Origin of the sequence: Streptomyces sp. NPDC006140, from assembly GCF_040628815.1 — a bacterium.
In the GTDB taxonomy this organism is placed as follows: domain Bacteria; phylum Actinomycetota; class Actinomycetes; order Streptomycetales; family Streptomycetaceae; genus Streptomyces.
In genome coordinates this window covers 109671-166632 of sequence record NZ_JBEXTS010000010.1, presented here as the reverse complement: position 1 = coordinate 166632, position 56962 = coordinate 109671, and the positions used below count along the sequence as shown (strand labels likewise).

General features: G+C 72.4%; 50 protein-coding genes and 2 pseudogenes (1 of these 52 running past the window's edge). 31 read left to right on the top strand and 21 right to left on the bottom strand.

Going from position 1 to position 56962, the window contains the following annotated elements; translation table 11 throughout:
* Both ABZ386_RS25320 and ABZ386_RS25315 read left to right on the top strand, forming a co-directional pair.
* Window positions 1–326, top strand: partial view of a hypothetical protein gene (locus ABZ386_RS25320; protein ID WP_355712755.1) — the 3' end only. 583 nt of this gene lie to the left of the window's left edge; 326 of the gene's 909 nt are visible here — the last part of the coding sequence; the start codon falls outside the window, past its left edge; it ends in the stop codon at window positions 324–326.
* Between the two features lie 219 nt (window positions 327–545).
* On the top strand, window positions 546–1406 hold the full coding sequence (locus ABZ386_RS25315; protein ID WP_351338541.1) for a hypothetical protein: 861 nt from the start codon (window positions 546–548) through the stop codon (window positions 1404–1406).
* Window positions 1407–1412: 6 nt separating this feature from the next.
* On the opposite strand, the gene ABZ386_RS25310 is transcribed toward ABZ386_RS25315, so the two are convergent.
* The 3 genes from ABZ386_RS25310 to ABZ386_RS25300 all read right to left on the bottom strand — a co-directional run bounded on the left by ABZ386_RS25310 (window position 1413) and on the right by ABZ386_RS25300 (window position 5399).
* Window positions 1413–3806, bottom strand: coding sequence for an HAD-IC family P-type ATPase (locus ABZ386_RS25310; protein WP_351338544.1), 2394 nt, complete (start codon window positions 3804–3806; stop codon window positions 1413–1415).
* Between the two features lie 135 nt (window positions 3807–3941).
* Window positions 3942–4787 carry a class I SAM-dependent methyltransferase gene (locus tag ABZ386_RS25305; protein WP_355712752.1) on the bottom strand — a complete coding sequence of 282 codons (846 nt, stop codon included), beginning with the start codon at window positions 4785–4787 and terminating at the stop codon, window positions 3942–3944.
* 336 nt (window positions 4788–5123) lie between these two features.
* Window positions 5124–5399: a DUF2530 domain-containing protein gene (locus ABZ386_RS25300; protein ID WP_356500339.1), complete on the bottom strand. Its 276-nt coding sequence runs from the start codon at window positions 5397–5399 to the stop codon at window positions 5124–5126.
* A gap of 116 nt (window positions 5400–5515) precedes the next feature.
* Between ABZ386_RS25300 and ABZ386_RS25295 the strand changes: the two genes are divergently transcribed.
* Window positions 5516–6964 (top strand): NCS2 family permease, encoded by a 1449-nt coding sequence (locus ABZ386_RS25295; protein ID WP_355712748.1) that lies wholly within the window; start codon window positions 5516–5518, stop codon window positions 6962–6964.
* Here ABZ386_RS25295 and ABZ386_RS25290 read toward each other — a convergent pair.
* Window positions 6934–7167, bottom strand: coding sequence for a ribbon-helix-helix protein, CopG family (locus tag ABZ386_RS25290; RefSeq protein WP_351338554.1), 234 nt, complete (start codon window positions 7165–7167; stop codon window positions 6934–6936). The genes ABZ386_RS25295 and ABZ386_RS25290 overlap by 31 nt on opposite strands.
* Window positions 7168–7316: 149 nt before the next feature.
* Here ABZ386_RS25290 and ABZ386_RS25285 point away from each other — a divergent pair, with 149 nt between their 5' ends.
* Together ABZ386_RS25285 and ABZ386_RS25280 are read left to right on the top strand one after the other, a co-directional pair.
* Entirely contained in the window at window positions 7317–7754 is a 438-nt protein-coding gene (locus ABZ386_RS25285) for a MarR family transcriptional regulator (RefSeq protein WP_114253747.1), read from the top strand.
* 150 nt (window positions 7755–7904) lie between these two features.
* A complete protein-coding gene (locus ABZ386_RS25280; RefSeq protein WP_358965925.1) occupies window positions 7905–9281 on the top strand; it encodes an MFS transporter in 1377 nt (458 codons plus the stop codon).
* 50 nt (window positions 9282–9331) lie between these two features.
* Here the strand turns inward: ABZ386_RS25280 and ABZ386_RS25275 are convergent, their stop codons facing one another.
* Window positions 9332–9853: a GNAT family N-acetyltransferase gene (locus ABZ386_RS25275; RefSeq protein ID WP_351338562.1), complete on the bottom strand. Its 522-nt coding sequence runs from the start codon at window positions 9851–9853 to the stop codon at window positions 9332–9334.
* A gap of 25 nt (window positions 9854–9878) precedes the next feature.
* Here ABZ386_RS25275 and thpR point away from each other — a divergent pair, with 25 nt between their 5' ends.
* Window positions 9879–10451 (top strand): RNA 2',3'-cyclic phosphodiesterase, encoded by a 573-nt coding sequence (gene thpR, locus ABZ386_RS25270; RefSeq protein WP_351338564.1) that lies wholly within the window; start codon window positions 9879–9881, stop codon window positions 10449–10451.
* Between the two features lie 211 nt (window positions 10452–10662).
* On the opposite strand, the gene ABZ386_RS25265 is transcribed toward thpR, so the two are convergent.
* Window positions 10663–11655 carry an aldo/keto reductase gene (locus ABZ386_RS25265; RefSeq protein WP_351338567.1) on the bottom strand — a complete coding sequence of 331 codons (993 nt, stop codon included), beginning with the start codon at window positions 11653–11655 and terminating at the stop codon, window positions 10663–10665.
* A 46-nt stretch (window positions 11656–11701) separates the two neighbouring features.
* Complete coding sequence (locus tag ABZ386_RS25260) at window positions 11702–12460, bottom strand: hypothetical protein (RefSeq protein ID WP_358965923.1); 759 nt, start codon at window positions 12458–12460, stop codon at window positions 11702–11704.
* Between the two features lie 211 nt (window positions 12461–12671).
* Here ABZ386_RS25260 and ABZ386_RS25255 point away from each other — a divergent pair, with 211 nt between their 5' ends.
* Complete coding sequence (locus ABZ386_RS25255) at window positions 12672–13415, top strand: aminoglycoside adenylyltransferase family protein (RefSeq protein WP_351338572.1); 744 nt, start codon at window positions 12672–12674, stop codon at window positions 13413–13415.
* Here the strand turns inward: ABZ386_RS25255 and ABZ386_RS25250 are convergent.
* Together ABZ386_RS25250 and ABZ386_RS25245 are read right to left on the bottom strand one after the other, a co-directional pair.
* Entirely contained in the window at window positions 13403–14077 is a 675-nt protein-coding gene (locus ABZ386_RS25250; protein ID WP_355712731.1) for a GDSL-type esterase/lipase family protein, read from the bottom strand. The genes ABZ386_RS25255 and ABZ386_RS25250 overlap by 13 nt on opposite strands.
* Window positions 14078–14084: 7 nt before the next feature.
* Entirely contained in the window at window positions 14085–14684 is a 600-nt protein-coding gene (locus ABZ386_RS25245; RefSeq protein WP_358965920.1) for a hypothetical protein, read from the bottom strand.
* Window positions 14685–14841: 157 nt separating this feature from the next.
* On the opposite strand from ABZ386_RS25245, the pseudogene ABZ386_RS25240 reads away from it, so the two are divergent.
* Window positions 14842–15327 (top strand): annotated as a pseudogene (locus ABZ386_RS25240) (hypothetical protein).
* Window positions 15328–15482: 155 nt separating this feature from the next.
* Window positions 15483–16463, top strand: coding sequence for a WD40 repeat domain-containing protein (locus ABZ386_RS25235; protein ID WP_351338582.1), 981 nt, complete (start codon window positions 15483–15485; stop codon window positions 16461–16463).
* On the opposite strand, the gene ABZ386_RS25230 is transcribed toward ABZ386_RS25235, so the two are convergent.
* Window positions 16460–17263 carry a TetR/AcrR family transcriptional regulator gene (locus ABZ386_RS25230; protein ID WP_351338585.1) on the bottom strand — a complete coding sequence of 268 codons (804 nt, stop codon included), beginning with the start codon at window positions 17261–17263 and terminating at the stop codon, window positions 16460–16462. The two genes, ABZ386_RS25235 and ABZ386_RS25230, sit on opposite strands and share 4 nt — an antisense overlap.
* Window positions 17264–17385: 122 nt before the next feature.
* Here ABZ386_RS25230 and ABZ386_RS25225 point away from each other — a divergent pair, with 122 nt between their 5' ends.
* From ABZ386_RS25225 to ABZ386_RS25200, 6 genes are all read left to right on the top strand, one after another.
* A complete protein-coding gene (locus ABZ386_RS25225; RefSeq protein WP_351338588.1) occupies window positions 17386–18345 on the top strand; it encodes an ATP-binding cassette domain-containing protein in 960 nt (319 codons plus the stop codon).
* A complete protein-coding gene (locus ABZ386_RS25220) occupies window positions 18342–19160 on the top strand; it encodes an ABC transporter permease (RefSeq protein WP_358965918.1) in 819 nt (272 codons plus the stop codon). The genes ABZ386_RS25225 and ABZ386_RS25220 overlap by 4 nt, the downstream gene beginning before the upstream one ends.
* A gap of 155 nt (window positions 19161–19315) precedes the next feature.
* Entirely contained in the window at window positions 19316–20842 is a 1527-nt protein-coding gene (locus ABZ386_RS25215; RefSeq protein ID WP_355712714.1) for a cellulase family glycosylhydrolase, read from the top strand.
* A gap of 104 nt (window positions 20843–20946) precedes the next feature.
* On the top strand, window positions 20947–21615 hold the full coding sequence (locus tag ABZ386_RS25210; RefSeq protein ID WP_351338595.1) for a formylglycine-generating enzyme family protein: 669 nt from the start codon (window positions 20947–20949) through the stop codon (window positions 21613–21615).
* Window positions 21616–21686: 71 nt separating this feature from the next.
* Window positions 21687–22223, top strand: a complete 537-nt coding sequence (locus tag ABZ386_RS25205) for a VOC family protein (RefSeq protein WP_355712707.1) — start codon at window positions 21687–21689, stop codon at window positions 22221–22223.
* Window positions 22216–23019, top strand: coding sequence for a MerR family transcriptional regulator (locus ABZ386_RS25200; RefSeq protein WP_358965916.1), 804 nt, complete (start codon window positions 22216–22218; stop codon window positions 23017–23019). Before ABZ386_RS25205 ends, ABZ386_RS25200 begins: the two co-directional genes overlap by 8 nt.
* Before the next feature lie 19 nt (window positions 23020–23038).
* Here the strand turns inward: ABZ386_RS25200 and ABZ386_RS25195 are convergent, their stop codons facing one another.
* From ABZ386_RS25195 to ABZ386_RS25185, 3 genes are all read right to left on the bottom strand, one after another.
* Window positions 23039–23995 (bottom strand): EamA family transporter, encoded by a 957-nt coding sequence (locus tag ABZ386_RS25195; protein WP_358965914.1) that lies wholly within the window; start codon window positions 23993–23995, stop codon window positions 23039–23041.
* A 160-nt stretch (window positions 23996–24155) separates the two neighbouring features.
* Entirely contained in the window at window positions 24156–25292 is a 1137-nt protein-coding gene (locus tag ABZ386_RS25190) for a peptidoglycan bridge formation glycyltransferase FemA/FemB family protein (protein ID WP_358965912.1), read from the bottom strand.
* A 175-nt stretch (window positions 25293–25467) separates the two neighbouring features.
* Entirely contained in the window at window positions 25468–28374 is a 2907-nt protein-coding gene (locus ABZ386_RS25185; RefSeq protein WP_358965911.1) for an FAD-binding and (Fe-S)-binding domain-containing protein, read from the bottom strand.
* Between the two features lie 133 nt (window positions 28375–28507).
* Here ABZ386_RS25185 and serC point away from each other — a divergent pair, with 133 nt between their 5' ends.
* Window positions 28508–29626, top strand: a complete 1119-nt coding sequence (serC, locus tag ABZ386_RS25180) for a phosphoserine transaminase (protein ID WP_351338610.1) — start codon at window positions 28508–28510, stop codon at window positions 29624–29626.
* Window positions 29627–29755: 129 nt separating this feature from the next.
* Here the strand turns inward: serC and ABZ386_RS25175 are convergent, their stop codons facing one another.
* Window positions 29756–30628 (bottom strand): NAD(P)-binding domain-containing protein, encoded by an 873-nt coding sequence (locus ABZ386_RS25175; protein ID WP_351338612.1) that lies wholly within the window; start codon window positions 30626–30628, stop codon window positions 29756–29758.
* A gap of 109 nt (window positions 30629–30737) precedes the next feature.
* On the opposite strand from ABZ386_RS25175, the gene ABZ386_RS25170 reads away from it, so the two are divergent.
* The gene (locus ABZ386_RS25170) at window positions 30738–31334 is read left to right on the top strand and encodes a TetR/AcrR family transcriptional regulator (protein ID WP_355712693.1); all 597 of its coding nucleotides are present in this window, start codon (window positions 30738–30740) and stop codon (window positions 31332–31334) included.
* Between the two features lie 96 nt (window positions 31335–31430).
* Here the strand turns inward: ABZ386_RS25170 and ABZ386_RS25165 are convergent, their stop codons facing one another.
* Window positions 31431–32285, bottom strand: a complete 855-nt coding sequence (locus tag ABZ386_RS25165) for a hypothetical protein (protein WP_351338618.1) — start codon at window positions 32283–32285, stop codon at window positions 31431–31433.
* A 191-nt stretch (window positions 32286–32476) separates the two neighbouring features.
* On the opposite strand from ABZ386_RS25165, the gene ABZ386_RS25160 reads away from it, so the two are divergent.
* From ABZ386_RS25160 to ABZ386_RS25125, 8 genes are read left to right on the top strand one after another with little or no spacing between them, the layout of a single operon-like run.
* Entirely contained in the window at window positions 32477–33271 is a 795-nt protein-coding gene (locus ABZ386_RS25160) for a TIGR03084 family metal-binding protein (protein WP_351338621.1), read from the top strand.
* Window positions 33272–33303: 32 nt separating this feature from the next.
* Entirely contained in the window at window positions 33304–34974 is a 1671-nt protein-coding gene (locus tag ABZ386_RS25155; protein WP_358966084.1) for an acyclic terpene utilization AtuA family protein, read from the top strand.
* Window positions 34971–36569 carry a carboxyl transferase domain-containing protein gene (locus tag ABZ386_RS25150; protein ID WP_356616584.1) on the top strand — a complete coding sequence of 533 codons (1599 nt, stop codon included), beginning with the start codon at window positions 34971–34973 and terminating at the stop codon, window positions 36567–36569. The genes ABZ386_RS25155 and ABZ386_RS25150 overlap by 4 nt, the downstream gene beginning before the upstream one ends.
* Before the next feature lie 10 nt (window positions 36570–36579).
* Entirely contained in the window at window positions 36580–38430 is a 1851-nt protein-coding gene (locus ABZ386_RS25145) for a biotin carboxylase N-terminal domain-containing protein (RefSeq protein WP_358965909.1), read from the top strand.
* A gap of 42 nt (window positions 38431–38472) precedes the next feature.
* On the top strand, window positions 38473–39609 hold the full coding sequence (locus tag ABZ386_RS25140; RefSeq protein ID WP_358965907.1) for an acyl-CoA dehydrogenase family protein: 1137 nt from the start codon (window positions 38473–38475) through the stop codon (window positions 39607–39609).
* A 38-nt stretch (window positions 39610–39647) separates the two neighbouring features.
* Window positions 39648–41216, top strand: a complete 1569-nt coding sequence (locus tag ABZ386_RS25135) for a 4-coumarate--CoA ligase family protein (protein ID WP_351338632.1) — start codon at window positions 39648–39650, stop codon at window positions 41214–41216.
* The gene (locus ABZ386_RS25130; protein WP_351338635.1) at window positions 41213–41947 is read left to right on the top strand and encodes an enoyl-CoA hydratase family protein; all 735 of its coding nucleotides are present in this window, start codon (window positions 41213–41215) and stop codon (window positions 41945–41947) included. Before ABZ386_RS25135 ends, ABZ386_RS25130 begins: the two co-directional genes overlap by 4 nt.
* Entirely contained in the window at window positions 41935–42546 is a 612-nt protein-coding gene (locus ABZ386_RS25125) for a TetR/AcrR family transcriptional regulator (RefSeq protein WP_351338637.1), read from the top strand. Before ABZ386_RS25130 ends, ABZ386_RS25125 begins: the two co-directional genes overlap by 13 nt.
* A gap of 14 nt (window positions 42547–42560) precedes the next feature.
* Here ABZ386_RS25125 and pdxH read toward each other — a convergent pair whose 3' ends face one another.
* A complete protein-coding gene (gene pdxH / locus ABZ386_RS25120; protein ID WP_114253717.1) occupies window positions 42561–43229 on the bottom strand; it encodes a pyridoxamine 5'-phosphate oxidase in 669 nt (222 codons plus the stop codon).
* A gap of 282 nt (window positions 43230–43511) precedes the next feature.
* On the opposite strand from pdxH, the gene ABZ386_RS25115 reads away from it, so the two are divergent.
* Window positions 43512–44612: a citrate synthase 2 gene (locus ABZ386_RS25115; RefSeq protein ID WP_114253716.1), complete on the top strand. Its 1101-nt coding sequence runs from the start codon at window positions 43512–43514 to the stop codon at window positions 44610–44612.
* A 30-nt stretch (window positions 44613–44642) separates the two neighbouring features.
* On the opposite strand, the gene ABZ386_RS25110 is transcribed toward ABZ386_RS25115, so the two are convergent.
* Complete coding sequence (locus ABZ386_RS25110; RefSeq protein ID WP_356500308.1) at window positions 44643–45140, bottom strand: diadenosine tetraphosphate hydrolase; 498 nt, start codon at window positions 45138–45140, stop codon at window positions 44643–44645.
* 899 nt (window positions 45141–46039) lie between these two features.
* Here ABZ386_RS25110 and ABZ386_RS25105 point away from each other — a divergent pair.
* A complete protein-coding gene (locus tag ABZ386_RS25105) occupies window positions 46040–47497 on the top strand; it encodes a PAS domain-containing protein (protein ID WP_351338645.1) in 1458 nt (485 codons plus the stop codon).
* A 47-nt stretch (window positions 47498–47544) separates the two neighbouring features.
* On the opposite strand, the gene ABZ386_RS25100 is transcribed toward ABZ386_RS25105, so the two are convergent.
* Window positions 47545–48300 carry an SIS domain-containing protein gene (locus ABZ386_RS25100; protein WP_351338648.1) on the bottom strand — a complete coding sequence of 252 codons (756 nt, stop codon included), beginning with the start codon at window positions 48298–48300 and terminating at the stop codon, window positions 47545–47547.
* Window positions 48301–48547: 247 nt separating this feature from the next.
* Between ABZ386_RS25100 and ABZ386_RS25095 the strand changes: the two genes are divergently transcribed.
* Both ABZ386_RS25095 and ABZ386_RS25090 read left to right on the top strand, forming a co-directional pair.
* Window positions 48548–49240, top strand: a complete 693-nt coding sequence (locus ABZ386_RS25095) for a metal-dependent transcriptional regulator (RefSeq protein WP_114253712.1) — start codon at window positions 48548–48550, stop codon at window positions 49238–49240.
* Between the two features lie 803 nt (window positions 49241–50043).
* Complete coding sequence (locus tag ABZ386_RS25090) at window positions 50044–51027, top strand: alpha/beta hydrolase (RefSeq protein ID WP_356616592.1); 984 nt, start codon at window positions 50044–50046, stop codon at window positions 51025–51027.
* 40 nt (window positions 51028–51067) lie between these two features.
* Here the strand turns inward: ABZ386_RS25090 and ABZ386_RS25085 are convergent, their stop codons facing one another.
* The 3 genes from ABZ386_RS25085 to ABZ386_RS25075 all read right to left on the bottom strand — a co-directional run bounded on the left by ABZ386_RS25085 (window position 51068) and on the right by ABZ386_RS25075 (window position 54217).
* Entirely contained in the window at window positions 51068–52657 is a 1590-nt protein-coding gene (locus ABZ386_RS25085; protein ID WP_356500304.1) for a transporter, read from the bottom strand.
* Window positions 52654–53445: an ABC transporter ATP-binding protein gene (locus ABZ386_RS25080; protein WP_355712661.1), complete on the bottom strand. Its 792-nt coding sequence runs from the start codon at window positions 53443–53445 to the stop codon at window positions 52654–52656. The genes ABZ386_RS25085 and ABZ386_RS25080 overlap by 4 nt, the downstream gene beginning before the upstream one ends.
* A gap of 109 nt (window positions 53446–53554) precedes the next feature.
* Window positions 53555–54217: a bifunctional DNA primase/polymerase gene (locus tag ABZ386_RS25075; protein ID WP_358966081.1), complete on the bottom strand. Its 663-nt coding sequence runs from the start codon at window positions 54215–54217 to the stop codon at window positions 53555–53557.
* A 306-nt stretch (window positions 54218–54523) separates the two neighbouring features.
* On the opposite strand from ABZ386_RS25075, the gene ABZ386_RS25070 reads away from it, so the two are divergent.
* Window positions 54524–55909: a transcriptional regulator gene (locus ABZ386_RS25070; protein ID WP_114253707.1), complete on the top strand. Its 1386-nt coding sequence runs from the start codon at window positions 54524–54526 to the stop codon at window positions 55907–55909.
* A 200-nt stretch (window positions 55910–56109) separates the two neighbouring features.
* A pseudogene (locus ABZ386_RS25065) lies at window positions 56110–56962 on the top strand (hypothetical protein); the annotation flags it as partial.

The following is a 56962-nucleotide window of genomic DNA, read 5'->3' as shown; positions in this document are numbered from 1 at the left end:
AGCTCCAGCGCTACTCGAAGCTGACGGTCAACGCCTCGCCCGAGCCGGTGAAGAAGGGCAAGACCATCACGGTCACCGGCAAGCTGTCCCGCGCCAACTGGGACGACAACAAGTACCACGGCTACACGAACCAGTCGGTGAAGCTCCAGTTCCGCAAGAAGGGCTCCGACACCTACACCACGGTGAAGACCATCAAGTCGAACTCCACGGGTGAGCTGAAGACCACCGTCAAGGCCTCCACCGACGGCTACTTCCGCTACTCCTTCGCGGGCACGACGACCACCCCGGCGGTCAACGCCGCGGGCGACTTCGTCGACGTGCGCTGACCCCGTCCCCACCACGACGACCGCCGGTCCCGGAGCCATGCCGGGGCCGGCGGTCGCCGTCCGGGCACCGGGCTCCTGACCCGCCCGCCCCATGAGCGTGTCAAACATCATGGATGACATGGCAAAACCCGGACCGCGCCCTACAACCCACCGGGGGGCTCGTGGATCTGATCGCGTGAGTCAACAGACTCCACGATCACTTCTCCACCTGGGGAACACATGCACATGCGAGCCACCGTGGCCGCCGTCGCCGGCGCCCTGGCCCTTTCCGCCCTCGTCGTGCCGGCCGCCCAGGCCGCCGACGCGCCGTCCGGCAAGGCGGCCTTCAGCTCCGCCGCCGCCGACGCCGACTCGGGCAGCAGCACCACCGCGTCGACCCTCGACGTCACCTTCTCCGACATGAAGGTCAACAGCGGCAAGAACATAGTCGTCGGCACCACGAACGTGGTCAGCTTCCCCGTCACCTACACCGTGACGCACGCGGCGGACCTCGACACCAGCTCCGACAACTTCGCCACGGGCCCGCTGATCTACCACGGTTCCTCGATCGACACCGCGGACAACCTCTTCATCAGCGACGACCCGGCCACCTGCACCGCCGCCTCGTCGACCGTCCTGAACTGCAAGGGCGTCATCAGCATCCACCCGGCCGACGGCGACCTGTACAACTCCGACGCCGGCACCTGGGGCGCCGGTGCCCTCGCCGTCACCAGCAACGGCGACGAGAAGGAGCAGGGCGGCCTCGCCTCCACCAAGGTGCAGCGCTACTCCAAGCTGACCGTGAACGCCGGCCCCGAGCCCGTCTACAAGGGCAAGACGATCACGTCCACCGGCAAGCTGTCCCGCGCCAACTGGGAGGACAACGCCTACCACGGCTACACCAACCAGCCGGTCAAGCTCCAGTTCCGCAAGGCGGGCACCAGCACGTACACCACCATCAAGACGGTGTACTCGGACAACTACGGCAACCTGAAGGCCACCGCCACGGCCCAGTACGACGGCTACTGGCGCTTCAGCTTCGCCGGCACGACGACGACTCCGGCCGTCAACGCCACCGGCGACTACGTCGACGTGAAGTAGCCCCGGCTACGCGGGGAAGCGGCGGTCCACCCACCTCCACAGGAGCTCCAGGGCGGCCGCCGCCACCGCCGCGATGCCGACCGCGATCCACGGCATCGTCATCCCCACCAGCTTCAACGCGAAGAAGTGCTGCAGCCACGGCACGACCAGCACCAGCAGGAACGCCCCGGCCATCGCGGCCACCAGCGCGAGGCGCCACCAGGTGTAGGGCCGGGCGATGATCGCCAGCACCCACATCGAGATGAGGAACAGCGTCAGCGTCGCCGCACTGGTCTCCGCGTCCAGCGCGCCCGCGCCCGTGTAGTGCTGCCGCGCGATCAGATACGTCGCGAACGTCGCCACCGCGGCCACGGCCCCGCCCGGGATCGCGTACCGCATGACCCGCCGCACGAAGTTCGGCTTCGCGCGCTCCTTGTTGGGCGCGAGCGCCAGGAAGAACGCCGGGACGCCGATCGTCAGCGTCGACAGCAGCGTCAGGTGCCGCGGCAGGAACGGGTACTCGACCTGCGAGCAGACCACCAGCACGGCCAGCAGCACCGAGTACACCGTCTTGACGAGGAACAGGGTCGCGACCCGCGTGATGTTGCCGATGACCCGGCGCCCCTCGGCCACCACCGACGGCAGCGTGGCGAAGCTGTTGTTCAGCAGCACGATCTGCGCGACCGCCCGGGTCGCCTCCGAGCCCGAGCCCATCGCGACACCGATGTCGGCGTCCTTCAGCGCGAGGACGTCGTTCACGCCGTCGCCGGTCATCGCGACCGTGTGCCCGCGGGACTGCAGCGCCCCCACCATGTTCCGCTTCTGCTGCGGGGTGACCCGCCCGAACACCGTGCCGTCGTCGAGGGCCTCGGCCATCCCGTCCTGCTCGGCGGGCAGCCGCCGCGCGTCCACGGTGGTCCCGGACAGCCCCAGCTTCGCGGCGACCGCGCCGACCGACACCGCGTTGTCCCCGGAGATGACCTTGGCCTGCACGTTCTGGTCGGCGAAGTAGCGCAGCGTGTCGGCGGCGTCCGGCCGCAGCCGCTGCTCCAGCACCACCAGGGCGGCGGGCTTCGCCCCCTCCGCCACCTCCGGATCCTCCAGGTCCCGCTCGACCCGGGCCAGCAGCAGCACCCTCAGGCCCTGCTCGTTCAGCCGCTCGGTCTCGGCGAGGGCCGGGTCCTCGTCGGGCAGCAGCACGTCGGGCGCGCCCAGCAGCCACGTACTGCTCTGCCCGTCACCCTCGCTGAACGCGGCGCCGCTGTACTTGCGGGCGGAGGAGAACGGCAGCGCCTGCGTGCAGCGCCAGTCCTCCACGGCCGGGTACGTGTCGATGATCGCCTTGAGGGAGGCGTTCGGCCGCGGGTCCGACTCGCCGAGGGCGCCGAGCACCGTCCGCACGTACGTCTCGTCGGTGCCCTGGAGGGGCCGCAGCTCCGTGACGTCCATGCCCCCCTCGGTGAGGGTGCCGGTCTTGTCCAGGCAGACCGTGTCGACGCGGGCCAGCCCCTCGATCGCGGGCAGCTCCTGCACCAGGCACTGCTTGCGGCCGAGCCGGATCACGCCGATGGCGAAGGCGACCGACGTGAGCAGGACGAGCCCCTCGGGGACCATCGGGACGATGCCGCCGACCGTACGGGCGACGGAGTCGTCGAAGGCGTTCTCCTTCACGAACAGCTGGCTGATGATCAGGCCGATCGCGGTCGGGACCATCATCCACGTGACGTACTTGAGGATCGTGGAGATGCCGGAGCGCAGCTCGGAGTGGACCAGGGTGAACCGGGACGCCTCCTCGGCGAGCTGCGCGGCGTACGCCTCCCGGCCGACCTTGGTCGCCTGGAAGGCCCCGCCGCCCGCGACCACGAAGCTCCCGGACATCACGTGGTCGCCGGGGCGCTTGACCACGGGGTCGGCCTCGCCGGTGAGCAGCGACTCGTCGATCTCCAGCCCGTCGGCCTCGACGCAGACGCCGTCGACGACGACCTTGTCGCCCGGGCCGATCTCGATCAGGTCGTCGAGGACGATCTCGGAGGTGCTGACCTGGCCGGTGGCACCGTCCCGGCGGACGGTCGGTCTGACCTCGCCGATCAGCGCGAGCGAGTCCAGCGTCTTCTTCGCCCGCCACTCCTGGACGATCCCGATGCCGGTGTTGGCGAGGATCACGAAGCCGAACAGGCTGTCCTGGATCGGCGCGACGACCAGCATGATCAGCCACAGCACGCCGATGATCGCGTTGAAGCGGGTGAAGACGTTCGCCCGGACGATGTCGACGGTGGAGCGGCTGCTGCGCACCGGCACGTCGTTGACCTGGCCGCGCTCCACCCGCTCGGCGACCTGAGCACCGGTCAGGCCGGTCTCGCGTGAGGTGACCGTCGCCGGCCGCGCGGAGTCGGGCCGGGCACCCGCGTCGAGATGCGTCATGCATTCGACGGTACGTGCGGATTTGCGGGTTCACCTGCCGAATGTGGCGAAGATCCGACCTGGGAAGGACGGACTTCGTGCCGTGGTCGTACGGCAGTTGTACGTCGTCGGACCCTGGTGCCGTTCCGTCCTCCGTCAGCCGGCCCGGCGGGCGGTCAGCAGCAGGTACTCCCAGTCCAGGACCGTCCCGCCCGGCCCGGTCCCGAGGTCGGCGTCGCGGGCCAGGGCCGCCAGGTCGCGGTCCAGGGCGGCGACGCGGTCGGGGTCGCCGGCGATGTTCTTGTAGACCGTGATGGTCGGGCCGTAGCGCTCCTTGAAGTAGTCGCGGAACATCTCGGGCGTCGCGAAACGCTCGACCCGGACGGTCCGGCGCTCGGCGCGCACGTCCGTGACCCGGTCGCCGAGGAGGCCGCGCACATGGTCCTCGTCGCCCCACAGCGGGGGCGGCTGGGCGCCCGGCGGGGGCGGTGGCGCGTACGGCTTCATCGTGGCGAACATCCGGCCGATGAACCCCTGGGGCGTCCAGCTCAGCAGCCCGATGGTGCCGCCCGGCCGGCAGACCCGGACGAGTTCGTCGGCGGCGCGCTCGTGGTGCGGGGCGAACATGACGCCGACGCAGGACAGCACGGTGTCGAACTCGGCGTCTCCGAAGGGCAGCGCCTCGGCGTCGGCCTCCTGCCAGGTGAGCCGCGCGCCCTGCTGCTCGGCCGCGCGCCGGCCCGCCTCGAACAGCTCGGGGGTGAGGTCGGAGGCGACCACGTCCGCGCCGGCCAGGGCGGCCGGGATCGCGGCGTTGCCGGAGCCGGCGCCGACGTCCAGCACGCGTTGGCCCGCGCGTACCTCGCACGCCTCGACCAGGATCGGGCCCAGCGCGGGGATGATCTCGGCGGCCAGGGACGGGTAGTCGCCCTGGGCCCACATCGCCCGGTGCTTGGCCTTCAGGGCGCGGTCGGCCTCGGCCGCGGTGTTCTGCGTCGTCATGGCTGCGCTCCTCGCCGGTCGGGCGGCTGCGCGCGCGACGGGTTGCGAGCGTTTTCGCCGCCTCTTATCGAGCGTAGGGAGGGGGCGGGTGGCTGTCTTGCCGGGCGGTGGGGGGGGGTGCGCGTGCGTGCGCCTGCCGTGGGGTGGTGGGGGTGCGCGTCTTCGCCTGCCGCGGGTGGGGGGTCGGGGCCGCGCCGGGGGGTGTCCGTCCTCGGAACGGCGCGATCGACTTGCGGGCCGACTGACTGTTCGTTGACGCGCCAACCGCTGCGGGCGGACACCCCCCGACACGTCCCCTTGCCACCGTGCGCGGGTGCGGGTGCGTCGCCCCGGGGCCTACTGCGGGGAGGGGGCGCCGGGGGTGTCCTGGGCGGCCGCCCGCTTGATCGCTGCGTCGCGCTTGCGGACGTACCAGACGCCGATCAGGCCGAGTCCGCCGCCGGCCAGGCAGGTCCACACCCACCACGTGCTGCCGCGGTCGTCGAACCAGCCGTAGAAGGGGAGCTGGACGAGGAAGAGGACGAACCACAGGATCGTGCCGCCGGTGATGGTGGCGACCACGGGGCCCTCCAGGGGCTCCGGCGCCTCGTGTCGGGGGGTCCACTTCGCCATGGGGACAGCTTACGAGGCGATCAGGTCTACGCGCGGAGATGGCCGAGTGGGGCGTTATATGTTCATACTGAAACGGTTTGTGTCTGACCACTTCTCTTCGTAGGAACCACCAAAACATGTCCTCCTCGGCTCCCGCCAAGGTCCCCGCCCCTGAACAGCCGGGAGCCGGGCCGTACGGCGCACTCGACCGCTTCTTCCGGATCTCCGAGCGGGGCAGCACCCTGCCCCGGGAGGTCCGCGGCGGTCTCGCCACCTTCTTCGCGATGGCCTACATCATCGTGCTGAACCCGATCATCCTCGGCAGCGCGAAGGACATGTACGGTCACCAGCTCGACAACGGTCAGCTGGTCACCGCGACGGCTCTGACGGCCGCGTTCACCACCCTCCTCATGGGCGTCATCGGCAACGTGCCGATCGCGCTCGCCGCAGGACTCGGCGTGAACTCGGTCGTCGCCCTCCAGCTCGCCCCCCGCATGTCCTGGCCGGACGCGATGGGCATGGTGGTGCTCGCCGGGTTCGTGGTCATGCTGCTGGTGGCGACGGGGTTGCGTGAGCGCGTCATGAACGCCGTGCCCTACGGGCTGCGCAAGGCCATCTCCATCGGGATCGGCCTGTTCATCATGCTGATCGGGCTGGTCGACGCCGGTTTCGTCTCCCGGATCCCGGACGCCGCCCAGACCACCGTGCCGCTCCAGCTCGGCGGCGACGGGCATCTGAACGGCTGGCCCGTGCTGGTCTTCGTGCTGGGGGTCCTGCTGACCCTGGCGCTGATCGTGCGCAAGGTCTCCGGCGCGATCCTGATCTCGATCGTCGCCATGACGGTCGTCGCGGTCGTCATCGACGCGGTGGCCAAGGTGCCGAGCTGGGGGCTGACCACGCCCAAGTGGCCCGGCAACCCCGTCGCCAGCCCCGACTTCGGGCTGATCGGCCAGGTCAGCCTGTTCGGCGGCTTCGACAAGGTCGGCATGCTGACCGGCGTGCTGTTCGTCTTCACCGTGCTGCTGTCGTGCTTCTTCGACGCGATGGGCACGATCATGGGCGTCTCCGACGAGGCCAAGCTGACCGACGGCGAGGGGCAGATGCCCGGCATCAACAAGGTGCTGTTCGTCGACGGTCTCGCGGTCGCCGCCGGCGGTGCCAGTTCCTCGTCCGCGACGACCGCTTTCGTCGAGTCCACCGCCGGTGTCGGCGAGGGTGCTCGGACCGGTCTCGCGAACGTCGTCACCGGCGGTCTCTTCGCCGTGGCCCTCTTCCTGACGCCGGTCGCCACGATGGTGCCGTCCCAGGCGGCCACCCCGGCGCTGGTCGCGGTCGGCTTCCTGATCCTGGCCGGCTCGGTCAGGGAGATCGACTGGGCCGACCACACGATCGCCATCCCGGCCTTCGTGACGATGCTGATGATGCCGTTCACCTACTCGATCACCAACGGCATCGGCATGGGCTTCATCACCTTCGTGGTGCTGCGTCTCGCGGCCGGGCGGGGCCGGGAGGTGCCGACGGCGATGTACGTGGTGGCGGCTGTGTTCGCGTTCTACTACCTGATGCCGGCGCTGGGTCTGACCTGATCCTCGTCGCCCGAATCGGGTGACCCGTAGAACCTCTCCGTCTCCTCGACGGCCGTCTGGAACCGTTCGTCGAAGTCATCTCGAACGAGCGTCCGGACGACGTAGTCCTGGACGCTCATTCCCCGCTTCGCGGCATGGTGCCGGAGCCGTTCCAGCAGGTCGTGGTCTATTCGTAGGCTGAGCACACTGGTCCCCATGACCATGAGGGTCGCGGCACCCTTCGGTACGGTGTGTCGCGTTCCGCCATCGGATCACCCATATGAGTGATGTCACGGTTCAGTGGCGGGCGTCACGGCCGCTCCGGCGCGTTCGCGCTGGTCTTTAGCGAGAGTAATGAGTTAAGCTAAAGAACATGCCGGATCTCAACCATGGCGACGACGTAGCCGCCGTGAACGCCCTCCGCTCCGCCGTGATGCGGCTCTCCCGTCGGCTCAAGCACCAGCGGGTCGACGAGTCGCTCAGCCCCACCGAGATGTCGGTGCTGGGCACCCTGTCCCTGTGCGGCAGGGCCACCCCGGGCGAACTCGCCCGCAAGGAGCACGTGCAGCCGCCGTCGATGACCCGCATCGTGGCGCTGCTGGAGGCCAAGGGGCTGGTCCGGCTGGAGCCGCACCCCGAGGACCGGCGCCAGAAGGTCGTCACGCGTACCGAGCAGGCCGAGACGATGCTCGCGGAGAGCCGCGCCAAGCGGAACGCATTTCTGGCCTCTCTGGTGGAAAACCTCGACGAGGACGAGTGGGCGAAACTCCGCGCCGCCGCCCCCGTACTGGAGAAGCTCGCGCATCTGTAAGCCGTACGTCGCTGCGAGTGAGCCGTAGGGGCGCGCCGCTGTCGAGGAGCCGAACGCGCGGAGGCCCGAAGGGGCGAGCACGATCGGCTCCCCGACAGCGGCTCCAGCGCCCCGGAGGCGAACGAGCAATGGAAAGAGGAGGCGAACCCTTTGAGTTCGGGACCCGGAGCAGCTTCCGTCCCCGCACCTGATCCCCACGACTCCCCGCCCGCCTCCGACGCACCCGCCGGCCGACCCGCCCGCAAGTCCTCGATGTTCTCCTCCCTGAAGGTGCGGAACTACCGCCTCTTCTTCATGGGGCAGGTCGTCTCCAACATCGGCACCTGGATGCAGCGCATCGCCCAGGACTGGCTGGTCCTCAGCCTCACCGGCTCCTCCGCCGCCGTCGGCATAACGACCGCCCTGCAGTTCCTGCCGATGCTGCTCTTCGGCCTCTACGGCGGTGTCCTCGTCGACCGGCTGCGCAAGCGGCCCACGCTGCTGGTCACGCAGTCGTCGATGGCCCTCACCGCCCTCGCCCTCGCCGTCGCCGTCCTCACCGGCCATGTCCAGGTGTGGCACGTGTACGTCGCCGCCTTCGCGGTCGGTCTCGCGACCGTCGTCGACAACCCGGCCCGGCAGTCCTTCGTCTCCGAACTGGTCGGTCCCGGCCAGCTCCAGAACGCGGTCAGCCTGAACTCGGCGAACTTCCAGTCGGCCCGCCTGGTCGGCCCCGCCGTCGCGGGCATTCTGATCACCGGCGTCGGCACGGGTTACGCCTTCCTCTTCAACGGCCTGTCGTTCATCGCGCCGCTCACCGGCCTGCTGCTGATGCGCGCCCGCGAGCTGCACGTCGTCGAGCGCGCCCCGCGCGGCAAGGGTCAGCTGAGGGAAGGCGTGCGGTATGTCACCGGCCGTCCGGAGCTGATCTGGCCGATCGTGCTCGTCGGCTTCGTCGGCACGTTCGCCTTCAACTTCCCCGTCTACCTCTCGGCCTTCGCGGACGACGTGTTCCACGCGGGCGCCGGCGCGTACAGCATGTTCAACACGCTGATGGCGGTCGGCTCGGTCGCGGGCGCGCTGCTCGCCGCGCGGCGGGGCACGGCCCGGCTGCGGCTGCTGATCGTGGCGGCGATGGCCTTCGGCGCGCTGGAGATACTGGCCGCGACGATCCCCACCCTGTGGGTCTTCGCCCTGCTGATGGTCCCGCTGGGCCTGTTCGGGATGACGGTCAACGTCACGACGAACACCAGCATCCAGATGTCCACCGAGCCGGCCATGCGCGGCCGTGTCATGGCCCTCTACATGATGGTCTTCCTCGGCGGCTCCCCGGTCGGCGCCCCGATCGTGGGCTGGATCACCGACACCTACGGCGCGCGGATCGGCCTGGCGGCCGGCGGCGCGGTGGCGGTCCTCGCCGCGGCCGTGATCGGCCTGATCCTGGCCCGGGTGGGCAACCTCCGCCTGTCGATCGGCTGGCACCGCGGGCACCCCCGGGTGCGGTTCGTGCCGCGCGAGCAGCAGGAGGAACTGGCTCCTGCCGCGTAGGGGCGTAAGGAGGGTATGGGGGGGCGCCGGGCTGGGGCCGGGCGGCCTGCCTACACCCTCCGGGCCAGCAGCTGGCCGGGCCAGTGGTTCTCGCCGACCGTGAAGGACTCGACGCGGGTGAAGCCGTTGGACTCGTAGTAGCGGACGAGCTTGCCGTCGTCTCCGGCGTAGCAGTCGACGCGGAGGAGGGACACCCCGGCCCGGCGGGTCTCCTCCGCGGCGTGGTCGAGCAGGGCGCCGCCCAGGCCGTGCCCCTTGAAGCGGCGGTCGGAGGCCAGCCAGTGGATGTAGCGCTCGGGCTCCCCGGCCGGCGCGAGGTGGGCCAGGTAGGCGCCGGGCGCGTCGGTGAGGGTGAGGGTGGCGGCGGGGACGCCGTCGACCTCGGCCATGTACACGCTGCCCTCGGCCATGTACCGGCCGACCGACTCCACCGTCTTCGTGCTCTGCGACAAGGGCTTCGTCCCCCACTGCCCGGTGCGCCCCTGCGCGACGAGCCACTCCACACAGCTGTCGAGCATGCCGAGTATCGCGGGAATGTCGTCGGGACCGCCGTCCCTGATGGTGATCTCCATGGCCTCATGGTGCCAGGCTGGGTCCATGAGACTCTTCGCCGCCGTGCTGCCCCCCGACGAGGTGCGTCGTGAACTCGGTGCCGTGGTCGACGCGTTGCGCGGGCTGCCCGGCGCGGACGGGATGCGGTGGACCGGCCGGGCCGGGTGGCACTTCACGCTCGCCTTCTACGGGGAGGTCGACGACGGGCTCGTGCCGGAGCTGTCGGCCCGGCTGGAGCGGGCCGCGCACCGCACCCCGCCCTTTCCGCTCGCCGTGCGGGGCGGCGGCCAGTTCGGGCACGGCAAGGCGCTGTGGGCCGGGGCCGAAGGCGACCTGGCGACCCTGCGGCTGCTGGCCGAGCGGGCTGAGGCGGCGGCGCGGAAGGCGGGGGTGCCGATGGGGGAGCACCGGCGGTACAAGGCCCACGTGACCGTGGCCCGGAGCCGGGAGACGCGTGATGTGCGGGCCTGCCTCGACGCGCTGAACGCGTTCGCGAGCCGGACCTGGACCGTGGACGAGCTGGTGCTGGTGCGGAGCAACCTGCCGACCTCGGGGGTTCCGGGGGAGCAGCCCCGGTACGAGGCGGTCGGGCGCTGGGCGCTCGGGGGTGCCGGTTAGGCTCGGGGCGTGGACCCGAAAACCCGGAACCGGATCATGGCCGGTGTGCTTGTGCTGATGTTTCTCGTCGTGGCCCTGGCCTCCGTGCTGGGCAGGTAGGACGGCGGGGGAACCGCGGACGGCTGTTCGTCGGCCGCGGGCCGGTGGGGGCTGGTCGCGCCCACGCGGCGGAGCCGCACATCGGACCAGCCCCGCGCCCCTCACGGGGCGTTCACCAGGCGAACGCCTCCGGGCTCGGGCCCGGGCCCGGGAAGATCTCGTCCAGGCCCGTCAGGAGCTCCTCGGACAGCTCCAGCTCGGAGGCCCGTACGGCCGAGGCCAGCTGTTCGGCCGTGCGCGGGCCGACGATCGGGCCGGTCACGCCGGGGCGGGTGAGCAGCCAGGCCAGGGCGGCCTCGCCGGGCTCGACCCCGTGCTTGTCGAGCAGGTCCTCGTAGGACTGGAGCTGCGCGCGGGTCGCCGGGTCGGCGAGCGCGTCGGCGGCGCGGCCGGAGGCGCGGCGCTTGCCCTCGACCTCCTTCTTGAGGACACCGCCCAGCAGACCGCCGTGCAGCGGCGACCAGGGGATGACACCGAGGCCGTACTCCCGCGCGGCCGGGATCACCTCCATCTCGGCGCGTCGCTCGGCGAGGTTGTACAGGCACTGCTCGCTGACCAGCCCGATGGTCCCGCCCCGCCGGGCGGCGGTCTCGTTGGCCTGGGCGATCTTGTAGCCGGGGAAGTTCGACGACCCGACGTAGAGGATCTTGCCCTGCTGGACCAGGACGTCGATCGCCTGCCAGATCTCCTCGAACGGGGTGTCCCGGTCGATGTGGTGGAACTGGTAGACGTCGATGTAGTCGGTCTGGAGCCGCTTCAGGCTGGCGTCCACGGCCCGGCGGATGTTGAGGGCGGAGAGCTTGTCGTGGTTCGGCCAGGCCGGGCCGTCGGCGCCCATGTTGCCGTACACCTTCGTGGCGAGGACGACCTTGTCGCGCCGGCCCTCGCCCTTGGCGAACCAGTTGCCGATGATGCTCTCGGTACGGCCCTTGTTCTCGCCCCAGCCGTACACGTTGGCGGTGTCGAAGAAGTTGATGCCCGCGTCCAGCGCCGCGTCCATGATGGCGTGGCTGTCGGCCTCGTCGGTCTGCGGGCCGAAGTTCATGGTGCCGAGGACGAGCCGGCTGACCTTGAGTCCCGTGCGTCCGAGCTGCGTGTACTCCATGCTGCCCAAGCCAACGTCTTGAAGTGCGCTCGAAGCAAGCACGTCCCTATGCGAGCGTGCTTTCCTCCACGTTCTCCATACGGCCGTACAGCACCTGCTCGTTGACCTCCAGGTCGTTGACCAGGCGCAGGCACGCCGTGATGCCGCGTCCCACCAGTTCGCCGGCGACCTCGCCGTACTCGATCTGGAACAGCAGGTTCGGGGCCCGTTCGTCGTTCGCCCGGCCCGCCGGGTCCTGCCAGGTGCCGACGGCGCCGATCTCGGTGGCGGCGCGCAGCATGAAGGCGACGGTGTGGGCCTTGTCGCGGGGCAGGGTGAGGGTGAGCAGTTCGCGTGCGACGCGGTCGAGGACGACGCCGTCCGCCGGTTCGCCGAACAGCAGGGCGTAGAGGAGGTCCTTGGCCTCGCGCAGGAGGTCCTCGCCGGCGGGGGAGCGGTGGGACGGGGCGATGAGGGGGCCGCCCTTGGGAGGCGGGGTGCGGAGCAGGCCCTCGGCCTCCAGGCGGTCGCGGGTCCAGGACGTGAGGCGGGTGACGCGCTCGTCGAGTGCCGCGTGGTCCAACTGCCAGGAGCGGATGCGGTGCAGACGCCCGGAGCGGTCCTCGTCGGACTCCGCCGGCCGGGGCTCCCGCGAGGGGCGCGGGCCCGGTAGGGACGGGTCGTCGGGGAGGCGGGCGAGGAGTTGCTCCGCCAGCCACTCGACGGGCTGCCGGAGCAACTCCTCGCGCAGCCGGCTGCGGAACTCCCCGCGCGGTCCGTCCGCCACCCGCCGGGCCAGTTCCTCGACCGTTGGTTGTGTCGCCATGGAGGGGACCGTAGGGCGGGAACGGAGGGGACGGGCACGGGCGGTGGGCAAACCCCACGTGGGGGTGAAACTGCCGTCGGGCCGGGGGAGGGCACGCGGTACGAATCGGGTGGCAGCCTGTACTCCGCGGACACCGTGGACTTCGCCGACTCCGCGGACTCCGACGCCTCCGTCGACATCGCCGACACCGGCGACACGAAGGGACCCGCAGATGCCAGAGCCCGGCACCGATCACCTCGTGCGGTTGCTCCGCGCCGCCCTCGGCGACTCCGTCCTCGGCGTCTACGCGCACGGTTCCGCCACGCTCGGGGGGCTGCGGCCGCACAGTGACGTGGATGTGCTGGCCGTGGTGCGCGAGCCCACGACGCACGGGCAACGCCGGGTGCTGGTCGAGGAGTTGCTCGAGGTGTCCGGCCGGGGGCGGCGGCCCGTGGAGATGACGATCGTCGTGCGGGACGCCGTACGGCCCTGGCGGTACCCGCCGACCTGCGACTTCCTCTACGGGGAGTGGCTGCGGGAGGACTTCGAGCGGGGAGTGGTCCCGGCGCCTGGGCCCAGCCCCGACCTCGCCCCCGTCCTCACCATGGTGCTGCTCGCCGACGCCCCGCTGTACGGCCCCCGTCCCGCCGAGCTGCTCGATCCCGTTCCGGCGGCCGACCTCAGGCGGGCGATCGTCGCGGGGGTGCCGGAGCTCATGGGCGAGCTGGAGACGGACACGCGCAACGTGCTGCTCACCCTCGCCCGGGTGTGGAGCACCCTGGTAACCGGCGGCATCCGGTCGAAGGACGCCGCGGCCGCCTGGGCGATCGAGCGGCTCCCCGCCGCGCACCGGCCGGTCCTCGCCCACGCCCGGGCCGTCTACCTCGGGGAAGAGCAGGAAGGGTGGGACGACCTGGACGTCCGGGCGTGTGCGGAGCGCCTGGCGCTGATGATCGAGGAGAACTACTCCTCGTAGGGCCCGCCCAGGTCCCAGCCCTGGTGCATCGCCTCCGCGAAAGCCGCCGCGATCTTGTGCTCGCCGCTCGGGCCGGGGTGGGTGCCGTCGTAGGTGTCGGTGTCGACGTCGTACGACGGCGGGGGCGAGGCGAAGAGGACGGGCGAGCCGGGCTCGTCGAGGTCGGCGGCCGTCTTGGCCAGCAGTTCGTTGAAGCGGGCGACCTCGGTGGCGAAGGCCGGGTCTGTCGCGGCCCGCACGTTCGGGGTGACCGGCAGCCACACCATCCGCACCCGCCGGTTCGCGGCCCGTGCCTCCGCCGCGAACGCCCGGACGTTCTCGGCGGTCTGCTCCGCGTTCGTGTAGAAGCCCAGGTCGATCAGGCCCAGGGAGACCAGGAGGACGTCCGCCCGGCAGGAGCGCACCGCGTCGCCGATCAGCGGCGCCATGTGCAGCCAGCCCTCGCCCCAGCCGGCCAGGTGGGCGCGCGGGAAGTCCGGTTCGGCGTAGGTGTACGACGTCGGGGCCTCGGCCAGCTTGTCGTAGAGCGTCTCGCGGGGGCCGACGAGGGTGAAGGGGCCGCCGTAGGAACGGCACAGGTGCTGCCACATCCGGTAGCGCCACGTGTGTTCGCCCGCGCTTCCGATCGTCATGGAGTCACCGACGGGCATGAACCTGAGCATCCGCTCATCATGGACGATCACGGCCGCCGGCGGGATACGGAGGGGTGTGAGTCGGACCACGCGCGGCATACCAGGTCACCCTCTGCGCCTCGGGGGTGACGGTGATCTGGAAGCGGTCCAGGGCCGGGGAGCCGTTCGCCCGCCACCGCAGCACGTGGTCCTCGACGGCGTCCCACAGCCGCACCGGCCCGCCCTGGCGGACGATCCAGTGCTCACCGTCCTGGGCGAGGGCTGCCCAGGCGCCGACCTCCACATCGACCAGGACGTGCTGGGTGCTGCCGGCGATCGTCAGGCTGAGGCGCTGCGCGCGCGGGGCTGCCAGCTGCGCGACGAACCGCGCGACCCAGTCGTCCAGGACATCAGCACCGACCGGCGTCGTCCGCTCCTGGCCGGTGTCGAAGTCGGGGAGCATGCCGAGCGGGGGTGGGAGCTGTGGGCGGGCGAGCATGAAGGAGACCTGCGCACCGAGGAACTGGCCGTGGGCCACTCCGTCATGGCCGACGGTCAGCCGGGCCAGCTCCGAGGAGTAGAGCCAGCCGCCGAGCGTGGCAAGGATGACGCCGCCCGGCTTCCTGATGGGGGACGTGACCGGCGCGGTCGACCACACCCACCGGGCAGTCGACGCCGCCTCCCGCACCAGGTCGAGTCGGGTCCGCGCCCAACTCGGTCAGCTGTACCCGTACACGGTGGGGCGCTGTGCATCGCGTACGGTCGGCGAAGCCCGGGCAAGGATTCGCGACGTCCTGTCGAGTTGAAGGAGCAAAGTGACCACGATCGCCGTGACCGGGCACATGGACCTGACCGACAGCAGCGTGCCCCTCGTGCGTGCCGCGCTGCGGGAGACGCTGAAGCCGTATGCCAGCGGCCTGACCGGTGTCTCCTGCATCGCGAAAGGCTCCGACTCGATCTTCGCTGAGGTCGTCGTCGAACTCGGTGGCCGTCCGGTCGTGGTCATTCCGTCGAAGGACTACCGGCAGAACAAGGTCAAGCCCGACCACGAAGAGACCTTCGAAAGGCTCATCGACGCCGCAGCCTAAGTCGTGGTGCTGGAGCACGAGACCGCGAACCGCTCGGCCTACGAGGACGCCAACCGGACCCTTCTGAAGCGCGCCGACCGCCTCGTCGCCGTGTGGAACGGCGAGCCCCCGAACGGTAAGGGCGGCGGGACCGCGGACACTGTCCTGGAGGCCCGCGAAGCGGGCTTGCCCGTCGATGTGGTGTGGCCGGACGGCGCTGCCCGGCAGGGCTGACAAGCGCCGCTCGGGAGACAGCAGGGGCGCCCCTCCGCACGGCAGCAAAGAGGGGGGGACAGCCACCGCTTCCACCGTCTGCAGACGGCAGCCGTCCCCGGACAGCCCCGGACAGCGCGCGATGAACCGCGGAGCGGGATGGCAGGCTAGAGAGCATGCGCAGACCCTCCGTCTTCCTCGCCGCGGCCCTTCTCGTGGGCGTCCTCGCCGTGCCCGCCTCCGCCGCCGACGGGGACGAGGAGTTCACCATCAAGGACCCGCGCATCACCGAGTCCAGCGGCCTGGCGGCCTCGCGGCAGCACCCCGGTATCTACTGGACGCACAACGACAGCGACGACGGGGCGTACCTGTACGCCGTCGACAGCGCCACGGGCGAGACCGTCGCGACGATCACCATGACCGGTGTGGGCAGCCCGCGCGATGTGGAGGCCATCTCCATCGGGCCCGGCAACCAGATCTACGTCGGGGACATCGGCGACAACCTCGGCGGCACGTGGCCGTACGTCTGGATCTACCGGCTGCCGGAGCCGAAGAACCTGCGCGACCAGACGATCCGGGCCACGCAGTACGTCGTGAAGTACTCCGACGGCGCGCGTGACGCCGAGTCGCTCGTCGTGCACCCGAAGACCGGCCGTGTCTACATCGTCGACAAGAACGCGAAGGGCGGCCACCTCTACGAGGGCCCGGCCGAACTCTCCCCGTCCGGGACGAACGTCTTCCGGCCCGTCGCGGCCGTCCCCGACCTGGAGGCCACCGACGCCACGCTCTCCCCGGACGGTCAACACCTGGTCGTACGCAGCTACTTCGGCGCGATCGCGTACGACTGGAACGGCGGCGAGATCAAGCGGAAGCAGCGGCTCGGCGTGCCGTTCCTGGGGCAGGGCGAGTCCGTCACCTACACCGCCGACGGGAAGAAGCTCATGTACGGCGCCGAGGGCGCCGACAGTCCCGTGGAACCGCAGGACGCCCCCGGGTCCGGCGGCTCCGGCTCGCCCTCCGGCAACGGCGGTTCGTCCGCCTCGGGCGGTGGCGCTGGCGGCGACGCGCTGAGCGGCAACCTCAAGACCGGCGCCATCGCCGCTGCCGCCGCCCTGGTCGTCCTGTTCGGCCTGCGGCGCCTGAGGCGGCGGGACTAGGAGCGCTCTTCCGGTGGCTGCGGGGCCTCGGCGCGGCGCCGGGTCACCAGGACCTCCAGGCCGTCCAGGATCCGCTGGAGGCCGAACTCGAAGTGGTCGAAGTCGGGTCCGAAGGTGTCCTCGGAGAGGGACGCCATGATCGGGTAGCGGCCCGAGGCCATGACCTTCTCCAGGACCGGCACCTGCGCCTTCCAGAACTCGGCGTCCGTCAGGCCCGTCCGGCGCTCCGCCTCCTTCTGGTACAGGTGCGAGCGCGCGGCCCCGACGACGTATCCGTCGATCATGATGACGGCGGAGAGCATCTCGGGATCGCTGAGCCCCATCGGGCGGATCCGGGTGAGGATCCGCTCCATGCTGTCGAGGGCGCCCGGGCCGAGGATCTGCCGGGACTGGTTGACCTGGAGCAGCCAGGGGTGGCGGCGGTAGAGGGCGAGGGTGTGGCGGGCCAGTGTCTCCAGGGCCGCGCGCCAGCCGCCGTCGCCGGAGCCGTCCGGGTCCTCGGAGACGCGCTGCACCCGGTCCAGCATGAGGTCGAGCAGCTCGCCCTTGCCCGGCACGTACCGGTAGAGCGACATGGTGCCGGTTCCCAGCTCGGCCGCGACGCGGCGCATGGAGAGCCCCTCCAGGCCCTCGGCGTCCGCCACCTGGATGGCCGCTTCCACGATCCGGTCCAGGGTCAGGGTCGGCTTCGGGCCCCGGCTGGGCCGCCGGCCGGTGTCCCACAGCAGTTCGAGCGTGCGGGCGATATCGCCGCTGCCGCTGGTCTCCGCGCTGCCCGTGCCACTCGTACCGCTCGTCATGACACCCAGCTTAGGTCCCCGCGAAAAAACTGGGTACGCCGTACGCGTAATCGGGTACGCTGTACTCAGTTCGCGATGCCGGGCACGGCACGGGCACGGTACGAGCACACGGGAGGGGCGGCATGGACGGATATGCGGTGCGGGCCGAGGCGCTGGAGAAGCGGTACGGCGAGAAACACGCCCTGGACGGCTTCGACCTCGCGGTGCGCGAGGGCACGGTGCACGGCCTGCTCGGGCCGAACGGCGCGGGCAAGACCACGGCGGTTCGGATCCTGTCCACGCTGATCCGGCTGGACGGGGGCAGCGCGACGGTGGCCGGTCTCGACGTGGCCCGGCAGCCGCGCGAGGTACGGGCCCGGATCGGGCTCACCGGCCAGTACGCGGCGGTCGACGAGGTGCTCACCGGCCGGCAGAACCTGGAGATGTTCGGCCGGCTGTTCCACCTCGGCGGCAAGCGGGCCAGGCTCCGGGCGACCGAGCTGCTGGAGCAGTTCGACCTGACCGACGCCGCCGACCGGGGCGTCGGCAAGTACAGCGGCGGCATGCGGCGCCGCCTCGACCTCGCCGCGTCGATGATCCTGGCCCCGGCCGTGCTCTTCCTCGACGAGCCGACGACCGGTCTCGACCCCCGCAGCCGGGGCGAAGTCTGGGACTCCGTACGGGCGTTGGTGGCGACCGGCACGACCGTGCTGCTGACCACGCAGTACCTGGAGGAGGCCGACAAGCTCGCCTCGCACATCACCGTCATCGACCAGGGGCGGGCCATCGCCGACGACACCCCGGACGGGCTGAAGAACCTGGTCGGCGGCGACCGCGTCGAAGTCGTGGTCGCCGAGCGGTCCGAGATCCCGCGCGTGGTGAAGGTGATCGCCCGGGTCGCGGACGGCGAACCCGAGGCGGACGAGACCGAGTTGCGGGTGCACGCCCCGGTCACCGACCGGGTCACGGCCCTCACGGAGGTGGCGCGGACCCTCCAGGACGAGGGCGTCCGCGTCGAGGACATCGGACTGCGCAGGCCCAGCCTCGACGACGTCTTCCTGCGCCTGACCGGACACCGTACCGAGAAGGAGGCCGCCGCGTGAGTGCCGTCGACCTGAGCACCCCGAGCACCCGGAGCGGCACGTACTGGCTGCTCGCCGACTGCTGGAACATCGTCCGCCGCGGCCTGACCCACTACCAGCGCCAGCCCGTCAACATCGCCTGGCAGCTGGGCTTCCCGATCCTGTCCGTGCTGCTCTACGGCTATGTCTTCGGCAGCGCGATGAAGGTGCCGGGCGGCGGGAACTACACGGACTTCCTGATGCCGGGCATGTTCGTGATGACCATGGCGTTCGGCTTCATCAACACCGCCACCGTCGTGGTCTACGACTCCACCAAGGGCGTCATCGACCGCTTCCGCTCCATGCCGATGGCGTCCTCCGCCGTGGTGGCCGGGCGCGGGATCACCGATCTGATCGTCGCCTGCGCCGAGTTGGCGATCATGATGCTCACCGCGCTGGCCATGGGCTGGCGGCCGGACGGCGGCTTCGGCTTCCTCGCCGCGTTCGGGCTGCTGCTGTGGCTGCGGTTCGCGCTGATCTGGATCGGCGTGTGGCTCGGCCTGCTCGTGCCCAACCCGGAGGCGGCGGGCGGGCTGTTCGCGGTGGCCTTCCCGCTGACGATGATCTCCAGCATCTTCGTCGCGCCGCAGCTGATGCCCGACTGGCTGGGCTGGGTGGCGATGTGGAACCCGATCTCGTCCACTGCGGCGGCGACCCGCGAGCTGTTCGGCACGCCGGTCACCGGAGACACGTGGGTCGAGCAGCACGCGCTGCTGATGGCCGGGGTGTGGCCGGTGATCCTCACGGTGATCTTCCTGCCACTCGCGGTACGGCGGTTCCAGAAGCTCAGCCGGTAGCGCCCGAGGGCTCAGCCGGTAGCCCTTGGCTTCGCGCACCTCCCGGAGTCTTGACGTGCTCATGGTGCGTCAGTTCTCTGGGAGGTGCGCGGCATTATGGGAGCGCTCCCATTTTGTTCCGGGTGCCGTGCCTCCCCCCGAGAGGAAGCAGCCACATGTTCCGCACTCTGCGCAGAGCGCTGTGTGTTGCCGCGGCGCTCCTGTTACCGCTGGCCGGCACGGAGTCGGCCCGGGCCGACGTGGACGCGAAGGCCGCCGGTGCCGGCTACTGGCACACCAGCGGCCGCCAGATCCTGGACGCGGCCGGGCAGCCGGTCCGTATCGCCGGCGTCAACTGGTTCGGTTTCGAGACCGACACCCACGTGGCCCACGGCCTGTGGGCCCGCGACTACAAGAGCATGATCGACCAGATGAAGTCGCTGGGCTACAACACCATCCGCATGCCCTACAGCGACGACATCCTCAAGCCCGGCACCATGCCCGACAGCATCAGCCACGACGGCAAGAACACCGACCTGCGGGGCCTGACCTCGCTCCAGGTCCTGGACAGGATCGTGGCCTACGCCGGCCAGTCCGGGCTCAAGATCGTGCTGGACCGGCACCGCCCGGACGCGGCGGGCCAGTCGGCGCTCTGGTACACGGCGTCGGTCCCCGAGTCGACGTGGATCGCCAACCTCAAGGCACTGGCGGCCCGCTACAAGGGCAACTCCACGGTGATCGGCATCGACCTGCACAACGAGCCCCGCGACCCGGCCTGCTGGGGCTGCGGCGACACCTCCCGCGACTGGCGCCTGGCCGCCCAGCGCGCGGGCAACGCCGTACTGTCGGTCAACCCCGAGCTGCTGATCATGGTCGAGGGCGTGCAGTCGCACAACGGCGTCAACGGCTGGTGGGGCGGCAACCTCATGGGCGTCGCCCAGCACCCGGTCCAGCTGGACGTGGCGAACCGGCTGGTGTACTCGGCCCACGACTACGCCACGTCGGTGGCCCAGCAGCCCTGGTTCTCCGACCCGTCCTTCCCCGCCAACCTGCCGGGGATCTGGGACAAGTACTGGGGTTACGTCTTCAAGCAGAACATCGCGCCGGTGTGGCTCGGCGAGTTCGGTACGACGCTCCGGTCGACGGTGGACCAGAGGTGGCTGTCCGAGCTGGTGAAGTACCTGCGTTCGACCTCGGCGCACGGCGCCGACAGCTTCCACTGGACGTTCTGGTCCTGGAACCCCAACTCCGGTGACACCGGCGGCATCCTCAAGGACGACTGGCAGACCGTCGACACGGCGAAGGACGCCTACCTCGCCCCGATCAAGGCCCCGGCCTTCGCGCCCGGCGGCCCCGGCACCGACCCGGGCGGGCCCGGCGACCCCGGTGGTCCCGGCGGCACCGCCGCGTGCAGCGCCGCCTACACGGTCGGCAGCGACTGGGGCGGCGGCTTCAACGCCGAGGTGAAGGTGACCAACACGGGCACCGCGCCGCTCAAGTCCTGGAAGGTGACCTGGACGTGGAGCGGCTCCCAGAAGGTCACGAACATGTGGAACGCGTCGTACACGCAGAGCGGCGCGAGCGTCACGGCGGTGAACGCCGCGCACAACGGGAGCGTGCCGGTGGGCGGTTCGGCGGGCTTCGGGTTCGGGGGCGCGCCCGGGGGCGGGGGTGTGCCGGGGGTGACGTGCACGGCGACGTGACGTGGCGTGCACGGTGAGGTGACGTGGCGTGCACCGTGATGTGACGTCGGTGCCCCAGGGGCGCTCGGTGCTTCCGGGCGCCCCCACCCGTAGGGTTGCCGCTCATGGGTGGGGACTCGGAGCACGAGATGATCGCCGTCCCGGCCGGGCAGGTGACGCTGTCGGACCGGCGGACGCGACGCAGTTGGCCGGTGGAGGTCGCGCCGTTCCGGCTGTCGGCGTTTCCCGTCACCCAGGAGTGGTACGCCGAGGTCACCGGCGAGCGGCCGAGCACCGCCGACGGCGACCGGCTGCCCGTCGAGGGCGTGTCCTGGTGGGACGCGGTCCGCTTCTGCAACGCCCTGTCCCGTCAGGAAGGGCTGGCCCCCGCGTACCGCCTGCGGAGCGACACCGGCACGGCCGACTGGGACACCTCCGCCGGCGGGTACCGGCTGCCGACGGAGGCCGAGTGGGAGCACGCCTGCCGCGCCGGCAGCACGGGCCCGCGCTACGGCCCCCTCGACGCGATCGCCTGGTACCGGGGGAACTCGGACGACCGGATCCACCCCGTGGGCGGCAGACAGCCCAACGCCTGGGGCCTGCACGACATGCTGGGCAACGCCTGGGACTGGTGCTGGGACCTCTACGACCCCGAGGTCTACGGCACCTACCGGGTGCTTCGCGGCGGCGGCTGGTCCGACGAGCACTGGAGCTGCCGCGCCTCGGTGCGGCGCCGGAGCCATCCGACGTTCCGGATCGACGACGTGGGGTTCCGCGTGGCGCGTACGCCCTGACCGCCGTCGGGCGCGACGACCCGCGGATCCGGCTTGACCCTCACGTTGCGTGAGGCCGGAAGGTGGGGTGCATGAGCGACTACTACAACGCGTTCGAGACCAGCCCCGTGCCCCCTCCCGGCCCGGACGCGGTGCCGCCGGAGCCCTTCCACGGCATCTACGGAATGCCCGCGTTCGCGACGATCCCCACGAACGACCTGGCCGCGTCGGTGGACTTCTGGACCCGCGGGCTCGGGTTCTTCGAACTGTTCGGCATCCCCGGCCGGCTGGTGCATCTTCGCCGGTGGGCGTTCCAGGACGTCCTCCTCGTCTCGGAGGAGAGCGTTCCGGAGCAGGCGCCCGCGATGAGCCTCAGCTTCGCGTGCGTGCTCAGCCAGGTCGATCCCCTCGTCGAGGCCTGTCGCGCGCTGCGCCCGGACTGCGTCGACGGTCCCCGGGACACCGCCTGGCACACCCGCGACGTGACGGTGATCACCCCCGAGAACGCACGGATCGTGCTCACCGCGGCGAAGCCCTTCGACCCGGACAGCCAGGAGGCGCGGAACCTCGCGGCCGTCGGGATCGTCCACCCGGACGCCGGTCGCGGAGACAATGGGGAGCATGCCTGATCCCACTGACACCGATGGCCTGACCGTCGGTCAGGTCTCGGCGCGGCTGGGCGTGACGGTCCGCGCGCTGCACCACTGGGACGAGATCGGTCTGGCGCGGCCGTCGCTGCGCACGGCCGCCGGATACCGCCTCTACACCGCCGGTGACCTGGAACGCCTGCACCGCATCGTCGTCTACCGCGAGATCGGCCTCGGCCTGGACCGGATCCGGGCCGTCCTGGACGACTCGAAGGCCGACGTGCCCGGCGCGCTGCGCGCGCAGCGTGCCCAGGTCGCCGAGCGGATCGAACGCCTCCAGCGGCTCAGCACCGGACTGGACCGGATGATCGAGGCCCATGAGCGCGGCCTGCTGCTCTCCGCCGAGCAGCAGGCCGCGATCTTCGGCCCCGAGTGGAACCCGGACTGGCCCGCCCAGGCCCGCCGGCGCTACGGGGACACGACGCAGTGGCGGCAGTACGCCGAACGCTCGGCCGCTCGCAGCCCGGAGGAATGGCAGGCCGTCGCCGAAGAGATGGCCGACCTCGAGCGTGCCCTCGCGAAGGCGATGGACGCCGGTGTCGCACCCGGCAGCCCGGAAGCGGATCAACTCGTCGAGCGGCACCGCGAGGTGTTCGCCTCGTACTTTCCCCTCACCCGGCAGATGCAGGTCTGTCTCGGCCGCATGTTCGAGGATGATCCGGGATTCGCCGCCCACTACGACGGCATCCGCCCCGGCCTCGCCACGTGGTTCCGCCACATCGTCGACGCCAGTGCCCGCACCCACGGCATCGACCCGGACACCGCGACCTGGGAGTAGGCCGACGTCGTGGCAGGCCCTAACCCTCCAGCCCCGTCGCCTCCAGTCCCTTCGTCTTCCCCCGGCCCACCTGTGTCCGCACCGCCCCCATGCTCGCCGCGATGACCAGGGCGATCGCCGCGGCCTCCGGGGCGGTGAGGGCCTGGTCCAGCAGGAGGAAGCCGGCCGTCGCGGCGATGGCCGGTTCCAGGCTCATCAGGATCGCGAAGGTGGAGGCGGGCAGGCGGCGCAGGGCGAGGAGTTCGAGGGTGTAGGGCAGGACCGAGGAGAGCAGCGCCACCGACGCGCCGAGGCCCAGCGTCACCGGGTCGGCCAGCTTCGCGCCCGACTCGGCGATGCCCAGCGGTAGGAACAGAACCGCGCCCACCGCCATCGCCAGGGCCAGCCCGTCCGCCTGCGGGAAGCGGCGGCCCGTGCGGGCGCTGAAGACGATGTAGGCCGCCCACATGGCGCCCGCCCCCAGGGCGAAGGCCGCTCCTGTGGGGTCGAGACCGTCGAAGCCTCCGCCGCCGAGGAGGAAGACACCGGCGAGGGCCAGGCCCGCCCACACGACGTTGATCGCGCGGCGGGAGGCCAGGACCGACAGGGCGAGCGGGCCGAGGACCTCCAGGGTGACCGCGGGGCCCAGCGGGATACGGGCGACGGCCTGGTAGAAGAGGCCGTTCATCGCGGCCATGGTGATGCCGAAGACGACGACCGTGCCCCAGTCGGTGCGCGAGTGGCCGCGCAGTCGCGGGCGGCAGACCAGCAGCAGGACCACCGCGGCCACGAGCAACCGCAGCGCGACCACCCCGAGGGCACCGGCGCGCGGCATCAGCGTCACCGCCAGGGCGCCGCCGAACTGCACGGAGATCCCGCCCGCGAGCACCAGGCCCAGGGGTCCGAGCGAGCCGAGCCGGCCCGGACCGGCGGCCGGTGCGGCGCCGGCGGTGGTGGTGGCGGGCTGGGGCGTGGTGACGCTGTCGGGGCTGGTCACGGCGGTCCTGTGGTCGTCGGCGCTGGTGCGGGGCTGCGTACACCGGCGTGTACGCAACGTACATCCCGGTGTACTGCACAGTCCAGGGTAATGGACTCGGTCAGGTGCGTGAAGCCCTTTTACCACTGTCTCGGGGCGTGAGACGCCCACGGCCGGTTCCTCAGCGGCGGGACAGATAAAGGTCGAACGCCTTGTAGAGCAGCCGGTTGAGCGGGAAGTCCCATTCGCCGAGGTACTCGACGGCCTCGCCGCCGGTGCCCACCTTGAAGCGCAGCAGGCCCAGCAGGTGGCTGGACTCCTCCAGGGTGTCGGTGATGCCGCGCAGGTCGTAGACCGCGGCACCGAGCTCGTGGGCGTCGGTCATCATGCGCCACTGCAGGGCGCTGCTCGGCTGGACCTCGCGCCGGCGGCTGGTGGAGGCGCCGTAGGAGTACCAGACGTGGTCGCCGACGGTCAGCATGGTGGCCGCGGCGAGCACCTCGCCGTCGTGGTACGCGAGGTAGAGCCGCATCCGGTCCGGGTGCTCGGCGGTGAGCGCGCTCCACATGCGCTGGAAGTACGGCAGCGGGCGCGGGACGAAACGATCCCGCTCGGCGGTCTCGCCGTACAGCTCGTGGAAGGCCGGCAGGTCCTCGTAGCCGCCGCGCACGACCTTCACGCCGGCCTTCTCCGCCTTCTTGATGTTGCGCCGCCACTGCTGGTTCAGGCCGTTGTGGACGTCGTCCAGGGAGCGTCCGGCGAACGGCACCTGGAAGACGAACCGGGGCTGGCCCGCGGCGAAGCCGCCCTCGCCGCCGGCCTCGGTCTGCCGCCAGCCCATCCGGCGCAGGCCGTCCGCGACCTGCCCGGCGCGCGGCTCGTACGACGTCGCCCGCACGTCCCGCAGCCGCCGGGCGGCCGGGTCCGCGATCGCCGCCTTGACCGCTTCGGCGCTCCAGCGGCGCACCACGACCGGCGGGCCCATCCGCACCGCGAAGGCGCCCCGCCGCCCCAGGTGCGCCAGCATCGGCTCCAGCAGGCGCTCCAGCTCCGGCTCGTGCCAGTCGATCAGCGGGCCCTCGGGCAGATACGCGAGGTAGCGCCGCAGCCCCGGCAGCCGCGGCCCGGGCAGCGGGCGCAGCAGGACCAGGCCCGCGCCGACGAGCTGCCCGCCCTGGTCGAACCAGCCCAGGCTCTCCGCCTGCCAGTCGGGTTTCACCTCGCCCCAGGACGGGAGCTGCGTGTGGCTGGCGGAGGGGCGGGCCGAGACGAACGCCAGGTGCTCGTCACGGGTGATGGGCTGGACGCGGACGCTCATGCGCGGGCTCCTTCGAGCAGCGGCCCTCGGCGGGCGGTGGCCCTCGACGGCGGTGACTGGTCCCGCGAGCCTAGGAGCGGCCTCGGCCGTCCCCCGGCTCAGACACTCCGGGTCCACCCACGGCATGGCCCGAACGCCTCAAACGCACTCCGGCAGTCGGACGCTCACCGCGGCCTCACCCCTCACCCCCCGCCCCCTCCAACGCCGCCGCCAGTACCTCAGCCAGGTGTCTCCCCCGCACCCCCGCCAACTGCTCCAGCTGCGTGCGGCAGGAGTAGCCGTCGGCCAGGAGCACCGCGTCGTCCGGGGCGTTCCGTACGGACGGCAGGAGGTGTTCCTCCGCGCACGCGGCGGACACGTCGTAGTGGCCCTTCTCGAAGCCGAAGTTGCCCGCGAGACCGCAGCAGCCGCCGCTCAGTTCGCCGGAGAGCCCGGCGGCCCGGCGCAGCCGGCGGTCGGCGGTGTCGCCCAGGACCGCGTGCTGGTGGCAGTGGGTCTGCCCGGCCACCGGGCGGTCCAGCCGCGGCGGCGCCCAGCCGGGGGCGTGCCGCTCCAGCGTCTCCGCGAACGTGAGGACCTTCGCGGCGAGGCGGGCCGCGCGCGGGTCGTCGTGCAGCAGCTCGGGGGCGTCCGTGCGCAGGGCCGCGGCGCAGCTCGGCTCCAGGACCACGACCGGGGCGTCGGTCTCCAGCACCGGTTCCATCAGGTCGAGCGTGCGGCGCAGGACCGTCCGGGCGCGGTCCAGCTGGCCCGTCGACACGTACGTCAGCCCGCAGCAGACCCGCCCCCGGCCCCGCAGCAGCGACAGCGGGTCGAGGGCGACCGTCCGGCCGTCGCCCACCGGGGGCTTCTCCAGACGCACGGTCGGCGGCAGCGCCACCCGCAGCCCGGCAGCCTCCAGCACCCGCACGGCGGCCTGCCCCACGGAGGGCGAGAGGTGCTCGGTGAAGGTGTCCGGCCAGAGGATGACGAGATCGCCGTCCGCGGCGACCCGCTGTGCGCGCCGCCGCTCCCACCACCGGCTGAACGTCCGCGACGCCACCCGCGGGATCTCCCGCTCCGGCGCGATCCCGCCCAGCCGCCTGGCCACCCACGCGCAGGGCCGCAGCCCCGACAGCGCGTTGACCAGCCACACCGTGCGCGTCCGCGCGACCGCCCGGAGCCACACCGGCAGCCACCCCAGGGCGTAGTGCGCGGCGGGCCGGCGCCGCCCGGCGTAGTGGTGGTGGAGGAACTCCGCCTTGTACGTGGCCATGTCGACCTCGACCGGGCAGTCCGAGCGGCAGCCCTTGCAGGACAGGCACAGGTCCAGCGCGTCCCGCACCTCGGTCGAGCGCCAGCCGTCGGTCACCACCTCACCGGCGAGCATCTCGTGCAGCAGCCGGGCCCGCCCGCGCGTGGAGTGCTCCTCCGCGCCCGTCACCCGGAAGGACGGGCACATGACGGCGGAGCCGGACACCGACGCCGTACGGCACTTGGCGACGCCCACGCAGCGTCGCACCGCCGCCGAGAAGTCGCCGCCGTCGGCGGGGTAGCCGAAGACGACGTCGACGGGCTCGCGGGGGAGGACGGAGAAGCGGAGGTCCGCGTCCAGGGGGGCGGGGCGGACCAGCATGCCGGGGTTGAGGAGGTCGTCCGGGTCCCACACCCCTTTCACCCGCTCGAACAGGCCCACCATCTCCTGCCCGTACATCCTCGGCAGCAGCTCCGCCCGCGCCTGCCCGTCCCCGTGCTCCCCGGACAGCGAGCCGCCGTGCGCCACCACCAGCTCCGCGAGCTCCTCCGAGAAGCGGCGGAAGCGGGCGACTCCGGCCGGCGTCAGCAGGTCGAAGTCGATCCGGACGTGGATGCAGCCGTCCCCGAAGTGCCCGTACGGCGTGCCGCGCAGCCCGTGCGCCGCCAGCAGCGCCCGGAAGTCCCGCAGGTACGCGCCCAGCCGGGCCGGCGGCACCGCGCAGTCCTCCCAGCCCGGCCACGCCTCCCTCCCGTCCGGCATGCGCGTCGCCGTACCGCTCGCGTCCTCCCGGAGCCGCCACAGCGCGCGCTGCCCGGCGGGGTCGGTAACCACCAGCGCGTCCACGACGTCGGCCGCCCGCACGACCGCCTCCGCACGCGCGCGTGCCTCCGCCGCCGACTCCCCGCCGGTCTCCACGAACAGCCAGGCCCCGCCCCGGGGCAGCCCGGCCGCCGACGGCACCAGGTCCGCCGCCATGCCCTCCACGGTCAGCGGGCCCAGCGGCAGCAGCCCGGCAGCGGCCTCGGCCGCCGCGCTCTCGTCGGCGTACGCCAGCACGGCCAGGGCACGCGCGCGAGGCGCCTCCACCAGGCGCACGACCGCCTCCGTCAGCACGCCGAGCGTGCCCTCGGAGCCGCAGAAGGAGCGCGCCACGTCGGCGCCCCGCTCCGGCAGCAGGGCGTCCAGCGCGTAGCCGGAGATGCGGCGGGGCAGCTCCGGAAAGCCCGTACGCAGCCGGGCCAGGTCGCCCTCCACCAGGGCCCGCAGGCCGTCCGGCGCCCCGGCCCAGTCCCGCCCGAGCCGCAGCCGCTCGCCGCGCGCGGTGACGACGTCCAGCTCGCGCACGCTGTCGGCGGTCGTGCCCCAGGCCACCGAGTGCGAGCCGCACGAGTTGTTGCCGATCATGCCGCCGAGCGTGCACCGGCTGTGCGTCGACGGATCCGGCCCGAACCGCAGCCCGTGCGGGGCGGCGGCCTCCTGGAGCCGGTCGAGCACCAGCCCCGGCTGCACCACGGCCGTCCTCGCCCCGGGATCCAGGGCGACCAGCCGGTTCATGTACCGGGTGAAGTCCAGCACCACGCCCGTGCCCGTGGCCTGCCCGGCGATGGACGTGCCCCCGCCGCGCGGCACCACCGGCACGCCCCGCCGCCGGCACACCTCCAGCACCGCCGCCACGTCATCAGCGTCCGACGGCGCCACGACCCCGTACGGCACCCGCCGGTAGTTGGACGCGTCCATGGTGACCAGCGCGCGGTCCAGGGCACCGAAGGCCACGTCCCCGCGGACGGCCGCGCGCAACTCGCCCTCGAGAGCCGTCAGATCCCTGCCGTGCGGAAGATCCGTCATGCCTCCAGGATGCACGCGGCCACCGACAGTGACGCCCCCGCGGCCGGCGACCCGGCGCACACCCGTCCAGAGCCCGTCTCACCCGACGGACGACGTTTCGCCCAGGTTTCTGGAAACGGCTACGCTCCCCTCCGTGGCTGAGATCCAGATTCCCTCTGACATCAAGCCCGCGGACGGACGTTTCGGCGCGGGTCCCTCCAAGGTGCGGACGGAGGCGCTGGACGCCCTCGCCGCCACCGGCACCTCCCTCATGGGCACCTCCCACCGCCAGGCCCCCGTCAAGAACCTGGTCGGCCAGGTGCGCGAGGGCATCAGCGAGCTGTTCCAGCTCCCCGACGGCTACGAGGTGGTCCTCGGCAACGGCGGCTCCACCGCGTTCTGGGACATCGCGACGCACGGCCTGATCGAGAACAGGTCGCAGCACCTCACCTTCGGCGAGTTCTCCTCCAAGTTCGCCAAGGCCGCCAAGCTCGCCCCGTGGCTGGCCGAGCCGGACGTCATCTCCGCCGACCCGGGCACGCACCCCGAGCCGGTCGCCGAGGCGGGCGTGGACGTCTACGCGTTCACCCACAACGAGACCTCGACCGGTGTCGCCATGCCGATCAAGCGCGTGGCCGGCGCCGACGAGGGCGCCCTGGTCCTGGTCGACGCCACCTCGGGCGCCGGCGGCCTCCCGGTCGACGTCTCCGAGACGGACGTCTACTACTTCGCCCCGCAGAAGTCCTTCGCCGCCGACGGCGGCCTGTGGATCGGCGTCTTCTCCCCGGCCGCCATCGAGCGCGCCGAGCGGATCCACGCCTCCGGCCGCCACGTCCCGGAGTTCTTCTCGCTGCCGACGGCGATCGACAACTCCCGCAAGAACCAGACGTACAACACCCCGGCCCTCGCCACCCTCTTCCTGCTGAACCAGCAGCTCGAGTGGATCAACGGCCAGGGCGGCCTGGACTGGGCGGTCCGCCGCACGGCCACCTCCGCGCGGACGCTGTACGGCTGGGCCGAGGACATCAAGTACGCCAACCCGTTCGTCACCGACCCGGCCAAGCGCTCCCAGGTCATCGGCACGATCGACTTCACGGACGAGGTCGACGCCGCCGCCGTCGCCAAGGTGCTGCGCGCCAACGGCATCGTCGACACCGAGCCGTACCGCAAGCTCGGCCGCAACCAGCTGCGCGTCGCGATGTTCCCGGCGATCGACCCGGCGGACATCGAGGCCCTGACGAAGTGCGTCGACTACGTGATCGAGAAGCTCTGACCCCGCGCGCGCAGAAGACCCTGCTCGCGCAGCAGACCCTGCTTGCGTAGAAGACCTGCTCGCGCAGCAGACCCTTCTCGCGTACGTGACCGAGGGCGCCCCGCCTGTGCGGGGCGCCCTCGCTCGCGCTCAGGCGGCCGCGCCCCGGCCGAACACCTCGAACAGCCGCGTCAGGCTGTCCTCCTCGTAGCCCTCCGCCGCCGCCCGCCGGAACGTCTCCAGCACCGCGGCCGGCAGCGCCGGGTCCGCCCCCGAGTCGCGCGTCGTGCGCACGACGTGGTCCAGGCTCGCCACGGCCATCGAGATCCGCTCGACGTCCCCCGCGTGCCGCCCCGCCTCGATCCGCGGCGTGTAGAAGTCGAGGAACTGGCCCATCCCGCCCAGGACCCCGGCCGCGTACGGCGTGATCTCGGAGGGCTCGATGCCGTTCGCGTCCGCCAGCGCCAGCATGTGCAGCCAGGCCGTGAGGGTGGTCCAGAAGAGGTCCATCTGGAGCTGGTAGTACAGCGCGGCCAGGCCCGGGTCCTCGCCCCGGTAGTCGGTGCCGGTGAGCACCTCCAGGACGTCCTGGTACTGCTCGAAGAGGTCCCGCGGGCCGCTGTAGAAGGTGTCGAACTCCTTCGAGCCGATGCCGGACGGCGGTGTCTGGACCCCGCCGGTGAGATGGCGTGCCCCGTGCCGTGCCGCCCAGGCCGCTCCCTCGCGGGCTCTGGCCGGTGTGTCCGAGCTGAGGTTGACCAGGACACGGCCCTCCAGCGCCGCGGCGGCGGGCTCCAGCACGGCGTACATCGCGGCGTAGTCGGTCAGGCTCAGCACGACCACCTCGCCCGCGGCCAGCGCCTCCTCGACGGTGGCGGCGCGTAACGCGCCCCGGGCCGCCAGTTCGTCGGCGCGGCCCGGGGTGCGGTTCCAGACGGTGACCCGGTAGCCGGCGTCCAGATAGGCACCGGCCATGGCGCGGCCCATGGGGCCGAGGCCGATGACGGTCACGGAAGTACTCATGGGAATCCCCCTCGGTTGATGTGAAACAAGCACTAGAACGAACGCTCTATCCAGAGAGGAACGTAGCACAGCGACTAGAGCGATCGCTCTAGCTCGGTAAGGTGGGGGCGTGAAGACGAAGGCCCCGCACGACCTCGACACCGCCGGCACCCGCGAGCGGATCGTCCGTACGGCGTCACGCCTGATGCAGCGCCAGGGCTACGAGGGCACCGGCATCAAGCAGATCTCCCGCGAGGCCGGGGCGACACTCGGCTCCGTCTACCACTTCTTCCCCGGCGGCAAGCAGGAGCTGGGCACGGCCGCCGTACGGCTCGGCGACGAGGAGTTCACCGAACTGCTGCGCGAGACCCTCGACGCGGAGCCGGATCCGGCGAAGGCCCTGCTCGCCCTCACCGCGTCCCTCGCCCAGGGGCTGCGCGACTCCGACTGGCTCGACGGCTGTCCGGTCACGTCCGCCGTCGTGGGCACGGCGACCAGCGCCCCCGGCATCCAGCAGGCGGCGGCCGAGGCGTTCGCCCGCTGGCGCGAGGTGGTCGCCGGGAAGCTCGTCACCGCCGGGTTCGCCGGCACGGACGCCGAGGAGCTGGCCCACACGGTGATCGCCACCCTGGAGGGCGCCGAGCTGGCGGCCCAGGTCGCCCGCAGCGCGACGCCGTTGGAGGTCGCGGGCCGGCATCTGGCACGGTTGGTCACCTCGTACCGGTGACCGGGCCCCATGGGGCCGGCCGCCACAGGGCCGGCCCGCACAGGGGTGGTCGGCACAGAGGTGGCCCGCACAGGTGTGGCCGGCACAGGGTGGCGCTCAGCGCACCAGGATCCCGCGCACCGTGATCCCGTAACGCACCCGCAGCCGGTGCAGCTCCCACAGCCCCACCGCGGTCACGGAGAGCGGGGCCCCGAGCACGAACACCGCCCGCACCGGCCCCGGAACACCCGCGTACGCGTCCGTGAACAGGTCGATCAGCGCCATCTCCCACACCAGCGTCATGGCCAGCAGCGGCGGCATGGTCTGGTGGATGTCGGCCGTGCGGAACACGTGGACGAGCGCCAGGCCGATGCCCCAGAGGACGAACGGCAGCACCCACACCAGGATGAACACCGTCACCCCCCATGTCACCACGGCCATCACCGGGTTGGTGGCGAACCGCCCGTCGACGAACCCGGTGAGCACCGTCGCCGGGAACACGAAGACCGCCGCCACGAGGGCCACCATCGCGCCGAACGACTTCCCGGCCCGGCGCAGCAGATCCCGGCGCGCCGACGGGGCGGTCAGGGCCAGCAGGACGCCCACCGCCACCGGGAACGTCACGGACAGCACCAGCACGTTGTTCCACGACTGGTCGAGGCGGTCGTCGGCGATGTCCCGGGCGGAGGCGGCGAGTTTGTAGGACACCGACATCCAGACGACCGCGCCGAGCCCCACGAGGGTGCGGATCTTCTGCATCCGCGCGATGAGCGGGTCGTGGACGAGACCCGGCCGGGACGGCCGGAAGACCCGGCGCGCTGTGTGGATGGGCCCGATCCGCCGCCGCAGCCGCGCGACCGGGCCGGGAGGCGGTGCCTGCGGCGGCACGGGGTGCGGGATGTAGGGGTGCGGCACATGGGGCGGATGGCCGCCCCCGTACGGCGGCTGACCGCCCGGGTTCCAGGTGCTCATTCTTGTGTCTCCCCCGATGTGTGCCCAATGGAACGAGCGTCGTCAGAGTGTAGGGATCGCGCCGCCGCGGCACACACTTCCGGACACCCCCAGTTCTTATGCAAGCACGCTTGCTTGTTTCTGGCGCCGCTGCCATGCTCCACAGCACACCGCACCACCCCGCACACCGCCGTGCCCCGAGGGGAGCGCCCGTGTCCGATCCGACGTCCGTGATCGACGACCTGCGCCAGGAGAGCGAGGAACTCGACGGTCTCGTCGCCGGGTTGAGCGCCCGCCGCTGGACGCTCGCGACCCCCGCACCCGGCTGGACCGTGGCCCACCAGATCGGCCACCTCGCCTGGACGGACCGCTCGGCCCTGCTCGCCGTCACGGACGCCGACGGCTTCCGCGCGCTGGTCGAGAAGGCCCTCGCCGCCCCGGACTCCTTCGTCGACCAGGGCGCCGAGGAGGACGCCGGGCTCCCGCCCGACGCCCTGCTCGCCCGCTGGCGCGAGGGCCGTACGGCACTGGAGGCGGCCCTGCGGGCAGCCCCGCCCAAGGCGCGTTTCCCCTGGTACGGGCCGCCCATGTCGGCCGCCTCCATGGCGACGGCCCGCCTCATGGAGACCTGGGCCCATGGACAGGATGTGGCCGACGCCCTGGGTGTGGTGCGCCCACCCACCGACCGGCTTCGGCATGTGGCCCGGCTCGGGGTGCGGACCCGGGACTTCGCCTACGGCGTGCACGGGCTGACCCCGCCCACCGACCCCTTCCGCGTCGAACTCCGCGCCCCCTCCGGCGACCTGTGGGCGTACGGCCCCGAGGACGCCCCGCAGTCCGTCACCGGCCCCGCCCTCGACTTCTGCCTCCTGGTCACCCGGCGCGCCCACCGCACCGACCTCGCCCTGCGCGCCGACGGCCCCGACGCCGACCGCTGGCTGGACATCGCGCAGGCCTTCGCGGGACCGCCGGGCAGCGGACGCCCGCGGAAGGGCCCCGCCTCGTGACGGCCCCGCCCCCGGGCGAGGAGGACCACCTCGTGACACCCCTGCGCATCGGCAACGCCTCCGGCTTCTACGGCGACCGCTTCGACGCGATGCGCGAGATGCTCACCGGCGGTGAACTCGACGTCCTCACCGGCGACTACCTCGCCGAGCTGACCATGCTCATCCTCGGCCGGGACCGGCTCAAGGACCCGGGCGCCGGATACGCCCGCACCTTCCTGCGGCAGCTGGAGGACTGCCTGGGCCTCGCGCACGAGCGGGGCGTCCGGATCGTCACCAACGCGGGCGGGCTCAACCCGGCCGGACTCGCCGACGCCGTAGGGGCGTTGGCGGACCGGCTCGGCATCCCCGTGCGTGTCGCCCATGTCGAGGGCGACGACCTCACCGCCGCCCACCCGGGGAACCTCGCCGCCCACGCCTACCTCGGCGGCTTCGGCATCGCGGCCTGTCTGCGGGAGGGCGCCGACGTCGTCGTCACCGGGCGGGTCACCGACGCGGCCCTGGTCACCGGGCCCGCCGCCGCCCACTTCGGCTGGACACCGGCGGACCACGACCGGCTCGCGGGGGCCGTCGTCGCCGGGCACGTCCTGGAGTGCGGGGCGCAGGCCACCGGCGGCAACTACGCCTTCTTCCAGGACGGCGACATCCGCCGCCCGGGCTTCCCGCTCGCCGAACTCCACGAGGACGGCAGCTGCGTCATCACCAAGCACCCCGGCACCGGCGGCTTCGTCGACACCGGCACGGTCACGGCCCAGTTGCTGTACGAGACGGCCGGTGCCCGGTACGCCGGGCCGGACGTCACCGCCCGGCTGGACACCGTGCGGCTCGCCCAGGACGGGCCGGACCGGGTGCGGATCGAGGGCGTGCGCGGGGAGGCGCCCCCGCCCACCCTCAAGGTCGGGCTCAACCGGCTCGGCGGCTTCCGCAACGAGGTCGTCTTCGTGCTCACCGGCCTCGGCATCGAGGCCAAGGCCGCCCTCGTGCGGGACCAGATGGCCCCCGCCCTGCGCGAAGTCACCGACGCCCGCTGGGAGTTGTCCCGCACCGACCGGCCCGACGCCGACACCGAGGAGAGCGCGAGCGCGCTGCTGCGGCTCGTCGTACGGGATGCGGACCAGCAGGCCGTGGGGCGGGCGCTGAGCGGGGCCGCGGTGGAGCTGGCGCTGGCGAGCTACCCCGGCTTCCATGTGCTGGCGCCACCCGGAAAGGGCGCGCCCTATGGGGTCTTCGAGGATGTGTACGTCCCCCATGGGGCAGTCGACCATGTGGCCGTCCTCCATGGCGGACGCCGGGTCACGGTGCCGCCGCCCCACGACACGCGCGTACTCGACGACGTCCCGGAGCCGCCCCTGCCGGAGCCGCTGCCGCCCGGGCCGTGCCGCAGGGCCCCGCTCGGCCTGGTCGCGGGGGCCCGCAGCGGCGACAAGGGCGGCAACGCCAACGTCGGCGTCTGGACCCGCACGGACGACGCCTGGCGATGGCTCGCGCACGAACTGACCGTCGAGCGGTTCCGGGAGCTGATCCCCGAGAGCCGCCCGCTGAAGGTGACCCGGCACGTCCTGCCCCGCCTGCGCGCCCTGAACTTCGTCGTCGAGGGGCTCCTCGGCCAGGGCGTCGCCGCCCAGCACCGCTTCGACCCGCAGGCCAAGGCGCTCGGCGAATGGCTGCGCTCCCGCCACCTCGACCTACCGGAGGCCCTGCTGTGACCGTCCTGACCTCCGCGCTCGACACCGGCAGCCCCGACTACCGGGCCAACCGCGAGGCCATGCTCGCCAAGCTCGCCGAACTCGACGCCGAGCACGCCAAGGCCCTCGCGGGCGGCGGGGAGAAGTACGTCGCACGGCACCGGCAGCGGGGCAAGCTCCTCGCCCGCGAGCGCATCGAGCTGCTCCTCGACCCCGACACGCCCTTCCTGGAGCTGTCCCCGCTGGCCGCCTGGGGCAGCGACTACACCGTCGGCGCGTCCCTCGTCACCGGCATCGGGGTCGTCGAGGGCGTCGAGTGCCTGATCACCGCCAACGACCCGACCGTGCGCGGCGGAGCGAGCAACCCCTGGTCCCTGAAGAAGGCCCTGCGCGCCAACGACATCGCCCTCGCCAACCGGCTGCCCTGCATCAGCCTGGTGGAGTCCGGCGGCGCCGACCTGCCCTCCCAGAAGGAGATCTTCATCCCAGGCGGCGCCATCTTCCGCGACCTCACCCGGCTGTCCGCCGCCGGCATCCCGACCCTCGCGGTCGTCTTCGGCAACTCCACCGCGGGCGGCGCCTACATCCCCGGCATGTCCGACCACGTGATCATGGTCAAGGAGCGGGCCAAGGTGTTCCTCGGCGGCCCGCCGCTGGTGAAGATGGCGACCGGCGAGGAGAGCGACGACGAGTCCCTGGGCGGCGCCGAGATGCACGCGCGCACCTCGGGCCTCGCCGACTACTTCGCCGTCGACGAGCAGGACGCGCTCCGCCAGGCCCGGCGCGTGGTCGCCCGCCTCAACCACCGCAAGTCCTACGGCGATCCGGGCCCCGCCGAGCCGCCCAAGTACGACGCCGACGAGCTCCTCGGCATCGTCCCCGGCGACCTGAAGAGCCCCTTCGACCCGCGCGAGGTCATCGCCCGGATCGTCGACGCCTCCGACTTCGACGAGTTCAAACCGCTGTACGGGACGAGCCTGGCCACCGGCTGGGCCACGCTCCACGGCTACCCCGTGGGGGTGCTGGCGAACGCCCGGGGCGTGCTGTTCAGCGAGGAGTCCCAGAAGGCCGCCCAGTTCATCCAGCTCGCCAACCAGCGCGACATCCCGCTGCTGTTCCTGCACAACACCACCGGCTACATGGTCGGCAAGGAGTACGAGCAGGGCGGCATCATCAAACACGGCGCGATGATGATCAACGCCGTCAGCAACTCGAAAGTCCCCCACCTCTCCGTCCTCATGGGCGCCTCCTACGGCGCCGGGCACTACGGCATGTGCGGCCGCGCCTACGACCCCCGCTTCCTCTTCGCCTGGCCCAGCGCCAAGTCGGCCGTCATGGGCCCGCAGCAGCTCGCGGGCGTGCTGTCGATCGTCGCCCGCCAGTCCGCCGCCGCCAAGGGACAGCCGTACGACGACGAGGCGGACGCCGCGCTGCGCGCCATGGTGGAGCAGCAGATCGAGTCCGAGTCGCTGCCGATGTTCCTGTCCGGGCGGCTCTACGACGACGGCGTCATCGACCCGCGCGACACCCGCACCGTCCTCGGCCTGTGCCTGTCCGCGATCCACACCGCCCCCTACCGGGGCGCGCGCGGCGGCTTCGGCGTCTTCCGGATGTGAGGAACCCCCAGTGATCACTTCTGTGCTCGTCGCCAACCGGGGCGAGATCGCCTGTCGTGTCTTCCGCACCTGCCGCGAGCTGGGCGTCCGCACGGTCGCCGTGCACTCGGACGCCGACGCGAACGCCCTCCACGCGCGCGTGGCCGACGCGAGCGTACGACTCCCGGGGGAGGCGCCCGCCGACACCTACCTGCGCGGCGACCTCGTCGTGAAGGCCGCCCTCGCGGCCGGCGCGGACGCCGTGCACCCCGGCTACGGCTTCCTCTCCGAGAACGCGGACTTCGCCCGGGCCGTCCTGGACGCGGGCCTGACCTGGATCGGCCCGCCCCCGGAGGCCATCGAGGCGATGGCCTCCAAGACCCGCGCCAAGCAGCTCACGGGCATCGAGCCCCTCACCGAGGTCACCGAGGCCGACCTGCCCGTGCTGGTGAAGGCGGCGGCGGGCGGCGGCGGCCGCGGCATGCGCGTCGTACGGCGCCTGGCGGACCTGGACGCCGAACTGGCCGCCGCCCGCGCCGAAGCGGCGAGCGCCTTCGGCGACGGCGAGGTCTTCGTCGAGCCGTACGTCGAGCACGGCCGCCACGTCGAGGTGCAGATCCTCGCCGACACCCACGGCACGGTCTGGGCGCTCGGCACCCGCGACTGCTCCCTCCAGCGCCGCCACCAGAAGGTCATCGAGGAGGCCCCGGCCCCCGGACTCCCCGGCGGACTCGTGGAGGAACTGCACACCCTCGCCGTACGGGCCGCCCGAGCCGTCGACTACGTGGGCGCCGGCACGGTCGAGTTCCTCGTCGCCGACGGCAGGACCCACTTCCTGGAGATGAACACCCGCCTCCAGGTCGAACACCCCGTCACGGAGGCCGTCTTCGGCCTCGACCTGGTGGCGGAACAGCTCCGGATCGCCGAGGGCCACCCCCTCGACACCGACCCGCCACGCGCGCGTGGCCACGCCGTCGAGGCACGGCTCTACGCCGAGGACCCCGCCCACGACTGGTCCCCCCAGACCGGCCGCCTGCACCGCCTCGACCTGCCCGACGGCATCCGCCTCGACACCGGCTACACCGACGGCGACGACATCGGCGTCCACTACGACCCCATGCTCGCCAAGGCCGTCGCCCACGCCCCCACGCGCGCGGAGGCCGTCCGCAAGCTCGCCTCCGCCCTGGAACGGGCCGCGATCCACGGCCCCGTCACCAACCGCGACCTCCTGGTCCGCTCCCTGCGCCACCCGGAGTTCACCGCCGCCCGCATGGACACCGGCTTCTACGACCGCCACCTGGCGGACCTGACCGAGCCGTCCCCCGACCCGCACGCCCCCCTGGCCGCCGCCCTCGCCGACGCGCATGCCCGCTCCCGCCCGGGCTTCGGCGGCTGGCGCAACGTCCCCTCACAGCCGCAGACCAAGCGCTACGCGACGGCCGGGGAGGAACACGAGGTCCACTACCGGCACACGCGCACGGGCCTGGAGGCGGACGGCGTACGGGTGGTCCACGCAGACGCGCACCGCGTCGTCCTCGAAACGGACGGAGTACAGCGCACGTTCGAGGTGACGCGCTACGGCGACCAGGTCTACGTCAACTCCACCGCGCTGAGGGCCCTTCCCCGCTTCCCCGACCCGACGGCCCAGCACGCCCCCGGCTCCCTCCTGGCCCCCATGCCGGGCACGGTCGTCCGCGTGGCCGAGGGCCTGACGCCAGGCACCCCCGTCAAGGCCGGAGACCCTCTCCTCTGGCTGGAGGCGATGAAGATGCAGCACAAGATCACGGCCCCGGCCACGGGGACGCTGAGCGAGTTGCACGCCGTACCCGGACAACAGGTCGAGCCGGGGGAGCTCCTGGCAGTGGTGACAGAGACCTCTTAGGGGCGCGGGGAACTGCGCGACCAGCCACGACGAAGGAGTCACATGCCCACGATCGAAACCGACGAGCACAAGGCCCTCCGCTCGGCAGTCGCCGCCCTCGGTACACGCCACGGCCGCGACCACGACCGCGAGGCGCTCTGGTCCGAGGCAGGCAAACTCGGCTACCTGGGCGTCAACCTGCCGGAGGCACACGGCGGCGGAGGCGGCGGCATCACCGAACTCTCCATCGTCCTCGAAGAACTGGGCGCAGCCGGCTGCCCCCTCCTCATGCTGGTCGTCTCACCGGCCATCTGCGGCACGGTGATCGCCCGCTTCGGCACAGACGCCCAGAAACGACAATGGCTCCCCGGCCTGTCCGACGGCACCCGCCGGATGGCCTTCGGCATCACCGAACCCGACGCCGGCTCCAACTCCCACCGCATCACCACCACGGCCCGCCGCGACACGGACACCGGAGACTGGATCCTCACCGGCCGCAAAGTCTTCATCTCCGGCGTCGACATCGCCGACGCCACCCTGATCGTCGGCCGCACCGAAGACGCCCGCACCGGCCGCCTCAAACCCTGCCTGTTCATCGTCCCGCGCGACACCCCCGGCTTCACCCGCCACCCCATCGACATGGAACTGCACGCCGCCGAGAAGCAGTTCGAACTGGTCCTGGACGACGTACGCCTGCCCGCCGACGCCCTCGTCGGCGACGAGGACGCCGGCCTCCTCCAGCTCTTCGCCGGCCTCAACCCCGAACGCATCATGACGGCCGCCTTCGCGATCGGCATGGGCCGCCACGCCCTCGCCAAAGCCGTCGAGTACGCCCGCGACCGCACCGTCTGGAACACCCCCATCGGCGCCCACCAGGCCATCGCCCACCCCCTCGCCCAGGCGCACATCGACCTCGAACTCGCCCGCCTGATGATGCAGAAGGCCGCCCGCCTCTACGACACCGGCGACGACACGGGCGCCGGAGAGGCCGCCAACATGGCCAAGTACGCGGCCGGAGAAGCCTGCGTGAAGGCCGTCGACCAAGCCGTGCACACCCTCGGCGGCAACGGCCTCACCCGCGAGTACGGCCTCGCCTCGCTGATAACGGCCGCGCGCGTGGCTCGTATTGCCCCGGTCAGCCGGGAGATGATTCTCAACTACGTCTCCCACCAGACCCTGGGCCTGCCCAAGTCGTATTGAGCACCGGAGACGGCCCGCGCCGCGAGGAGGAACCCGCCATGTTCCGCAGCGAGTACGCAGACGTCCCGCCCGTCGACCTCCCCATCCACGAGGCCGTCCTGGCCCGGGCCGCCGAGTTCGGCGACACCCCGGCCCTCATCGACGGCACCGACGGCACCACCCTCTCGTACGAGCAGGTGGACCGCTTCCACCGGCGCGTCGCCGCCGCCCTCGCCGAGGCCGGGGTCCGCAAGGGCGACGTCCTCGCCCTGCACAGCCCCAACACCGTCGCCTTCCCGACCGCCTTCTACGCCGCCACGCGCGCGGGTGCCACCGTCACCACCGTGCACCCGCTCGCCACCGCCCAGGAGTTCGCCAAGCAGCTCACCGACTGCGCGGCCCGCTGGATCATCACCGTCTCACCCCTGCTGGACATCGCCCGCCGGGCCGCCGAACTCGCGGGCGGCGTCCGCGAGATCTTCCTCTGCGACAGCGCGACCGGCCACCGCTCCCTCATCGACATGCTGGCCACCACCGCCCCCGAGCCGCAGATCGCCATCGACCCCGCCGAGGACGTCGCCGCCCTGCCGTACTCCTCCGGCACCACCGGCACCCCCAAGGGCGTGATGCTCACCCACCGGCAGATCGCCACCAACCTCGCGCAACTCCACCCGGCGATACCCGCCGGCCCCGGAGAGCGCGTGCTGGCGGTCCTTCCCTTCTTCCACATCTACGGCCTCACCGCCCTGATGAACGCCCCCCTCCGGCAGGGCGCCACCGTCGTCGTCCTGCCCCGCTTCGACCTGGAGCAGTTCCTCGCGGCCATCCAGAACCACCGCATCACCGCCCTCTACGTGGCCCCGCCGATCGTGCTCGCCCTCGCCAAGCACCCGGCCGTCGCCCAGTACGACCTGTCGTCCCTGAAGTACGTCGTCAGCGCCGCCGCACCCCTGGACGCCCGCCTCGCCACCGCCTGCTCCGCACGGCTCGGCCTGCCGCCCGTCGGCCAGGCCTACGGCATGACGGAACTGTCGCCCGGCACCCACGTCGTCCCCCTGGACGCCATGCGCGACGCCCCGCCCGGCACCGTCGGCAAACTCATCGCCGGCACCGAGATGCGCATCGTCTCCCTCGACGACCCGGCCAAGGACCTGCCCGTGGGGGAGTCGGGGGAGATCCTCATCCGCGGCCCCCAGATCATGAAGGGCTACCTCGGCCGCCCCGACGCCACCGCCGCGATGATCGACACCGACGGCTGGCTGCACACCGGGGACGTGGGCCACGTCGACGAGGACGGCTGGCTGTTCATCGTCGACCGCGTCAAGGAACTCATCAAGCACAAGGGCTTCCAGGTGGCCCCCGCCGAACTCGAAGCCCTGCTCCTCACCCACCCCGGCATCGCCGACGCCGCCGTCATCGGCACCTACGACGACGACGGCAACGAGGTCCCGCACGCCCACGTGGTCCGCCGGCCCACCGCCACCGACCTCTCCGAGGCCGAGATCATGATGTACGTCGCCGAGCGCGTCGCCCCCTACAAGCGGATCCGGCACGTCACCTTCATCGACGGCGTCCCCCGCGCGGCCTCCGGAAAGATCCTCCGCCGACAGCTCAGGGAGCGCGCATGACCCTCATCGGCCGCACCCGCGCGCGTGCCGTCCACACCCTCTCCCTCGACGCGCCCCACAACCGCAACGCCCTGTCCGCGCCCCTGGTCGCCGAACTCGCCGAAGCACTCACCGACGCCGGCCAGGACACCGGCGTCCGCGCCGTCGTCCTCACCCACACCGGCACCACCTTCAGCGCCGGCGCCGACCTCAAGGACCCCCCGCCCCCCGAAGCCCTGGTCGCCCTGCTCCGCCAGATCGTCGAACTGCCCAAACCGGTCGTCGCCCGCGTCACCGGCCACGTCCGCGCGGGCGGCCTCGGCCTCCTCGCCGCCTGCGACATCGCCGCCGCCTCCACCGAGGCCACCTTCGCCTTCACGGAGGTCCGCATCGGCGTCGCCCCCGCCGTCATCTCCCTGCCCCTGCTCCCGCGCGCCGACCCGCGCGCCCTGGCCCGCTACTACCTCACCGGCGAACGCTTCGACGCCGCCCAGGCGACCGCGACGGGCCTGCTCACCACCCACGCCGACGACGTCGACACCGCCCTGGCCCCCATCCTCGACGGCCTGCGCAAGGCGGCCCCCGACGCCCTGGCCGAGACGAAACGGCTGCTCACGGCTAGGGTGCTGGAAGCCTTCGACCGGGACGCGGCCGACCTGACCGCGCTCTCGGCCCGGCTGTTCTCCTCCCCGCAGGCACGCGAAGGAATGACGGCCTTCCTCGAACGACGGGATCCGGCATGGGTGGTGTGAGCACGGTCGACCGTGCGGAGAGAGTCCCCAAGCAGGACCGCAGCCGGGCGACCCGGCAGCGGCTCCTGGAAGCCGCCGTGGCCTGCCTCGCCGAGCACGGCTGGGCCGGCTCCACCGTCTCCGTCGTCGCGGAACGCGCCGGCGTCTCCCGCGGCGCCGCCCAGCACCACTTCCCCACCCGCGAGGACCTCTTCACGGCCGCCGTCGAATACGTCGCCGAGGAACGCTCCACGGCCCTGCGCGCCCTCTTCCCCGAGGGCGCGGCCGGCGACCGCCGCGCGGTCGTCGCCGCCCTGGTCGACCTCTACACGGGGCCCCTGTTCCGCGCCGCCCTCCACCTCTGGGTCGCCGCCTCCAACGAGGACCAGCTCCGCCCCCGCGTCACCGAACTCGAATCCCGCGTCGGCCGCGAGACCCACCGCATAGCGGTCGACCTCCTCGCCGCCGACGAATCCGTCCCCGGCGTCCGCGAAACGGTCCAGGGCCTCCTCGACATGGCCCGCGGCCTCGGCCTCGCCAACCTCCTCACGGACGACGCGCCCCGCAGGGAGCGGGTCGTGACACAGTGGGCGGAACTGCTGGACGAGGCACTGGGCTGACGCCACGGGCCCGCTCAGGGGCTGAGCCGCTCCACTCGCCAGCTCCCGTCCGGCCGCTCCACGTACCGCAACCGGTCGTGCAGCCGGTTCTCGCGGCCCTGCCAGAACTCCACCGTCTGCGGCGCCACCCGGAAACCGCCCCAGTGCGGCGGCACCGGCACCTGCTCGCCCTCCGGGTAGCGGGCGGCCAGCTCGGCGTACGCCCCGTCGATGTCGGCCCGGGTGGAGACCACCGAGGACTGGGCGCTGGCCCACGCCCCGAGCTGCGAGCCGTGCGGGCGGGTGCGGAAGTAGGCCGCCGTCTCGTCCCGGCCGGTGCGCCGCGCGACCCCGGTGACGATGACCTGCCGGGCCATCGGATGCCACGGGAACAGCAGCGAGACGTACGGGTTCTCCGCCAGGTCGCGGGCCTTGCGCGAGTCGTAGTTCGTGTAGAAGACGAAGCCCTGCTCGTCGAAGTGCTTCAGCAGCACCGTCCGGGAGCTGGGGCGCCCCTCCGCGTCCGCCGTCGAGACGATCATCGCGTTCGGCTCGAACAGTCCGCCGTCCGTGGCGGCCTGCTTGAACCAGCGCGCGAACTGCTCGACGGGGGTGGCGGCCAGTTCGGTCTCGGAGAGCCCCTCGGCCCGGTACTGCTTGCGCATCGAGGCCAGATCGAAGGGGACGGCGTCGCGGTCGGTCACCCGGTCATCTTGCCGTACGGACGGTGTCCTTCGTCACTGCCTGGCACTGAGTGCCGTGAACCCTCCCCAAGGATGGCACTCGGGGATATCGTTTCCGTGCCGTTCCGGTTGGGTGACCGCCAGCCGCACGGGGCATCACAGGGGAGACCGGCCAGGACCGCGAGTCACCGCACACGACCGTGGATCCACCGGACGGCCGCCCGCTTCGCAAGCTGACTGACACATGGTTCTTTCGCTCACCCCACAACACCATCTGTCGCTTACATCACGAGGAGCCGCCTGATGTCCGACTTCGTACCCGGGCTCGAGGGAGTCGTCGCGTTCGAGACGGAGATCGCAGAACCGGATAAGGAGGGCGGCGCACTCCGGTACCGGGGCGTCGACATCGAGGACCTCGTCGGCCACGTCTCCTTCGGCAACGTCTGGGGCCTGCTCGTCGACGGTGCCTTCAACCCCGGCCTGCCGCCCGCCGAGCCGTTCCCCATCCCCGTCCACTCCGGCGACATCCGCGTCGACGTGCAGTCCGCGCTGGCCATGCTGGCGCCGGTCTGGGGCCTGAAACCGCTGCTCGACATCGATGCCGAGCAGGCCCGCGAGGACCTGGCCCGCGCGGCCGTCATGGCCCTCTCCTACGTCGCCCAGTCGGCCCGGGGCCAGGGCCTGCCCATGGTCCCGCAGCGCGAGATCGACAAGGCCCAGTCCGTCGTCGAACGCTTCATGATCCGCTGGCGTGGCGAGCCGGACCCCAAGCACGTGGCGGCGGTGGACGCGTACTGGACGAGCGCCGCCGAGCACGGCATGAACGCGTCCACGTTCACCGCGCGGGTCATCGCGTCGACGGGCGCGGACGTCGCGGCCGCCCTCTCGGGCGCCGTGGGCGCGATGTCCGGCCCGCTGCACGGCGGCGCCCCCTCCCGGGTCCTGCACATGATCGAGGAGATCGAGCGCACGGGCGACGCCGAGGCCTACGTCAAGCAGACCCTCGACAAGGGCGAGCGCCTGATGGGCTTCGGCCACCGCGTCTACCGCGCCGAGGACCCCCGGGCGAGGGTCCTGCGCCGCACGGCCCGCGAACTGGGCGCCCCCCGCTTCGAGGTCGCCGAGGCCCTGGAGAAGGCGGCCCTGGCGGAGCTCCACGCCCGCCGCCCCGACCGCGTCCTCGCGACGAACGTGGAGTTCTGGGCGGCCATCGTCCTGGACTTCGCCGAGGTCCCGGCGCACATGTTCACGTCGATGTTCACCTGCGCCCGCACGGCCGGCTGGTCCGCCCACATCCTGGAGCAGAAGCGCACCGGCCGCCTGGTCCGCCCCTCGGCCCGCTACACCGGGCCCGGCGTCCGCGACCCCCGCGAGATCGAGGGCTACGAGGACATCGCCCACTGACCCACCCCACCCACGGCGGCCTCACCCGACTCAGGGTGGGGCCGTCCACTCGTCCCGCCCCGCGAGCCGGTCAAGCTCCTCACCCACAGCCTCCCGCAACGGCACGTGCCGCGGCCCGAGCGCGTACCGCTCCGCACTCCACATCTCCCGCGGATACAGCCACACGGGCCGCCGTACGAGATCCTCGGGCTCCCACTCGTACCGCGGCCACACATGCGCGTGCAGGAACGCGTCGGTGTTCCCCAGGATCTCCAGATTGACCCGCCGGAACCCCGATTCCATCCGCCGGCAGGCCCGCTCCACCGCTTCCCCGAGCAGGTCCATGTCGCTCAGGAACGCCAGCCGCCTGCTCCGCGGCAGCTCCGACAGCCGTTCCACCGCCGGATCATCGGTCAGCAGCACCGAGTAGCCCGGCAGGAACTGCGTATCGCCGATCACCGCGAACCCGGCGTCCAGTCTCCGCATGACGGCCGGATTCTCACCCCGCAGCGCACTGCCGACCCGGTCGGCCCGCCACGCACCGGTCACGATCGCCCCCCAAAACGCAGACGACCCGCGAGTCTGGGTCCTCCTAGGAGGAGCCGGCCGGACGTACCGGCGACTCGCGGGTCGGGTGACTGCCTGAGATTGGGCCGGCTGCACGCTTCGCTCACGCGCTGGCTCGGCACCGCACTGAGTGTGGTGTCGGGCCGCTAGCCCGCAGCCACCTCACGCGTCCGGGATTCATACATCTGCCGGATCACCTCCTTTCCAGTGTGACCCACACACTAGGAACCGCTCGGCCGGCCATCAACCCATTTTCCGAGAGGTTGACCGTCGCGGTTCGGGCCGGACGCCCCAGCCGTATCCGTCACCCCGCTGAAGCAGCCGCAGATTCCGATGGGAGACGTTGATCCGGCCCCGGGGGGTGGAGACGCTGTGCTGCCCCCTGGCCCGGACCGAGACCCTCCCGGTCCATGTTCCCGCCCACTTGCCGCCGGGCACGACCGCACGCACGAGGTCTCCGCTGACGTATCCGAAGTGCCGTTTGACTCGAGTCCTCAGCAGACGGGGAAACCCGTACGCGTCCGGAGTGGTACGGGCGGGATGGCAAGGCATGAGAGGCCGCCCCTCCCGGGACAACGCGAAGATCGGGCGAAACGGCTCACGGACACTCCGTGTCTGCTCCCACGGATTCCAGAGCAGGCTGCGAGGAAGCACAGCCTGGTGGGTCTGCTCGCCCACAGCTCACTCGACGGCCTCGCGGCCGGGGAGCGAGTGGCCTCCTTTCTCGTGTACGCCGCCGAAATTAGTGATCCGTGCTGCGGGAAGGTGCCCGAGAGGGGCACCGGCCCGGCCTCCGGGGCGTTGACGTGGGGATTGCCGCCGTACAACGATTCCTTCAATGTTGTGGGAACTCGGTGTGCGCTGGGTCACGTTCGAGTTGAATGATTGCGAGTAGCGAACCGACGTGCCGTACGTGCGGACGCAGCCTGCAGGGGGTCCAGGTGAGTGCTTCCCGGCGTAGTGGGACCACCGACGAGCTGGGGCCGGACGAGCCCGAGCGGGACGGTTCGGATGGTTCGGATCTGCTTGCCGCGCTGCTGGACGGGATGGACGCGGCGCTGTGTGCCTTCGACGCCGACGGGGTCGTGACGCACTGGAACCGCGAGGCCGAGCGGATCCTGGGGTGGAGCGCGCAGGAGGCCGTGGGGCGGCGGGGGCTGGCCGGGTGGGCCGTGCGCAGCGCGGACGCCGAGGAGGTCGAGGGCCGGCTGCTGTCCGCGATGCACGCCCCGGGGCGGCAGGTGCACGAGTTCGCGTTGCTGACGAAGGACGGCGGGCGGGTGCTCGTGCGGACGCAGTCGGCGGCGGTGCGGGGGCCCGACGGGAAGCCGGCGGGGGTGTACTGCGCGTTCAGCGAGGTGCACGCGCAGATCGACCTGGAGCGTTCGATCGCGCTGAGCGAGGCGCTGTTCGAGGACGCCAGCTGGGGTGTCGTGCTGGTGGACGTCGATCTGCGGCCCGCCGTGGTGAACGCGCACGCGGCCCGGGCGCTGGGCACGGGGCGTACGTCCGTGCTCGGGCGGCCGCTCGGGGAGCTGCTCGCGCAGGGCGTGGAGGAGCTGGAGAGCGCGCTGCAGCATGTGCTCGCCGAGGGCGCGCCGCCCGCGCCCGCCGAGGTGTGGGTGAGTGTGCGCACGCCGCAGGGCGAGAAGCGGCGGTGCTGGCGCAGCGGTTTCCTGCGGTTGGCCTCGCCGCTGGCGGAGGAGCCGGTTCCGCTGGGGGTGGGCTGGCTGTTCCAGGACGTGACGGAGGCCAAGCAGGGCGAGCAGGAGGCGTCGCTGCTGCGGTTCCGTACGCAGCAGCTGCACCGTGCGTCGCGGGCGGCCGCCGAGTGCGAGGACCCGGCGGAGGCGGCGACCGTGCACCTGGACTTCGCGCTGGCCGGGTTCGCCGACCACGCGCTGATCGACCGGGTGGCGGGCGGCGCGCTCGGCGACGCGGAGGCTCAGGGGCCGGTACGGCTGGTGCGGGTGGCGGCCACGCCCTCCGGTGCGCCGGGGCCGAGCAGACTCGCCGACCGGGCGGGTCTGCCCGTGCGGTACGCCGAGGGGCATCCGGCCCTGCAGTGCGTGGAGCGGGTGGGCGCGTTGCGGGCGAGCGCGGGCGCGGTGCGGCCCGAGGAGGCCCGGGAGTGGGCGCTGGCCCGCCAGTGGCCGCCGGACGCGGTGCACGCGCTGTGCGCGGTGCTGCGCAGCCGGGCGCGGACGCTGGGCGTCGTGACGTTCCTGCGGGGTGCGGGGCGCAGCGCGTTCGAGCGGTCCGACGCGGTGTACGCGGAGGACGTGGCGGTGCGGATCGCGGCGGCGCTGGATCTGGCGGGGCTGTCGGACGAGGCGTGAGGGCGCGCCGGGCCGCCGGTGGCTTCAGTGCCGGTAGGAGAACGGGGTCAGTGCCGGTAGAAGATCCGGTCCCGGTACTGCTCCATGACCCGCGCGTTCCACTCGTGCCCGCCGTCGACGTTCCCGGAGCGCAGCAGCGGGGGCTCGATGCCGCGGTCGGCGAGGGTGGCGGCGGCCGTCGCCATGACGGCCTGGAGGAGGGCCGAGGTGACGACGGTGGAGGCGGGGGCGAAGGGGGCGGGCACCTTGTCGTGGGTGAGTTCCGCGTCGCCGACCGCGATCTTCGAGTCGAGGACGAGGTCGCAGTGGTCCTTCAGATACGTGCCCGAGGCGTGCCGGGACGTCGTCTCCGAGGCGTACGCCACCGAGGTCACGCCGATGACGCGCACGCCCAGGGCGCGGGCCTTCATGGCCATCTCCACGGGGAGGGCGTTGCGCCCCGAGAGGGAGATGATCAGCAGGGCGTCGCCGTCGCGGAGCGGGGAGCTGTCCAGGACGGCGCCTGCGAGGCCGTCGACGCGTTCCAGGGCGGAGCCGAGGGGCGCGGGCATGACGTCGACGCCGACGACGCCCGGCACGGCGAGCAGGTTCATCAGGGCGAGGCCGCCGGCGCGGTAGACGAGGTCCTGCGCGGCGAGGGAGGAGTGCCCGGCGCCGAAGGCGAAGAGGCGGCCTCCGTTCGCGACGGTGTCGGCGAGGAGGGTGCCGGCCGCCGTGATGCTGTCGGCCTCCTCGTCGCGCACCCGGCGCAGCAGGTCGATCGCGGCGTCGAGGAACTGGCCGGCCGGCGCGCGGTCGCTCATACGGGGTCCCTTCGGGCTGGCCTCTCTGGCTGGTGTCGCGCATCACGGTGCGGTCTGGACCAGTGCGGTGTCAATACGGCCGTGCGGGGCCCGAAGAGGAGGTTCGTACCCCTCTGCCGGTCCGCGTAACCGACCGCTTTCCCTCCGGCGGCACGGTTGTCGGTGGTATCCGGCAGAATTGGGTGCAGGGCCAGCGCACGCGCCGGTGAGCCGTCCAGCCTCCGGCAGATCTCATCGAGGGGCACGTATGTCCGGACTGATCGACACCACGGAGATGTATCTCCGCACCATCCTCGAGCTGGAGGAAGAGGGTGTGGTCCCCATGCGCGCCCGTATCGCCGAGCGGCTGGACCAGAGCGGGCCGACGGTGAGCCAGACCGTGGCGCGGATGGAGCGCGACGGCCTGGTGTCCGTCGCCAGCGACCGGCACCTGGAGCTCACCGACGAGGGCCGCCGTCTCGCCACGCGCGTGATGCGCAAGCACCGGCTCGCCGAGTGTCTGCTCGTCGACGTGATCGGTCTGGAGTGGGAGCAGGTCCACGCCGAGGCGTGCCGCTGGGAGCACGTGATGAGCGAGGCCGTGGAGCGCCGCGTCCTGGAGTTGCTGCGGCACCCGACGGAGTCGCCGTACGGCAACCCGATCCCGGGTCTTGAGGAGCTCGGCGAGAAGGACGGCGCCGACCCGTTCCTGGACGAGGGCATGGTGTCGCTGGCCAGCCTCGACCCGGGCACCGAGGGCAAGACGGTCGTGGTGCGCCGGATCGGCGAGCCGATCCAGACGGACGCGCAGCTGATGTACACGCTGCGCCGGGCGGGCGTGCAGCCCGGCTCGGTGGTGAGCGTGACGGAGTCGGCGGGCGGGGTGCTGGTGGGCAGCGGCGGCGAGGCGGCCGAGCTGGAGTCGGACGTCGCCTCCCACGTGTTCGTCGCCAAGCCCTGAGCCGAGCGGGGCACCTGCCAGCCAGCTGCGCACGGGGCGCGTCCCGGGGCTCGTGCCGGGCGGGCGCGGGTTCTTCCGTGGCTCGTACTGGGCGCGTACGGGGTCGTCCCGGTGCTCCTGCCGGGCGCGCGTGGGGCTCGCCGGGGCTCCTGCCAGGCGTGCGCGAGACTCGTCCGGGGGCTGGTGCCAGGCGTGCGGGGCTCGTCCCGGGGCTCCTGCCAGGCGCGGGCGAGGGGCGGCGCCGGGGCGTTGCCCAGGGCCGCTGGGGGCCGTGTGCCGGGGGCATGGCGTGATCCGTGCCGAATCCTGTATTCAGTCCGTCGAATGGCAGCGCTCGTCCGCTTCCCGTGCGACGCTGTCGCGTGAGGCATATGACCTGAGGGGCTCTGGGCCGTGGCTCGACAGCGATGTCGCCCGGCCGGGGAGGGGGCGGGAGGATGTGCCGCGGAGATGTGGAGGGCCCCGGCGCCGTGTGGCGCCGGGGCCTGTCCTCCCCTGTGCTGACCCGGAGCCCCGAGCTCTCAGGGTCATCCCCCTCGGACCGTTTTTCCCCGAGCGGTCCGCCTCCCGCTGAAGATCTCCCCTCGGCGGCGGCGCTCAATCCCCGCGGACGGTCACTCGAAGGTGGGGTGTTGCCCGCGAGAACGGCATCTTCGAATGCGCATTCGATAGTCTGCGGATGACGCGAGGCGCAGGTTCACCGGCGGACACAGCACGACAGGCACAGCAGGCAGAACACGGTTCACAGGACCGACCGGCTCGAGGGAGTCGCGGTCCGCGCGAAGCTTGGGGGGTGCCAGGACATGGCGCGACGCATCGACGTGACCGGGACGGGCGGCGTACGCCTCGCGGCCTGGGAGTTCGGCGACCCGCCCAAGACGGATCCGGCCGGCATCGATCCGGCCGGCCTCGATCCGGCGGCAGCGCATCCGACGCAGGACGGGCGGGCGGGACAGGCAGGGCAGACCGGGCTGGACGAACAGGCAGGGCAGGCCGGCGCGGCGCCCGCCCCCGACGCCTCCCCGGGCGTGCTGTTATTGCACGGCCTCATGGGCCGCGCCTCCCACTGGGCCCCCACCGCGCGCTGGCTCTCCGGCCGGTACCGCGCGGTCGCCCTCGACCAACGCGGCCACGGCCGCAGCGACAAGCCCCCGCAGGGGGCCTTCACACGTGACGCCTACGTCGACGACGCCGAGGCCGCCCTCGAACAGCTCGGCCTCGCCCCGGTCGTCCTCATCGGCCACGCCATGGGCGCGCTGACCGCCTGGCAGCTCGCCGCCAAGCGTCCCGACCTGGTCCGCGGCCTGGTCATCTGCGACATGCGGGCCTCCGCGCTCGGCGCCGCGTCGCAGCGCGAGTGGGACCAGTGGTTCAAGTCCTGGCCGCTGCCCTTCGCCACGCTCGCCGACGTCCGCAAGTGGTTCGGCGAGGACGACCCCTGGGTGGAGCGGCCGAATCCGGCCCGCGGCGAGTTCTACGCCGAGGTGATGGCCGAGTCCCCGGACGGCTGGCGTCCCGTCTTCGAACCGGAGCAGATGCTCCGCTCCCGCGAGACGTGGGTGTACGACGCGCACTGGGAGGAGCTGGCCCAGGTCCAGTGCCCCGCCCTGGTCGTGCGCGGCCTCGACGGCGAGCTGGGGCGCGCCGAGGCCCAGGAGATGGTCCGCGTCCTGCCCCGCGGCCAGTACGCGGAGGTCGCCGACGCCGGCCACCTGGTCCACTACGACCAGCCGGAGGCCTGGCGCGCGGCCATCGAGCCCTTCCTGGACGCGCTCGACCACGACTGAGCCCCGCCCGGCTCGCTCCCCCTGGCTCACCCCGCCCGGCTCACCCCTTGCTGACCGCCGCCAGGATCTCCGGCAGCCGCCCGGCCGTCCGCGGCGCGGCCAGGCGCAGGCCCGCCGCCGTGAGCCCCGCCCCGTACGCCGCGCCCACCGGCAGCAGCAGCCATGTCCAGTCGTCGCCGCGCGCGCTCACGTTCAGCCAGATCGTGAGCGCGATGACGGGCGCGCACAGCACGGCGGACGCGATCATGCCGCCGAAGATGGAGATCCAGGCGAGGCCGGTCTGCCCGGGGGCGACGTTCTTGTAGCCCTCCTGGGGGATGGAGTAGGGGAAGCGCGCGGACGTCCACGCCCCGGTCGCGAGCATCGCGCCGAGCAGCGCGAAGGACAGCCCCAGCGCCTCGGGCAGCCGCCGCCAGTCGCCGAGCATCGCCGTCGTCACGACCGTCACCAGCGTCGCGTACGGCAGGGTGATCAGGAGCAGGGCGTACGCCCGGGCGCGCAGCTCGACGTAGGCGTCCCGCGTCGAGGAGATCGTCAACGCGACGATCCAGAACGCCGAGGTGTCCTGCCCGAACTGGTTGTACATCTGGATGCCGAGCATCCCGGCGGCGAAGCACGCGAAGTACACGGACCCGGTGCCCTGCCAGGCGTTGAACACCGGCACGATCAGCCCGATGGCGAGCGAGGTCACCCACGCGGCCTTGGTCTTGGGGTCGCGCCACACGTACCGCAGGCTGCGCTCCATGACCGTGCCCGTACGGCCCGGGGGCAGCAGCCGCCCGAGCCCGGTGGACGTGCGCTCGCGGGCCGCGCCGGCAGCCGGCAGGGTGGAGCCGTCGGGCGAGGTCATCAGCCGGGTCAGATGCCGGGACCACACGGCGATCAGCGCCAGCAGCGCGGCCCCGCTCAGGGCGAGTTGCGCGGCGGCGGTCCCGTACGAGCCCTCGCTCACCGAGTGCACCGCCCCGATCGCGGACGCGGGCGGCAGCCATCCGACCACGTCCGCCACCGGGTCCAGCTCCCCGAGTCCGGACGAACCGAGCCGCTGCGCGCCGAAGTTGACGACCTGCGCCCCGAGCGCGATGACCAGCCCGCTCAGCACCGCCAGGTCCCGCCCCTTGCGGCTGCTCAGCAGCCGGACGTTGGCGGCGGCGACGGCCCGCGCGAACGCCACGCACACCAGCAGCGCCAGGACGACGGCCACCACCCCGACGGCGAACGCGGCGGCGCCGCGTGCCACGGCGATCGCGGAACCGGCCAGCAGGCACAGCGTGAACAGCGGCCCGATCCCGATCAGCGAGGCCGCCAGCAGCGCCCGTACCAGCGGCCGGGGCCGCAGCGGCAGCATCACCAGCCGCGTCGGGTCGAGGGTCTCGTCCCCGCTGGGGAAGAACAGCGGCATCACCGCCCACCCCAGCCCCAGCACCGCCGTCAGCAGGACGACCAGGGCGTCGATGTGCGCCTGCCCGCGCAGCGCGATCAGGCCGGCCAGCTGGAGGGCGGCGAAGAGCAGCGCGGTGACGGCGGAGGCGATGTACGCGACGCGCTGCGCGCCGGACCGCCGCAGTCCGTTGCGCAGCAGCGACAGCTTCAGCCGGACGAAGACGGGGGTGATCGCGGGGGCGCTCACCGGGATCCGCCGCCCAGCCAGTCGAGGTCGGACCCGGCGTCCCGGCTCTGCGCGCCGACGAGTTCGAGGAAAGCCCGCTGCAGCGACGGCGCCTCGCCGCGCACCTCGGCGAGGGGGCCGGTGGCCCGGATCCGCCCGGCGGCCATCACCGCGACCCAGTCGCACAGCGACTCGACGAGCTCCATGACGTGGGAAGAGAACACCACCGTGGCGCCGGAGGCCGTGTACCGCTCCAGGACGCCCCGGATGGTCTGCGCGGAGACGGGGTCGACGCCCTCGAACGGCTCGTCCAGGAAGAGCACTTCGGGGTTGTGGAGGAGGGCGGAGGCCAGCCCGATCTTCTTGCGCATGCCGGTCGAGTAGTCGACGACGAGCTTGTGCTGGTCCCCGGCCAGGTCGAGGACGTCGAGGAGCTGCGTGGCCCGCTTGTCGACCTCGGCACCGGGCAGCCCGCGCAACCGCCCGGTGTACGCCAGCAGTTCCCGCCCCGACAGCCGCTCGAAGAGCCGCAGCCCCTCCGGCAGCACCCCGATCCGCGCTTTCACCTCGACGGGGTCCCGCCACACGTCGTGCCCGACCACCTCGACGGTTCCCTGGTCGGGCCGGAGCAGCCCGGTCACCATCGACAGCGTGGTGGTCTTCCCGGCCCCGTTCGGCCCGACCAGCCCGATGAACTTGCCCGCGGGCAGCTCCAGATCGATCCCGGCGACAGCCACCTGCTGCCCGAACCGCTTCCAGAGCCCCTGCACACGCACAGCGCTGGATCCCACCGCGACTCCCTCCGTCACCTTGAACCTTACGGTTTCGGTGCTGCCAAAGGGGCGCGGGGAACTGCGCGATCAACCGAAGACGACCCGCAGCCGCCCACGAACGACAACCAGGCAGACGAAAGCGCGCTTATCGATCCCGGCCGCACGCATAGGCCAACGGCGAGATCAACTCCTCCGCGTCCGGCAGCCACCGATTCGCAGGCGTGGGCCGGCAGGCCCACTGCACGGCCCCCCGGGACCCGAACCGCGTGGGCGGCGCCGCCACATACGCCCCCTCACCCAGCACGGTCAGATCCAGCGAGGACAACGACCATCCGAGCTTCCGCACCAGATCGGGCACCTTCACCGCGGCCCCCGGCAGCACGAAGAACTCCATCCGCCGGTCCGGCGTGAGCGTCACCGGCCCCAGCGTCAGCTCCATGCGCTCCATCCGCGCCAGGGCGAGAAACCCGGCGGTCTCCGGCACGGAGATCGCGTCGAACGTCCGCCCCGTCGGCAGCAGGATCGACGCGGTCGGCTGCTTCTGCCACATCCGGCGCGCGACGGTCGCGCTGCCCGTCGCCTGCGTCGCCCAGTCCGGGCGCGCCGGGTGCGACCCGGGTGCCGGACACGCGGCGTCACCGCAGGAGCAGCGCTGACTTCCGTCGACGGCTTCCAGCCAGGTGCCCGGGAACACGTCCCAGTGGCGCTCCTCGGCGTAGCGGACAGCGGTCTCCAGCAGCGATTCCCCGCGCTGCTTCGGGATCTGAGCGGCTTCGGTGCCGGCGATCGTCTCTTCCACGATGAGCACAACTCTGGTCGTCACCAGGGGTTACGCCCGCCCGCGTGCGCGGGGAGGAGCATCCCGCCCGTGGCCGGGGCGCATGGGTGCATGTGCGGGGGCGCGCAGGAGGATCCGTGGCCGGGGGTGGGTAGCCACGAGTGGGGCCGGCAGCAGCCGTTACCCCGGCAATCCTCACATGCCTCGCATTTTCGCCTGGTCGGCGGGGCATTGATCTTCACGGCCGGATCTTTTCGCTGGGACGTGAGGGGTTCGGCCGCGGAAGACACGTCAACTCGGTGCGTGGGCAGGCACCGCAGCCACAGGGGGTACGCCATGGCCGCAAGGCCGCTCGTCGCCCGTCAGCCGAACGAACGGCTGCAGGCGCTCATCCAGGAAGCCGGATGCTCCAACGCCGGCCTCGCCCGCCGGGTCAACATGTGCGGTGCCGAGCACGGCCTCGACCTGCGCTACGACAAGACGTCCGTGGCGCGCTGGCTGCGCGGGCAGCAGCCGCGGGGCCGGGCCCCGGCGATCATCGCCGAGGCGCTGGGCCGCAAACTCGGCCGTACGGTCACGATCGACGAGATCGGCATGGCCAACGGCAAGAACCTCGCCTCCGGCGTGGGCCTGCAGTTCTCGCCGACGGTCCTGGGGGCCATCGAGCAGGTCTGCGAGCTGTGGCGCAGTGACGTGGGGCGGCGGGACTTCCTGTCCGGCTCCTCCGTCGCCGCGTCGGCGCTGGTCGAGCCCAGCCGGGACTGGCTGATCTCCGCGCCCGACGCGCAGGTCTCGCGCTCGGCGGGGCCGCGCGTGGGGCAGTCCGACGTGCAGGCGGTACGGGCCATGACGCAGGCGCTGGTGGACCTCGACCACCAGTACGGCAGCGGGCATGTGCGGCCGGTCGTCGTGCACTACCTCAACAGCGTCGTCTCGGGGCTGCTGGCCGGCTCCTACCGGGAGGCCGTCGGACGCGACCTGTTCGCCGCGGTGGCCCGGCTGACGGAGCTGGCCGGGTACATGGCCGTCGACACGGGGCAGCCGGGCCTGGCCCAGCGCTACTACATCCAGGCCCTCCGGCTCGCCCAGGCGGCCGGGGACCGGGGGTACGGCGGTTACGTCCTGGCCGCCTCCATGAGCCATCTCGCCGCGCAGCTCGGGAACCCGCGGGAGATCGCGCAGTTGGCGCGCGCGGCGCAGGAGGGGGCGCGGGGGCGCGTGACGCCGCGTGCGGAGTCGATGTTCCACGCGGCGGAGGCGCGCGGGCACGCCCTGATGGGCGACGCGCGCGCCGCCCAGTCGGCGGCCGGGCGCGCGGTGAGCGCCCTGGAGGCGGCCGACCCGTCCGCCGGGGACGACCCGGTGTGGATCGCGCACTTCGACGAGGCGTATCTGGCCGACGAGTTGGCCCACTGCCACCGTGACCTGGGGCAGGCCGAGGCGGCGGCGCGGTGCGCGCAGGAGTCGCTGGCCGGGCATCCCGAGACGCGGGCGCGCCGCCGGGCCATCGGTTATGTGCTGCTCGCCACGGCGCAGGTGCAGCAGCGCGAGATCGAGGAGGCGTGCAGCACGGGCATGAAGGCCGTGGAACTGCTGGAGGGGCTGCGGTCCAACCGGGGCGCCGAGTATCTGGAGGACTTCCAGCAGCGGCTGGAGCCGTACCGGGACGAGGCCGTGGTAAGGGAGTTCGGGGCGCGGCTGGACCTGCAGGCGGCGGCGTGAACACAGGGTCTGCGGATGCGTGAACGTGCGGAAAACGGCTGCTCGGCGCGCGGGAGGTGAGATGAGCGGCGCGCCGTGACCCGGTTTGTGGCCGCGCTCACAGGGCAGGAGGTCGCGCCCTGTGCTGCGTGGCACCGGGCTCAGGGGACCCGGTAGCGTGACCCGACGATTCACAAGGTCCCCCATTAGTAGGAGTCCCGGTGACGCAGAGTGGACGGGGCGAGGAGCCCTCGGCGCGCCCCGCGCGCGAAGGCATCGTGCTGCCCTCGGACGGCGGCGAACCGCTGCTGCCGGGTATGACGGGCGGACCCGGTGACGCTTCCGCCGGCCGCCGGCCCGGCCCGGCTCCGGCCTCCGCGCCGGCGGAGGGCCAGACCTGGGGCCAGCCGTGGGGCCCGGACCAGCAGACCCCGCCCCCGCCGCCGGGCCAGAGCTGGCAGTCCCCGCAGGCCCAGCAGTGGACCACCCCGGAACCCCCGGCCTGGGACACCCGGCACACCCCCGGCGCACAGGGCCCGGGCGCGCTCCCCCCGGAGGGCACCCAGCCCCCCAACCCGTACGCCGGGGCGCAGCCGTCGCCGGACCACGGCCCCTACGGCACCCCTGGCGGCGGCGCCCCGCTGCCCCCGGAGGGAACCGCCGGGCACGGATCCGCACCGGCCGGCGGACCACCGCCCCAGACACCCCCCGGCTACGGCCCTCCCCCCGCAACGGGCCTGCCCCCGACCTCCGGCCCCTACGGCCCCGCACCCACGGGCGACCAACTCCCGCAGACCACCCCGTACGGCTCCCAGCCCCGCCCGCAGCCCGACGCGTACGGCTCCCTGCCGCAGCCGGGTCCGGGCGGGCACGGGTCTGGACCGGGCGGTGGTCCGCTGCCGCAGGGCGACGCGTATGGCTCCCCGGCCGGAGACGGCTCCCTGCCGCAGCCGGGATCCGGTGGGCACGGGTCCGGACCGGGCGGTGGTCCGCTGCCGCAGGGCGACGCGTATGGCTCCCCGGCCGGAGACGGCTCCCTGCCGCAGCCGGGATCCGGTGGGCACGGGTCCGGAC

Bases quoted from the DNA above. Each gene is read 5' to 3' on its own strand.
- ABZ386_RS25315 (WP_351338541.1), top strand. From the start codon at position 546: ATGCACATGCGAGCCACCGTGGCCGCCGTCGCCGGCGCCCTGGCCCTT.
- ABZ386_RS25310 (WP_351338544.1), bottom strand. From the start codon at position 3,806: ATGACGCATCTCGACGCGGGTGCCCGGCCCGACTCCGCGCGGCCGGCG.
- ABZ386_RS25305 (WP_355712752.1), bottom strand. From the start codon at position 4,787: ATGACGACGCAGAACACCGCGGCCGAGGCCGACCGCGCCCTGAAGGCC.
- ABZ386_RS25300 (WP_356500339.1), bottom strand. From the start codon at position 5,399: ATGGCGAAGTGGACCCCCCGACACGAGGCGCCGGAGCCCCTGGAGGGC.
- ABZ386_RS25295 (WP_355712748.1), top strand. From the start codon at position 5,516: ATGTCCTCCTCGGCTCCCGCCAAGGTCCCCGCCCCTGAACAGCCGGGA.
- ABZ386_RS25290 (WP_351338554.1), bottom strand. From the start codon at position 7,167: ATGGTCATGGGGACCAGTGTGCTCAGCCTACGAATAGACCACGACCTG.
- ABZ386_RS25285 (WP_114253747.1), top strand. From the start codon at position 7,317: ATGCCGGATCTCAACCATGGCGACGACGTAGCCGCCGTGAACGCCCTC.
- ABZ386_RS25275 (WP_351338562.1), bottom strand. From the start codon at position 9,853: ATGGAGATCACCATCAGGGACGGCGGTCCCGACGACATTCCCGCGATA.
- thpR (WP_351338564.1), top strand. From the start codon at position 9,879: ATGAGACTCTTCGCCGCCGTGCTGCCCCCCGACGAGGTGCGTCGTGAA.
- ABZ386_RS25265 (WP_351338567.1), bottom strand. From the start codon at position 11,655: ATGGAGTACACGCAGCTCGGACGCACGGGACTCAAGGTCAGCCGGCTC.
- ABZ386_RS25260 (WP_358965923.1), bottom strand. From the start codon at position 12,460: ATGGCGACACAACCAACGGTCGAGGAACTGGCCCGGCGGGTGGCGGAC.
- ABZ386_RS25255 (WP_351338572.1), top strand. From the start codon at position 12,672: ATGCCAGAGCCCGGCACCGATCACCTCGTGCGGTTGCTCCGCGCCGCC.
- ABZ386_RS25250 (WP_355712731.1), bottom strand. From the start codon at position 14,077: ATGCTCAGGTTCATGCCCGTCGGTGACTCCATGACGATCGGAAGCGCG.
- ABZ386_RS25235 (WP_351338582.1), top strand. From the start codon at position 15,483: ATGCGCAGACCCTCCGTCTTCCTCGCCGCGGCCCTTCTCGTGGGCGTC.
- ABZ386_RS25230 (WP_351338585.1), bottom strand. From the start codon at position 17,263: ATGACGAGCGGTACGAGTGGCACGGGCAGCGCGGAGACCAGCGGCAGC.
- ABZ386_RS25225 (WP_351338588.1), top strand. From the start codon at position 17,386: ATGGACGGATATGCGGTGCGGGCCGAGGCGCTGGAGAAGCGGTACGGC.
- ABZ386_RS25215 (WP_355712714.1), top strand. From the start codon at position 19,316: ATGTTCCGCACTCTGCGCAGAGCGCTGTGTGTTGCCGCGGCGCTCCTG.
- ABZ386_RS25210 (WP_351338595.1), top strand. From the start codon at position 20,947: ATGGGTGGGGACTCGGAGCACGAGATGATCGCCGTCCCGGCCGGGCAG.
- ABZ386_RS25205 (WP_355712707.1), top strand. From the start codon at position 21,687: ATGAGCGACTACTACAACGCGTTCGAGACCAGCCCCGTGCCCCCTCCC.
- ABZ386_RS25200 (WP_358965916.1), top strand. From the start codon at position 22,216: ATGCCTGATCCCACTGACACCGATGGCCTGACCGTCGGTCAGGTCTCG.
- ABZ386_RS25190 (WP_358965912.1), bottom strand. From the start codon at position 25,292: ATGAGCGTCCGCGTCCAGCCCATCACCCGTGACGAGCACCTGGCGTTC.
- ABZ386_RS25185 (WP_358965911.1), bottom strand. From the start codon at position 28,374: ATGACGGATCTTCCGCACGGCAGGGATCTGACGGCTCTCGAGGGCGAG.
- ABZ386_RS25175 (WP_351338612.1), bottom strand. From the start codon at position 30,628: ATGAGTACTTCCGTGACCGTCATCGGCCTCGGCCCCATGGGCCGCGCC.
- ABZ386_RS25165 (WP_351338618.1), bottom strand. From the start codon at position 32,285: ATGAGCACCTGGAACCCGGGCGGTCAGCCGCCGTACGGGGGCGGCCAT.
- ABZ386_RS25140 (WP_358965907.1), top strand. From the start codon at position 38,473: ATGCCCACGATCGAAACCGACGAGCACAAGGCCCTCCGCTCGGCAGTC.
- ABZ386_RS25135 (WP_351338632.1), top strand. From the start codon at position 39,648: ATGTTCCGCAGCGAGTACGCAGACGTCCCGCCCGTCGACCTCCCCATC.
- ABZ386_RS25130 (WP_351338635.1), top strand. From the start codon at position 41,213: ATGACCCTCATCGGCCGCACCCGCGCGCGTGCCGTCCACACCCTCTCC.
- ABZ386_RS25125 (WP_351338637.1), top strand. From the start codon at position 41,935: ATGGGTGGTGTGAGCACGGTCGACCGTGCGGAGAGAGTCCCCAAGCAG.
- ABZ386_RS25115 (WP_114253716.1), top strand. From the start codon at position 43,512: ATGTCCGACTTCGTACCCGGGCTCGAGGGAGTCGTCGCGTTCGAGACG.
- ABZ386_RS25105 (WP_351338645.1), top strand. From the start codon at position 46,040: ATGATTGCGAGTAGCGAACCGACGTGCCGTACGTGCGGACGCAGCCTG.
- ABZ386_RS25100 (WP_351338648.1), bottom strand. From the start codon at position 48,300: ATGAGCGACCGCGCGCCGGCCGGCCAGTTCCTCGACGCCGCGATCGAC.
- ABZ386_RS25095 (WP_114253712.1), top strand. From the start codon at position 48,548: ATGTCCGGACTGATCGACACCACGGAGATGTATCTCCGCACCATCCTC.
- ABZ386_RS25090 (WP_356616592.1), top strand. From the start codon at position 50,044: ATGGCGCGACGCATCGACGTGACCGGGACGGGCGGCGTACGCCTCGCG.
- ABZ386_RS25070 (WP_114253707.1), top strand. From the start codon at position 54,524: ATGGCCGCAAGGCCGCTCGTCGCCCGTCAGCCGAACGAACGGCTGCAG.